The 57,671-nt window shown below is 40.4% G+C and carries 52 protein-coding genes and 2 pseudogenes (2 of these 54 running past the window's edge); 20 read left to right on the forward strand and 34 right to left on the reverse strand.

Annotation, left to right across the window (positions count from 1 at the left end):
* Positions 1-432: the 3' portion of a class I SAM-dependent methyltransferase gene (locus M0M83_RS11630; RefSeq protein ID WP_248466617.1), read on the forward strand. 351 nt of this gene lie to the left of the window's left edge; only the last 432 of its 783 coding nucleotides appear in the window; the start codon falls outside the window, past its left edge; its stop codon occupies positions 430-432.
* Positions 433-479: 47 nt separating this feature from the next.
* Here M0M83_RS11630 and M0M83_RS11635 read toward each other — a convergent pair whose 3' ends face one another.
* Complete coding sequence (locus M0M83_RS11635) at positions 480-818, reverse strand: hypothetical protein (RefSeq protein ID WP_248466618.1); 339 nt, start codon at positions 816-818, stop codon at positions 480-482.
* Between the two features lie 212 nt (positions 819-1,030).
* Positions 1,031-1,369, reverse strand: coding sequence for a GlpM family protein (locus M0M83_RS11640; protein ID WP_248466619.1), 339 nt, complete (start codon positions 1,367-1,369; stop codon positions 1,031-1,033).
* Between the two features lie 355 nt (positions 1,370-1,724).
* Between M0M83_RS11640 and M0M83_RS11645 the strand changes: the two genes are divergently transcribed.
* A complete protein-coding gene (locus tag M0M83_RS11645; RefSeq protein ID WP_248466620.1) occupies positions 1,725-3,392 on the forward strand; it encodes a methyl-accepting chemotaxis protein in 1,668 nt (555 codons plus the stop codon).
* A 181-nt stretch (positions 3,393-3,573) separates the two neighbouring features.
* Positions 3,574-3,705, forward strand: a pseudogene (locus tag M0M83_RS11650) (MBL fold metallo-hydrolase); the annotation flags it as partial.
* A 72-nt stretch (positions 3,706-3,777) separates the two neighbouring features.
* Here the strand turns inward: M0M83_RS11650 and M0M83_RS11655 are convergent.
* A complete protein-coding gene (locus tag M0M83_RS11655; RefSeq protein WP_248466621.1) occupies positions 3,778-4,182 on the reverse strand; it encodes a nuclear transport factor 2 family protein in 405 nt (134 codons plus the stop codon).
* A 741-nt stretch (positions 4,183-4,923) separates the two neighbouring features.
* Between M0M83_RS11655 and M0M83_RS11660 the strand changes: the two are divergent.
* Positions 4,924-5,810: pseudogene (locus M0M83_RS11660) on the forward strand (PhzF family phenazine biosynthesis protein).
* 140 nt (positions 5,811-5,950) lie between these two features.
* On the opposite strand, the gene M0M83_RS11665 reads toward M0M83_RS11660, so the two are convergent.
* Both M0M83_RS11665 and icd read right to left on the reverse strand, forming a co-directional pair.
* Positions 5,951-6,307 (reverse strand): MmcQ/YjbR family DNA-binding protein, encoded by a 357-nt coding sequence (locus M0M83_RS11665; RefSeq protein WP_248466622.1) that lies wholly within the window; start codon positions 6,305-6,307, stop codon positions 5,951-5,953.
* Positions 6,308-6,591: 284 nt separating this feature from the next.
* Entirely contained in the window at positions 6,592-7,845 is a 1,254-nt protein-coding gene (icd, locus tag M0M83_RS11670; protein ID WP_004253371.1) for an NADP-dependent isocitrate dehydrogenase, read from the reverse strand.
* Positions 7,846-8,377: 532 nt separating this feature from the next.
* On the opposite strand from icd, the gene rluE reads away from it, so the two are divergent.
* The 9 genes from rluE (at position 8,378) to M0M83_RS11715 (ending at position 17,415) form a co-directional block, all read left to right on the forward strand.
* Positions 8,378-9,028 carry a 23S rRNA pseudouridine(2457) synthase RluE gene (rluE, locus tag M0M83_RS11675; RefSeq protein WP_248466623.1) on the forward strand — a complete coding sequence of 217 codons (651 nt, stop codon included), beginning with the start codon at positions 8,378-8,380 and terminating at the stop codon, positions 9,026-9,028.
* Positions 9,021-9,470, forward strand: a complete 450-nt coding sequence (locus M0M83_RS11680; RefSeq protein ID WP_248466624.1) for an NUDIX hydrolase — start codon at positions 9,021-9,023, stop codon at positions 9,468-9,470. The genes rluE and M0M83_RS11680 overlap by 8 nt, the downstream gene beginning before the upstream one ends.
* A gap of 139 nt (positions 9,471-9,609) precedes the next feature.
* Positions 9,610-10,713, forward strand: a complete 1,104-nt coding sequence (gene mnmA, locus M0M83_RS11685) for a tRNA 2-thiouridine(34) synthase MnmA (protein ID WP_248468449.1) — start codon at positions 9,610-9,612, stop codon at positions 10,711-10,713.
* 2 nt (positions 10,714-10,715) lie between these two features.
* On the forward strand, positions 10,716-11,342 hold the full coding sequence (hflD, locus tag M0M83_RS11690; RefSeq protein WP_125891177.1) for a high frequency lysogenization protein HflD: 627 nt from the start codon (positions 10,716-10,718) through the stop codon (positions 11,340-11,342).
* A 17-nt stretch (positions 11,343-11,359) separates the two neighbouring features.
* Entirely contained in the window at positions 11,360-12,730 is a 1,371-nt protein-coding gene (gene purB, locus M0M83_RS11695; protein WP_125891178.1) for an adenylosuccinate lyase, read from the forward strand.
* Positions 12,731-12,980: 250 nt separating this feature from the next.
* The gene (gene phoP, locus M0M83_RS11700; protein WP_248466625.1) at positions 12,981-13,655 is read left to right on the forward strand and encodes a two-component system response regulator PhoP; all 675 of its coding nucleotides are present in this window, start codon (positions 12,981-12,983) and stop codon (positions 13,653-13,655) included.
* Position 13,656: 1 nt separating this feature from the next.
* On the forward strand, positions 13,657-15,114 hold the full coding sequence (phoQ, locus tag M0M83_RS11705; RefSeq protein WP_185746866.1) for a two-component system sensor histidine kinase PhoQ: 1,458 nt from the start codon (positions 13,657-13,659) through the stop codon (positions 15,112-15,114).
* A 245-nt stretch (positions 15,115-15,359) separates the two neighbouring features.
* On the forward strand, positions 15,360-16,484 hold the full coding sequence (locus tag M0M83_RS11710; protein ID WP_125891181.1) for a cupin domain-containing protein: 1,125 nt from the start codon (positions 15,360-15,362) through the stop codon (positions 16,482-16,484).
* Between the two features lie 331 nt (positions 16,485-16,815).
* Positions 16,816-17,415, forward strand: coding sequence for a LysE family translocator (locus M0M83_RS11715; protein WP_248466626.1), 600 nt, complete (start codon positions 16,816-16,818; stop codon positions 17,413-17,415).
* 48 nt (positions 17,416-17,463) lie between these two features.
* Here the strand turns inward: M0M83_RS11715 and pepT are convergent, their stop codons facing one another.
* Complete coding sequence (pepT, locus tag M0M83_RS11720; protein WP_125891183.1) at positions 17,464-18,699, reverse strand: peptidase T; 1,236 nt, start codon at positions 18,697-18,699, stop codon at positions 17,464-17,466.
* 379 nt (positions 18,700-19,078) lie between these two features.
* On the opposite strand from pepT, the gene M0M83_RS11725 reads away from it, so the two are divergent.
* Entirely contained in the window at positions 19,079-19,789 is a 711-nt protein-coding gene (locus tag M0M83_RS11725) for an SDR family oxidoreductase (RefSeq protein WP_213912595.1), read from the forward strand.
* A 50-nt stretch (positions 19,790-19,839) separates the two neighbouring features.
* Here the strand turns inward: M0M83_RS11725 and cobB are convergent, their stop codons facing one another.
* A complete protein-coding gene (gene cobB, locus M0M83_RS11730) occupies positions 19,840-20,673 on the reverse strand; it encodes a Sir2 family NAD+-dependent deacetylase (RefSeq protein WP_213912832.1) in 834 nt (277 codons plus the stop codon).
* Between the two features lie 421 nt (positions 20,674-21,094).
* Between cobB and M0M83_RS11735 the strand changes: the two genes are divergently transcribed.
* Together M0M83_RS11735 and cyaB are read left to right on the forward strand one after the other, a co-directional pair.
* A complete protein-coding gene (locus tag M0M83_RS11735; protein ID WP_125891185.1) occupies positions 21,095-21,583 on the forward strand; it encodes a TIGR00645 family protein in 489 nt (162 codons plus the stop codon).
* Positions 21,584-21,723: 140 nt separating this feature from the next.
* Complete coding sequence (gene cyaB / locus M0M83_RS11740; protein WP_248466627.1) at positions 21,724-22,296, forward strand: class IV adenylate cyclase; 573 nt, start codon at positions 21,724-21,726, stop codon at positions 22,294-22,296.
* A gap of 40 nt (positions 22,297-22,336) precedes the next feature.
* Here the strand turns inward: cyaB and lolE are convergent, their stop codons facing one another.
* From lolE to lolC, 3 genes are read right to left on the reverse strand one after another with little or no spacing between them, the layout of a single operon-like run.
* Complete coding sequence (lolE, locus tag M0M83_RS11745; RefSeq protein WP_248466628.1) at positions 22,337-23,584, reverse strand: lipoprotein-releasing ABC transporter permease subunit LolE; 1,248 nt, start codon at positions 23,582-23,584, stop codon at positions 22,337-22,339.
* Complete coding sequence (gene lolD, locus M0M83_RS11750) at positions 23,584-24,285, reverse strand: lipoprotein-releasing ABC transporter ATP-binding protein LolD (RefSeq protein ID WP_125891188.1); 702 nt, start codon at positions 24,283-24,285, stop codon at positions 23,584-23,586. The genes lolE and lolD overlap by 1 nt, the downstream gene beginning before the upstream one ends.
* A complete protein-coding gene (gene lolC, locus M0M83_RS11755) occupies positions 24,278-25,480 on the reverse strand; it encodes a lipoprotein-releasing ABC transporter permease subunit LolC (RefSeq protein ID WP_213912592.1) in 1,203 nt (400 codons plus the stop codon). Before lolC ends, lolD begins: the two co-directional genes overlap by 8 nt.
* Positions 25,481-25,756: 276 nt before the next feature.
* Here lolC and mfd point away from each other — a divergent pair, with 276 nt between their 5' ends.
* Positions 25,757-29,200, forward strand: coding sequence for a transcription-repair coupling factor (gene mfd / locus M0M83_RS11760; protein WP_248466629.1), 3,444 nt, complete (start codon positions 25,757-25,759; stop codon positions 29,198-29,200).
* A 70-nt stretch (positions 29,201-29,270) separates the two neighbouring features.
* On the opposite strand, the gene umoD is transcribed toward mfd, so the two are convergent.
* The 22 genes from umoD to yceD all read right to left on the reverse strand — a co-directional run bounded on the left by umoD (position 29,271) and on the right by yceD (position 50,551).
* Positions 29,271-29,867: a UmoD family flagellar biogenesis regulator gene (gene umoD, locus M0M83_RS11765; RefSeq protein WP_125891191.1), complete on the reverse strand. Its 597-nt coding sequence runs from the start codon at positions 29,865-29,867 to the stop codon at positions 29,271-29,273.
* Between the two features lie 583 nt (positions 29,868-30,450).
* A complete protein-coding gene (locus tag M0M83_RS11770; protein ID WP_125891192.1) occupies positions 30,451-31,755 on the reverse strand; it encodes an NAD(P)/FAD-dependent oxidoreductase in 1,305 nt (434 codons plus the stop codon).
* Positions 31,756-32,165: 410 nt separating this feature from the next.
* On the reverse strand, positions 32,166-33,785 hold the full coding sequence (locus M0M83_RS11775) for a bifunctional metallophosphatase/5'-nucleotidase (RefSeq protein ID WP_213912590.1): 1,620 nt from the start codon (positions 33,783-33,785) through the stop codon (positions 32,166-32,168).
* 33 nt (positions 33,786-33,818) lie between these two features.
* Positions 33,819-35,171 (reverse strand): OprD family outer membrane porin, encoded by a 1,353-nt coding sequence (locus M0M83_RS11780; protein WP_125891194.1) that lies wholly within the window; start codon positions 35,169-35,171, stop codon positions 33,819-33,821.
* Between the two features lie 1,391 nt (positions 35,172-36,562).
* Positions 36,563-37,582 (reverse strand): beta-N-acetylhexosaminidase, encoded by a 1,020-nt coding sequence (gene nagZ / locus M0M83_RS11785; protein ID WP_213912589.1) that lies wholly within the window; start codon positions 37,580-37,582, stop codon positions 36,563-36,565.
* A 64-nt stretch (positions 37,583-37,646) separates the two neighbouring features.
* On the reverse strand, positions 37,647-38,519 hold the full coding sequence (locus M0M83_RS11790; RefSeq protein ID WP_248466630.1) for a phosphotransferase: 873 nt from the start codon (positions 38,517-38,519) through the stop codon (positions 37,647-37,649).
* Positions 38,512-39,090, reverse strand: a complete 579-nt coding sequence (gene lpoB / locus M0M83_RS11795; protein ID WP_248466631.1) for a penicillin-binding protein activator LpoB — start codon at positions 39,088-39,090, stop codon at positions 38,512-38,514. The genes M0M83_RS11790 and lpoB overlap by 8 nt, the downstream gene beginning before the upstream one ends.
* Before the next feature lie 2 nt (positions 39,091-39,092).
* Positions 39,093-39,485: a YcfL family protein gene (locus tag M0M83_RS11800; RefSeq protein ID WP_125891198.1), complete on the reverse strand. Its 393-nt coding sequence runs from the start codon at positions 39,483-39,485 to the stop codon at positions 39,093-39,095.
* 27 nt (positions 39,486-39,512) lie between these two features.
* Positions 39,513-39,863 carry a purine nucleoside phosphoramidase gene (gene hinT / locus M0M83_RS11805; RefSeq protein ID WP_004911802.1) on the reverse strand — a complete coding sequence of 117 codons (351 nt, stop codon included), beginning with the start codon at positions 39,861-39,863 and terminating at the stop codon, positions 39,513-39,515.
* Positions 39,864-39,903: 40 nt separating this feature from the next.
* Complete coding sequence (locus tag M0M83_RS11810) at positions 39,904-40,695, reverse strand: metal-dependent hydrolase (protein ID WP_125891199.1); 792 nt, start codon at positions 40,693-40,695, stop codon at positions 39,904-39,906.
* A 12-nt stretch (positions 40,696-40,707) separates the two neighbouring features.
* Positions 40,708-41,700: a DNA polymerase III subunit delta' gene (gene holB / locus M0M83_RS11815; protein ID WP_248466632.1), complete on the reverse strand. Its 993-nt coding sequence runs from the start codon at positions 41,698-41,700 to the stop codon at positions 40,708-40,710.
* A gap of 21 nt (positions 41,701-41,721) precedes the next feature.
* On the reverse strand, positions 41,722-42,354 hold the full coding sequence (gene tmk / locus M0M83_RS11820; protein ID WP_125891201.1) for a dTMP kinase: 633 nt from the start codon (positions 42,352-42,354) through the stop codon (positions 41,722-41,724).
* A 5-nt stretch (positions 42,355-42,359) separates the two neighbouring features.
* Entirely contained in the window at positions 42,360-43,382 is a 1,023-nt protein-coding gene (mltG, locus tag M0M83_RS11825) for an endolytic transglycosylase MltG (protein ID WP_213912585.1), read from the reverse strand.
* A 52-nt stretch (positions 43,383-43,434) separates the two neighbouring features.
* Positions 43,435-44,265, reverse strand: a complete 831-nt coding sequence (gene pabC / locus M0M83_RS11830; RefSeq protein WP_125891203.1) for an aminodeoxychorismate lyase — start codon at positions 44,263-44,265, stop codon at positions 43,435-43,437.
* Positions 44,266-44,416: 151 nt separating this feature from the next.
* Positions 44,417-45,667 (reverse strand): beta-ketoacyl-ACP synthase II, encoded by a 1,251-nt coding sequence (gene fabF, locus M0M83_RS11835; protein WP_125891204.1) that lies wholly within the window; start codon positions 45,665-45,667, stop codon positions 44,417-44,419.
* 78 nt (positions 45,668-45,745) lie between these two features.
* Positions 45,746-45,982 (reverse strand): acyl carrier protein, encoded by a 237-nt coding sequence (gene acpP, locus M0M83_RS11840; protein ID WP_004253236.1) that lies wholly within the window; start codon positions 45,980-45,982, stop codon positions 45,746-45,748.
* Positions 45,983-46,137: 155 nt separating this feature from the next.
* Entirely contained in the window at positions 46,138-46,872 is a 735-nt protein-coding gene (gene fabG, locus M0M83_RS11845; RefSeq protein ID WP_102137722.1) for a 3-oxoacyl-ACP reductase FabG, read from the reverse strand.
* A gap of 7 nt (positions 46,873-46,879) precedes the next feature.
* A complete protein-coding gene (gene fabD, locus M0M83_RS11850) occupies positions 46,880-47,812 on the reverse strand; it encodes an ACP S-malonyltransferase (protein ID WP_125891205.1) in 933 nt (310 codons plus the stop codon).
* 18 nt (positions 47,813-47,830) lie between these two features.
* The gene (locus tag M0M83_RS11855; protein WP_125891392.1) at positions 47,831-48,781 is read right to left on the reverse strand and encodes a beta-ketoacyl-ACP synthase III; all 951 of its coding nucleotides are present in this window, start codon (positions 48,779-48,781) and stop codon (positions 47,831-47,833) included.
* Between the two features lie 9 nt (positions 48,782-48,790).
* Entirely contained in the window at positions 48,791-49,831 is a 1,041-nt protein-coding gene (gene plsX, locus M0M83_RS11860) for a phosphate acyltransferase PlsX (RefSeq protein WP_125891206.1), read from the reverse strand.
* Positions 49,832-49,843: 12 nt separating this feature from the next.
* On the reverse strand, positions 49,844-50,014 hold the full coding sequence (gene rpmF, locus M0M83_RS11865; RefSeq protein ID WP_004253223.1) for a 50S ribosomal protein L32: 171 nt from the start codon (positions 50,012-50,014) through the stop codon (positions 49,844-49,846).
* 12 nt (positions 50,015-50,026) lie between these two features.
* On the reverse strand, positions 50,027-50,551 hold the full coding sequence (gene yceD / locus M0M83_RS11870; protein ID WP_125891207.1) for a 23S rRNA accumulation protein YceD: 525 nt from the start codon (positions 50,549-50,551) through the stop codon (positions 50,027-50,029).
* A gap of 143 nt (positions 50,552-50,694) precedes the next feature.
* On the opposite strand from yceD, the gene M0M83_RS11875 reads away from it, so the two are divergent.
* Complete coding sequence (locus M0M83_RS11875; protein ID WP_125891208.1) at positions 50,695-51,282, forward strand: Maf family protein; 588 nt, start codon at positions 50,695-50,697, stop codon at positions 51,280-51,282.
* A 55-nt stretch (positions 51,283-51,337) separates the two neighbouring features.
* On the opposite strand, the gene rluC is transcribed toward M0M83_RS11875, so the two are convergent.
* Complete coding sequence (rluC, locus tag M0M83_RS11880; protein WP_248466633.1) at positions 51,338-52,297, reverse strand: 23S rRNA pseudouridine(955/2504/2580) synthase RluC; 960 nt, start codon at positions 52,295-52,297, stop codon at positions 51,338-51,340.
* A gap of 542 nt (positions 52,298-52,839) precedes the next feature.
* Between rluC and rne the strand changes: the two genes are divergently transcribed.
* Positions 52,840-56,073 carry a ribonuclease E gene (gene rne, locus M0M83_RS11885; RefSeq protein ID WP_248466634.1) on the forward strand — a complete coding sequence of 1,078 codons (3,234 nt, stop codon included), beginning with the start codon at positions 52,840-52,842 and terminating at the stop codon, positions 56,071-56,073.
* Positions 56,074-56,246: 173 nt separating this feature from the next.
* On the forward strand, positions 56,247-56,537 hold the full coding sequence (locus tag M0M83_RS11890) for a putative quinol monooxygenase (RefSeq protein WP_125891211.1): 291 nt from the start codon (positions 56,247-56,249) through the stop codon (positions 56,535-56,537).
* A gap of 875 nt (positions 56,538-57,412) precedes the next feature.
* On the opposite strand, the gene M0M83_RS11895 is transcribed toward M0M83_RS11890, so the two are convergent.
* Positions 57,413-57,671, reverse strand: partial view of a dimethyl sulfoxide reductase anchor subunit family protein gene (locus tag M0M83_RS11895; RefSeq protein WP_248466635.1) — the 3' end only. Its footprint extends 557 nt past the window's final position; the window shows 259 of its 816 coding nt (coding positions 558-816); its start codon lies beyond the right edge, outside the window — the gene reads right to left on this strand; its stop codon occupies positions 57,413-57,415.

The raw sequence follows: 57,671 nt of genomic DNA on the forward strand, positions 1-57,671 counted from the left end.
ATGTTTGCGGATGAAACCTTTGATATCATATTCCACCCTATTTCTAATTTATATATTCCAGATGTTAACCCTGTCTGGCAAGAATGCCACCGTGTATTAAAAACCAATGGGCGCCTATTATCTAGCTTTTATAACCCGATTCTTTCTATTGGCGAACGAGATAAACACTATGATGAGCAAGGCATAATAAAGCCAAGCTATACTATGCCGTACTCCGAGCTATCTACTTTATCAACAGAGCAAATAGCACAAAAACAGGCAAGACAAGAAGCGTTTGTATTCGGTCACTCACTGACAGATCTAATTGGTGGGCAAATAAAAGCGGGCTTTTCTATCACAGGTTTTAAAGAAGACTGGCAACCTAATCCACGGTTCGTTATCGATAATTATCTACCAACATTCCTAACGACAATGGCAATTAAGGCCAATTAATATTATTGACGCTCGTTGTGTTAGGCACTCAACGAGCAGTTATTAACTTAGCTTCTTTTACAGTACCTATCCCAGACCGCTTCAAATTGCTCTGCGGGGATAATATCATCAGTTTTTTCCACAAAAGGAATGGATATCATTACTTTACCAGCTCTATTTTTATGAAGTCTAACGATAAACCTTTTATAGCCATGAGGTAATTCATTTTCAAAGCCAAAGACTTCACCACAATAATAGCCCGTTTCATCCCCTTCCTCACTTTTCGTCAATACATAATATTGAACATTTTTATAACTCGCGGCTGATGGGTAGGCAAGAAAATCTTCGACAGAACTTTTAACTCGGCTCTCTGTATCTAATTCAGGATCAAGTGTAACTTCAGTCATAATTCCTGCAATATATGCACACCCAGCTACTAACAATAATACCAAGGCTCTTAATAACATTTTAATAATACAGCTCAATAGAAAACACTGGCTATCATTATAGTTAATAATTAAATTTTTGCGACTCTACCCAAGTGTGCTTAAGCCGTCAGCTTATCGTACTTCTTTAGTTTTTATTATCGCTTTCAGTTAATTATATCTCCCAATGTTATCTATTGAGTGAGTTGCCACATATAAACTAATATTGCCGCTGTTATTATCCAAATAACCGTTGCAATAGTTAAACTTCCCCAAGCTGTGATTTTTGTTGCTAATAAATATACCGTTAATAAATACATTGCATAAGGAATGAGAGACCACAAGCCAAACAGTGCAGTTTTTCTGAGAGCTTCCGAACCTTGTTCTTGAACAACGATAACATGTGCTATTAATGCAAATGTAGGGAAAAGAGGAACTAATCCGGCAATGTAGTAAATTTTACTACGCGAAAATAGCGCAATAACCAATACAGCTAAAGCACCTAAAAAGCATTTAAAGAGTAAAGAAAACATACCGCACTCAATACTTAAATTTTAAACATTGACTATTATTATCACAAATAATTTGTAAGTTAACTGTATTGTCGCTATCAATGTACAACTATTGTGTCCTTTCACTTCCCCAAATGAGTAAAAACACTTAATTAACTTCAATTTTATGAGCTAAGTCAAATTGTTGGATATAAAGTATCCAGAACGAGTGCCGATACATTTATTTAGTCCCTGCGCTTGAGGCTTTCGCGTGACTACATATAACTTTTTAGCTATCGGACAGCTTCGATTTGCTCATGGTTAATCACGTTATGTTTAGACGTCGTATTTAGTATGTGTGAAACACACTACTCGATGGTATGAAAGGAAATAATCAATGATGTCTGGTAATTTAAAAAAAATTAATTTTAGTTCAACTAAGTTCTCTTTTTCTGGTTTTAAGACAACAACTCTAGTCTGGTTTATTTCAGGCCTGCTGATCGCCCTTCTTCTTTCAACTTGTTGGTTTTTCTTTAGTTCTTTAAAACAATATCAAGAGACATTAACCCAACTCGATACTATCTATAACGAACAAACTCAACTAAACAATACATGGCAATCTTTATTACAAGCACGAAATACATTAAATCGGGCTAGCTCTCGCCATTTATTAGTTATTAATAAGATGAAAACATCAAATACTGACATAGATAGCCTCATCGCGTTTTATCATAAAAAAATAGCTGAAACGGCTAATTATTGGGATGCATTTACAACCGTTTCCATCTACAAAAATGGTGACCAATTTGCTGAGCTAGAAAAATCCTATAACGCGTTATACGCTGCATTAAATGAGCTTTCCGTTTTTTTAGTTCAAGGAAAAACATATGACTTTTTAAACCAGCCGACTCAGGGATTTCAGGACACATTTGAGAAAAACTACGTAAAATATCATCAACAATTAAATAGTAGCTATCATGATATTGCTCTCGCAAGTGAGCAGCTATATAAACAAAGTTTGATTGGCTTAATCGTTACTATCTCAATCGTTATCCTCGTAACTCTGTTTATTCGCTTTATTCTACAGCTTTTCTTTATTCGCCCACTAAACCAAGTTATTGATGGTATTGAAAAAGTTAGCCATGGCGTTTTATACCATCGCTTTGATAACAAAGGTTTATATGAAATCAAATTACTTAAACAGCATGTCTCTAATATGCAAAGCAAACTGATTGATATCGTCAAAAATATTTATGACAACACTCACCATATAAAAGTTGAACTTGGTGATATCACCCAGATGAATCATGACCTTTCTATTCGAGCAGATCAACAAGCCGCCGCCATTGTTGAAACAGCAGCCAGCGTCGAAGAACTCGATTCCTCTTTTAAATTAAACACCGCTCACACTAATCAATCGTGCAAATTAATGTCAGAGACGAGTGTAACAATTGATAAGAGTAATGAGCTTATCTCTGATGTTGTTGAAAATATGGATGATATTGTCGATTTTTCGAAAGAAATTAGTAAAATCACCTCAACCATTGATAACATTGCGTTTCAAACTAATTTATTAGCATTGAATGCCGCTGTAGAGGCAGCAAGAGTAGGCGAACATGGCAAAGGGTTCGCCGTCGTCGCAAATGAAGTCCGCGAATTATCCATTAGTTGCACTCAAGCATCCAAAGAAATCAAGCTATTAATTAATAATTCAAATGATAAAATTAATCACTGTTTCCAATTAGCTGCAGATGCAAATGACAATATTGTTTCAATTGCACAAGATACATCTAATATCAATGAGATGATCCAAAGTGTTGCGCTTGCCTCAAATGAACAAACCCATGGTGTTAGCCAAATACACCTAGCAATCAATGAATTAGACAACACTACACAAGCGAATGCAACCATGACTCGTGAATTGCAATCGTCCTTAAGAGCTTTGGAGTCCCAATCAGATTTATTAGAGGATATTATTTCTATTTTTCGCATTGAACCCAAAAGTGAACATGAAATAGATAGTGATACTCTTGAAGAGGTTAAAAAAGTAAAACAGTTTGTCTAATAAGATATAGCATTTTATTTAGGGGGTTGACTTTCGATCGTCGCCTCCAACATTTTTATCGTTTTCTGCGTTACTTCCATCGTTTCCTCAATTTTTGTTACTGTATTTATAGCCATTTAATACTTTTTAGTGTTTATCTGATATAACGATTACAATTACTGCTATTAAACATGAGTTCATGATGACAATAAAAATTACTGTTCTTGTCGACAATAATACCCTAATCGATAGTTACTTTTGCGGTGAACCTGGTGTCTGCTACTATATCGAGGCCGATAATAAAAAAATATTATTCGATACCGGCTATTCAGACAAGGTAAAATCTGGTTTTTTATTAGGCTTTACCTAAATTAACAATATTAAACACCTGATAAATAATGAAGGTTTAAGTTCTTGAGCCTAAATCTTCATCCTTATTACTGCCTTTAACCATTCTTGTCATTTCTTCGCAACGGATAATTTTCCCATCTTCTATTTGAAAACAAGCAAATACCTCAAATTCACTTATTGAGCCATCTTTTTTAGTCGCTTTTGCCAGATGTTGAGTATGCACACACCCATCCCCCTCCGCGATAGATTTAATGGTAATAACGATCGACTCAGTGGCTTGCTTCAATACCTGCAAGTGTGTAATAAACTCATTAAAATCAATTTGTTTACCATCAACAACTTGAATGTATTTATCTGAAAAATATTGTTTCGCCACAGACAATGAACCAATGTCCTCACCCAATACTGCGTTCAGTGCCTGTATAACCCATTGTGCGTTAGTCATATGTGCATTAGTCATATTTTATCCCTTATTATAAATAATATTATTTATAATTGTTATGGGTGTATTATTTTTCATTTCAAGTCAAAATAGAATTTATTATCTTTAAATTCTCACCTTTACACTATCTTCTAATAATTTATCCGTGATTTAACCTGAAGAATGGCACTTAATTTTATGCTTTTTGTCCCTTTTCTATATCACGATAATTTTTTGCGTAAACAATCAAAAATTTATTTCTTATTCATCAATTTTAGTTTGGTTTTATTGGTGTTTTCAATTAATTACTCATTAACCCACTTTATGCGTAATTGAATCCCCTATAAAGAACTTCACTTTTATGCTTACGCCGATTTGGATTAAGGCTTAAGAACTGGTATTATTTAGTGGTCTATCTAAGCAATAGACGCCTTATAACAATAACTATAAATATACATTTCCATTAGATACCCCTGCTTGCAGGGGCTTTTTTTGCTAAACAATGATATATAATGAAAAAAGTCATTGCCAACCTCATAGCCCAGTCCCATCTTTTTGAGCACACTGAGAATTCCTTAACTAAACGTCTAGTCAGCTTAAGCAGATTATCAATACTTTATTAGTTGGTTCATTAAACTATCAATAAAGGATAGCATCATATTTACGCTATTACACAATGGGTTATACTAATATAGCGTTTGCACTTCTCATTAAATTTGAACCGATGAGTAAAGTACACTCTGAAAATTTAAGATATCTATTTATAACTCGGGAAAATAAATGCAAACTAAAAATACCGGCTCAATTGAGCAAGATATTCTGGTGTATCTTGTCAATTCTTTCACACAAAATAACACTGGAGGTAACCCTGCGGGTGTCGTTCTAAATCCGCCAGCACTCAGCACTTCACAAAAAATTGCTATTGCACAACAAGTCGGTTTTTCAGAAACAGCGTTTGTCTATAATAGTGAAGACACTGATTTTGAAGTGGATTTTTATACCGCTGAAGGTGAAGTCGATTTTTGTGGTCATGCAACATTAGCGGTGTTTTTCACTTTAGCTTCACTTAAGCTAATTTCTTCTGGGTGTTACACCCAAAAAACCAAAGCCGGTGTTTTAAGTGTGTCTGTTAGCCCAAACAATATCGTTATGGATCAAGCGCTACCAACCTTACGAACTGGGCCTAATATCAATGAAGTTGCAGCAGCCCTTGGCATAACTCGTGAAATGATTACTGAAACAGGCCTACCTATCATGATAGTTTCAACTGGGTTACCTGACATCATTATTCCAGTTAATACCGGCTATTTAGATTTACTGCAGCCTAATTATGAAGCAATAACGAGAATCAGCAAAGAATCAAATGCTATCGGTTTCATGTATTTGAGTTAAGTGAAGATCCTTCAATCACAGCACATTGTCGAAATTTTGCACCGCTCTATGGGATCAATGAAGAATCAGCAACTGGCAGCGCTAGTGGAGCACTTGGCTGCTATTTGGTCAATTATATCTTACCGAACGAAACGCAATTTCTATTTGAGCAAGGTCGTGCAATGGGATGCTCCTCCTTGATTCATGTCACTATTCATTCACAAGCAAAAAATATTACTCAAGTGAAAGTTGGCGGCCAAGCAGCCATGACCGATACGCAAATAATACATATTTAACAAAAAATAAGGCTCAAAAATGCAAGGCAGTGGCCATCTTTTAATGCCATTTATTCGGTTATTTATCATCACTAGAAAGCTTAGCTAGCTAATATAGAAACTTTTCCCATGGATGGGAAAATCTAGCATATAATAAATAATTATGCCGTTAACCTATAACTATCTTCAATTAACTCCTTAATTTCATCCTCTGTAAGGCTCCCTGGTAGCTTTATCGTAATCCAATGCTCTTTATTCATATGATAAGCCGGATAAATATCATCCTTTAATCTCAATGAACCAATGAGTTCCGGTGGAGCTTTAAGGTTAACAATATTAACTATCTCTTCATTCTTATTTGCATCTAATTTACGAGATGAAATACGCATAATAACTGCAAACCATTTTGCATTATTTTTTCGCCTAAAAACAAGATAATCAGGGTACTTTGCCCACGGGCTCTCAGGATCAACACCATAATTATTCTGAATATAATCAATCAGTTCACTGCGGTTCATTCGATCATCCCATTTCAATAATAAACTTCAGTAATATCACCTAACCTCATTATTATATGCCGTCTCATCGACTCTGTAACTTTTCTTTTGCTAAAACTTTACTAGGTTTTAAGAGCCAAGCGATGACTGATAAATATCATGATGATCGAGGGAAGAATTGGCAGGTTCAGGTTATAGTTATAAAATAACGATTGCGTTGTAGAAGAGTTCTGCAGAAGAATTTTTCTAGGCAATAAAAAACGGGAACTATTAAGTCCCCGCTGTTAATTACACCACGTAATAAATTACATGTGTTTAATGATTGCGTCACCGAATTCGCTACATTTCAGTAACTTAGCGCCTTCTAATTGACGTTCGAAGTCATAGGTTACAGTCTTAGCTTCGATTGCGCCTTCCATACCTTTAACGATTAGGTCAGCCGCTTCAGTCCAGCCCATATGGCGCAGCATCATCTCAGCAGAAAGAATGATAGAGCCTGGGTTTACCTTGTCTTGGCCTGCATATTTTGGTGCAGTACCGTGCGTTGCTTCGAATAATGCACACTCAGAACCAATATTCGCACCTGGAGCAATACCGATACCACCAACTTGTGCTGCTAATGCATCAGAAATGTAGTCACCATTTAGGTTCATACACGCGATAACATCGTATTCAGCTGGGCGCAGCAGGATTTGTTGTAAGAAAGCATCTGCAATAACATCTTTAACAATGATATCTTTGCCCGTTTTAGGGTTTTTAATTTTAACCCATGGGCCGCCATCTAATAATTCACCGCCGAATTCCTCTTGTGCTAATTGGTATCCCCAATCTTTAAATGCACCTTCAGTGAATTTCATAATGTTACCTTTATGAACTAAAGTCACTGAATCACGGCCGTTATCAATAGCATATTCAATTGCTGCGCGAACTAAACGCTTTGTCCCTTCTTCTGAGCAAGGCTTAATACCAATACCACAATCTTGTGGGAAACGGATTTTAGTCACACCCATTTCATCTTTCAGGAATTTAATCACTTTATCAGCTTCTGCACTGCCGGCTTTCCACTCAATACCCGCATAGATATCTTCAGAGTTTTCACGGAAAATAACCATATCAGTCAGTTCAGGTTGTTTAACTGGGCTTGGAGTGCCTTTGTAGTAGCGAACAGGACGTAAACAGATATACAAGTCAAGTTGTTGACGCAGTGCAACGTTCAAAGAACGGATACCACCACCAACAGGCGTTGTTAAAGGGCCTTTAATTGAAACGCGGTAATCACGGATTAAATCGAGAGTTTCTTCTGGTAACCAAACATCTTTACCATAAATTTGTGTAGATTTTTCACCGGTGTAAACTTCCATCCATGAAATTTTGCGCTCACCGTTGTAGGCTTTTTTAACTGCCGCATCAACCACTTTTAACATTGCTGGTGTAACATCGATACCAATGCCGTCACCTTCGATATAAGGGATAATTGGGTTGTTCGGAACGTTTAGTTTGCCTTTTGCATCAATGGTAATTTTAGCGCCTTCTGCCGGAACTACTACTTTGCTTTCCATTAACCTCTCCTTTCACTTGCGTATTTTGCTTGTTAATTTTTTGTAAGAGACGTGTCAATACTACTTCAATCTGCGTCGAACGCCAATGATTACTCATCTAAGCTTCAATGCCGATCGCATTTAACGTACTGTTTTATCTTGTAAGTTAATCGACTAACTCTTTATAAACACTTTTAAATCAATAAATTAATTTAAGTATTCTATTATTGAAAATAAATCAAACCGCGATGAAAAGTTGTCAAAGGCTCATTTGAGCGAGTGACTTGATTTTGATTAAAGTACTTCCCTACAAAAAATAATACTAGCAAGTTAACTCAAATTAAAAATACGTTTTGCTCACACTATCGCCATCCAAACAAACTCATATGTACTTATTTTTAAATGGAAAATTATTTTTATTAATTTAAATGTTTTTAAAGTTGTTAATTAAATATTACATCGCCATAAAAAATACGTCCTAGGATCCAACCGTTAAATCTCCTACACTATATGCGGTAAATAACCACAAATTATAAATTCTTATTGAATGGCCATGAACAGACCGAACTCGAAATCCGTTTTGAAGAAAAACCGTTACTCACCGAACCCTACCGCTTTAAAACATAAAGCTAAACGGGTTTCCGTTAGTTCGCAAACATCAACTAAAATCATTTTATTTAACAAACCCTTTGATGTTTTACCTCAATTTACTGATGAACAAGGCCGCGATACATTAAAAAAATATATTCCAATCACCGATGTATACGCAGCAGGACGCCTTGATAGGGACAGTGAGGGGCTTTTAATTTTAACTAATGATGGAAAGCTACAGGCGCGTTTAACACAACCACAGAAAAAAACAGGGAAAATATACTATGCTCAAGTAGAAGGGATCCCTGATGAAGACGCATTGCTAAAATTTCGGCAAGGGCTGGTGTTAAATGATGGTCCAACGCTCCCCGCAGGCATCGAGTTAGTTGGCGAACCAGAATGGTTATGGCCAAGAACCCCACCTATACGGGAACGCAAAAATATCCCGACCAGTTGGTTAAAAATCACCTTATATGAAGGACGTAATCGGCAAGTTCGTCGTATGACGGCAAATATAGGTTTTCCCACACTTAGGCTAATTCGCTATCAAATTGGTGAATTTAATTTGGGAAATCTTTCAGTTGGCGAATGGAAGGAGGTAACTGTTGTTTAAACCCAATGTGACTGTAGCAACTGTCGTACACGCTCAAGGCAAGTTTTTAGTGGTAGAAGAGTGGATAAATAACAACCCCACGTGGAATCAACCTGCTGGGCATTTAGAAGCGAATGAGACTATTTTACAGGCCGCTGAACGTGAGTTACTAGAAGAAACGGGAATAAAAGCCACACCAACGCAATTAATTAAAATTCACCAATGGATTGCCCCAGATAAAACCCAGTTTATCCGCTTTTTGTTCGCCGTAGAACTTGGCTCCCTTTGTGAAACACAGCCACAAGACAGTGATATTAGCAAATGTCACTGGCTAACAGCCGAAGAAATTTTACATAGCAACTGCTTGCGGTCGCCATTAGTAGCTGAAAGTTTGCGCTGTTTTCTCACAGGAAAGCATTATCCTTTAGATATCTTAACGGCTTACGGTGACCATTACCTTTAACCCCTTAACGTCTGCTTGGTGAAATCTTCACCAAGCAATAATATTCCCCTCTAACTCTGGTGTAATGCGGGAACAACATGCTAAAGTATGGGGCTTGATTTTTCCGCAGTGAGATATTTCCATGTCAAATAATAGTACCATGTCAGATAACAGCCAAAAAAAAGTCATCGTCGGGATGTCCGGTGGTGTTGACTCCTCTGTATCCGCTTACTTGCTACAGCAACAAGGGTATCAGGTTGCTGGTCTGTTTATGAAGAACTGGGAAGAAGATGACGACACAGAATATTGCTCGGCTGCGGCTGATCTTGCCGATGCACAAGCCGTGTGTGACAGACTGGGTATTGAACTTTATACCATTAATTTCGCTGCTGAATACTGGGACAATGTTTTCGAACATTTTTTAACTGAATATAAAGCAGGTCGCACACCAAACCCAGATATCCTCTGCAACAAAGAAATCAAGTTTAAAGCGTTCTTAGAATTTGCTGCTGAAGACTTAGGCGCAGATTACATCGCCACAGGTCACTATGTTCGCCGTCGCGATGTTGACGGGAAAAGCCAGTTATTGCGCGGTTTAGATGGCAATAAAGACCAAAGCTATTTTTTATATACATTAAGCCATGAACAGGTTGCTAAAAGTCTGTTCCCTGTTGGCGAACTGGAAAAACCTGAAGTTCGTCGCATCGCAGAGGAAATTGGCCTGATCACAGCGAAGAAAAAAGACTCTACTGGTATCTGTTTTATTGGCGAGCGTAAATTTCGCGACTTTTTAGGCCGCTACTTACCCGCTCAACCCGGCCCTATTGTGACTGTCGATGGCGAAACCATTGGCCAACACGAAGGCTTGATGTACCACACCTTAGGTCAACGTAAAGGTTTAGGTATCGGCGGTACAAAAGAGGGGTCAGAAGAACCTTGGTATGTTGTCGATAAAGACGTTGAAAACAACATTCTTATCGTTGCGCAAGGCCATGAACACCCTCGTTTAATGTCTATTGGGTTAATTGCCCAGCAATTACATTGGGTTGACCGAAAAACAATGACTGAGCCGCTACGTTGCGTCGTAAAAACACGTTATCGCCAAGCGGATATTCCTTGTACGATTACCCCACTGAGTGATGAGCGCATTGAAGTCGCTTTTGATTATCCAGTTGCGGCTGTCACTCCAGGTCAATCTGCTGTATTTTATATCGATGAAGTTTGTCTCGGTGGCGGTATTATTGAAGCCCGTATTCAGGAGTAAATGTGGCAAAAAACTATTATGACATTACGCTTGCCTTAGCGGGTATCTGCCAAGCAAGCGCAATGGTTCAAAAACTTGCACATGAAGGTGTTTGTCTTGAGAAAGACACGGAAACCATGGTCAATTGCCTCACCAATATGAATCCAAAATCCACTTTGGATGTCTTTGGTAATGATACCGCAAATTTAAAAACGGGACTCAGTGCCCTGTTAGGCATGTTAACAGGCGGCAACAGTGGTTTATCCGCTGAAATGACACGCTATATGTTAAGTATTATGGCACTCGAGCGTCGTCTCAATAAAAACCAAGAAGCGATGAACCAACTCGGCCAACGTATTGAGCAATTCGAACGCCAAGCTGATTATTTTGAGCCTCTTTCTGAAGGTGTATTTAACGCGCTTGCGGGTATTTACGTAGACGTAGTTAGCCCTGCGGGACCTCGAATTCAAGTCACGGGCTCCCCTGATATTCTAAAGAATACGTTAGTTCAAGCAAAAGTTAGAGCCACTTTACTCGCAGGTATTCGCTGTGCGGTGCTTTGGCAACAAGTTGGCGGAAGTCGTATTCAACTCATGTTCTCTCGCAATCGTCTGGCTAATCAGGCGAAAGATATTTTGTCTCACCTTTAAATCTGGAGTTGCTACCAATGGAATTATCCTCACTGACCGCTGTATCCCCGATTGACGGCCGTTACGGTGATAAAGTCAGCGCTTTACGCACTATTTTTAGTGAGTTTGGTTTACTGAAATTTCGCGTGCAAGTTGAAGTCCGCTGGCTACAAAAACTGGCTGCAACCGCTCAAATCAAAGAAGTTCCTTCATTTGATGCTGACGCAATCGCTTACTTAGATGAAATTGTCGCGAACTTCGGTGAAAAAGATGCAATGCGCATCAAAGAAATTGAACGCACAACCAACCATGATGTGAAGGCCGTAGAATACTTCCTAAAAGAAAAAGTGGCAAACATCCCTGCTCTTCATGCCGTTTCTGAATTTATTCACTTCGCTTGTACTTCAGAAGATATCAATAACCTTTCTCATGCATTGATGCTGAAAACCGCTCGCGAAGAAGTTTTGCTACCACAATGGCGTCAAATTATTGATAAAATAAAAACAATGGCTCATGAGTACCGCAATTTGCCGTTACTATCACGTACTCATGGTCAACCTGCCACGCCTTCCACCATTGGTAAAGAGTTTGCCAACGTTGCTTATCGTTTGGAACGCCAATTCCGCCAGCTACAACAGATTGAAATTTTAGGTAAAATCAATGGTGCTGTTGGTAACTATAATGCACATATGGTCGCTTACCCTGAAGTGAATTGGCACGAATTTAGCGAAACCTTCGTTACGTCTTTAGGCATTCAATGGAACCCATTCACCACACAAATTGAACCTCATGACTATATTGCTGAGTTATTTGATTGTGTCGCTCGTTTTAACACTATCGTGTTAGATTTCGACCGTGATATTTGGGGCTATATCGCATTAAATCACTTCAAACAAAAAACAATCGCTGGTGAAATTGGCTCTTCCACTATGCCACACAAAGTGAACCCGATTGATTTTGAAAACTCTGAAGGTAACTTAGGGTTAGCAAATGCCGTCTTAGGCCATTTAGCAAGTAAACTTCCTGTTTCTCGCTGGCAGCGTGACTTAACAGACTCGACAGTATTACGTAATCTCGGTGTCGGCTTAGGTTATGCATTGATTGCTTATCAATCAACCATGAAAGGCTTAAATAAATTAGAAGTTAATGAACAGCATTTACTGGATGAATTAGACCAAAACTGGGAAGTTTTGGCTGAGCCAATTCAAACTGTAATGCGCCGTTATGGCATTGAAAAACCATACGAAAAACTCAAAGAATTGACCCGCGGCAAACGCGTTACCGCTGAAGGGATGAAACAATTCATTGATAGTTTAGATTTGCCTGAGCATGAAAAAGCCCGTTTGAAAGAGATGACGCCTGCCAACTACATCGGTTACGCTGTCACTTTTATTGATGAGCTAAAATAACCTCAAGCTTTTAACTTAATACATTCAAAGTGGGCGGGCTCTATGTCCCCCACTTTTTATTTACCCTATAGCCCCTGCTTGTTCCCCCCTAAACTGCCTGAAGATAAACAAAGATAAATTATATTTCCGCTTTGTTTGATTTATATTTACTTAATCCCTTGTCGTTATTCAGAACTCTTTTTACCATAGCGTATCTAGTGCTACTATTTGCAATAAGTGTAGCTATCTTTTTTCAATATGAGGGTTTCCGATGCGTATTCTTATTGTCGAAGACAATGCGTTACTTCGTCACCATTTAACCGTACAGCTTAAAGAGCTTGGTCATCAGGTTGACTCCGCTGAAGATGCAAAAGAAGCTGACTACTTTTTACACGAAAGTTGCCCAGATATCGCGGTAGTTGATTTGGGCTTACCTGATGAAGACGGGCTTTCCATGATAAAACGCTGGCGTGGTGAGCACGTCAATATTCCACTTTTAGTATTGACGGCTCGCGAAAGTTGGCAAGAAAAAGTACAAGCACTAAACAGTGGTGCAGATGACTACGTGACGAAACCTTTCCAGCTAGAAGAGCTGGTCGCCCGCATGCAAGCTTTAATGCGCAGACATAGCGGTCTCGCTTCACAAGTACTCGAATTAGGCAATTTCGTTATTGACCTCTCACGTAAAGAATTTACAGTTAACAGTGAAACCGTCAAATTAACTGCTTTTGAGTACACCATTATTGAAACACTGCTTCGCAACAATGGGAAAGTGGTTAGCAAAGACTCGTTAATGCGCCAGCTTTATCCAGATGCCGAACTTAGAGAAAGTCATACTATCGATGTTTTAATGGGCCGATTACGCAAAAAAATTCAACAATTCCATAGTGATGATGTGATTGTCACTGTACGTGGCCAAGGCTATCGTTTTGATGTGAATGGCTAATATGACGCTACGTAAATTTAAGTTCAAGCCCCTTTCGCTACGAGCACGTTTTCTCTGTGCCACATCAGCCGTGATCTTGGCGCTTTCTTTGTCCTACGGTATCGTTGCAATTTTGGGGTATCTAATTAGTTTCGATAAAACAACTTACACTCTATTACGTAGCCAAAGTAACTTAATTTACAGCCTAGCCCAATGGCAAAATAATAAAATTGATATTCGTGTTCCACCAAATTTCACATTAAATAACCCTACTTTGGTTATTATTTATGATGAACAAGGTCTCGTATTATGGCGCCAACGGGATGTACCTAGCGTTGAACGACTGATCCGTAATGATTGGCTAAAAAAAGAGGGCTTATATGAAATTGATACGGACATTCGTGAAACTCGCCAACTCCTAGACGACAACCCCGAGTTCAACACAAAATTAGACGACATGGGTAATGATGACGAACCGTTGACTCACTCCGTGTCCGTGAACCAATATGCCGCAAGCGAAAACCTGCCTCCTCTCACCATCGTCGTTGTTGATACCCTACCACAAGACTTACAAAATACCGGTTTAGTTTGGGAATGGTTTGGTTACGTTTTACTAGCTAACTTAATTTTAGTCATCCCCTTATTATGGTTGGCCGCTTATTGGAGCCTACGGCCAATTAAATCATTAGTATCACAACTCAGTAGCCTAGAAAAAGGTGAACGGGATGCACTGGACGAGAACCCACCGTATGAGCTTCGCGGCCTAGTACGCAATCTTAATATTTTGTTAACGAATGAACGAAAGCGCTACAGTAAATATCGCACCACACTTTCGGATTTAACACACAGTTTAAAAACGCCTTTAGCCGTTTTACAGTCGACATTACGCCTGCTTCGCTCAGGCAAACAAATGAATATAGAACAAGCTGAGCCTATCATGCTTGAACAAATTGGCCGTATTTCTCAGCAGGTTGGCTATTATTTGCACCGTGCATCAACGCAAGGTGATGAAAACATGATGCTACGTGAAATTTCATCTGTTCCATCAATATTAGACAGCCTTGCAAGTGCCCTGCATAAAGTTTACCAACACAAAGGGGTTTCTATTACGGTTAACGTTTCTCCTGAAATAACTTGGCTAGGTCAACCTAATGACTTCATGGAAGTTATGGGCAATATCATGGAAAATGCGTGTAAATATTGTCTTGAATTCGTTGAGGTTAGTGCTGTTACGGGGGCTGATAGCTTAACATTAATTGTCGATGATGATGGTCCTGGCGTACCTGAAAGCAAACGCAGCTTAATTTTTGTTCGAGGGCAACGTGCAGATACCCTGCGTCCAGGCCAAGGCTTAGGCTTATCCATTGCCTTGGATATTATCGACCAGTATGACGGGGAAATCATAATTAGTGATAGCCCGCTTGGCGGTGCACGTTTATCCGTCACATTTAGGCAGCAATCTATGATTGAAGATAGTTAATCTGTGATATGAGTCCGTTTGTCCCCTATTTTACGAACCATTTCCGGTATACTATTTATGAAGTGTTTTATGAAAAGTAGTTTAAGGTGGCTGACTTGTTTACTCTCAAGATAAACCGCCCCCTATGTTTCTCATAAAGTTTATTTAGCATAATACTATTGTATATCGGCCATTTTTCGGTATTAAGACCGGGTATATTGCAATAAACTGATTAGCTATATTTAGCAGCTCCAAGGGACAATAAGATGGATTACAAACTAAATCTCGACTGGCAAAGTTTCCTCGACAGTCACTGGCAGAAGCGCCCACTGCTTATCAAAAAAGGGTTTGCAAATTTTATTGACCCTATCTCGCCTGACGAACTTGCAGGTCTGGCGATGGAAGATGAGGTTGATAGCCGTTTGGTTAGCCATAAAGAAGGAATTTGGCAAGTTGGCCATGGCCCATTTGAAAGCTATGAACACCTTGGCGAAGAGAATTGGTCTATTTTAGTTCAGGCTGTTGACCATTGGCATCACCCAAGCTCTGCGTTGATGAAACCATTCCGTGTACTTTCAGACTGGCGAATGGATGATTTAATGATCTCCTACTCGGTCCCCGGCGGTGGTGTAGGCCCTCACCTAGACCAATACGATGTGTTTATTATTCAAGGCGAAGGCCGTCGTCATTGGCGAGTGGGCGAAAAAATTCCAATGAAACAACATTGCCCACATCCTGACTTACTGCAAGTACAACCCTTTGATGCCATCATTGATGAAGAAATGGAACCCGGCGATATTTTGTACATTCCACCTGGGTTCCCACATGAAGGCTACGCCATTGAGCCTTCATTAAATTACTCGGTTGGCTTTCGTGCACCAAATACTCGTGAATTGGTCAGTAGCTTTGCCGATCACTTAATTTCTAACGATTTAGGCAGTTACCGTTATAGTGACCCTGATTTATCATTCCGTGATAACCCTGCGGAGATCTTGCAAGGTGAACAAATTAAGCTGCGTGAGATGATGATATCACTAATTAATGACCCCGAGCTCTTTCGCAAATGGTTAGGTGAGTTTATCTCTCAATCACGCCACGAATTAGACATTGCGCCACCTGAACCACCTTATGAGCAAGAAGAAATCTATGATTTACTGAAAACTCAGCAAGAAACCTTGTACAAACTAAATGGTCTCAGGGCATTACGCGTTGGCGACCAATTTTTTGTAAATGGAGAATGCTTAGAAACTGAGTGTTATGAAGCTGCAGATAGTTTGTGTCGCTATGATGCCGTTAATAGCCAACTTTTAGCTGATGCTATTGATGACGTTAATTTTATCGCACTACTTACTGCACTCGTCAATAACGGATACTGGTATTTTGACGATTAATCGATACCAATAATATTAAATGTGTATTTTATGAAAAGGCCCATTAATTATGGGCTTTTTCTTTAAACGAATTTTATTAGTATGATATAGCAACTCTCTCCTACCCCATTAATAAAAACCGCTGACTGTAATTAAAATACCTTCATTAATAACTAAGTTATTTATTTTAGTCTGTATTTTATTTTACGGTCACATACTCCCTTTATGAGCCTGATTTACTCATCAGCACGCAAAGATAACGTATTTTATTTGATTCAATTCTAAACTGTTTTTACTTCAACATCGCCAATCCTACACAGCGTTAATTACCCCTTTTAAAGATGATAACAACATGAACATAGAAACACTTTTGGCTTTATCATTGTTTTCCTTTGTGACATCCATAACGCCAGGACCCAATAATATTATGTTACTTGCTTCAGGCATTAATTTTGGATTTAGAAAAACATTGCCGCATTCATTGGGAGTATCAATCGGTTTTCTTATTATGCTCGTTGCAGTAGGGCTTGGAATCGGAGCCTTGATCCAATCATCCCCTATGATTTATTCGATATTAAAATATTTTGGAATTGTTTATTTGTTCTGGCTTGCATGGAAAACCACGATTAGCCATTCCATTGCACAGACAAATAACCAAGAGATTAAACCGCTAACTTTCTTAGAAGCGGCACTATTTCAATGGATAAACCCTAAAGCATGGATGATGGCTGTTTCAGGAATGGCCATGTATACCAATACAAACGCCCCCTATTTATCGATGTTTCAGGTCGCCGTCATCTTCTCAGCCATCAACTGGCCGTGTGTTGCTATCTGGGCGATGTTTGGCAGTAAATTAAGAGAAAGACTAAAACAACCTAAAATATTAAAACGATTTAATTTAGTCATGGGCATTTTACTGGCGCTTAGTGGTATTTCTGTATTATTTCAATAGAAAAATTAGAGTGCTTATCGCAGTAAGCACTCTAATTATGGCAAGATATCAGGATTGCCGTGCGTGGATAGCCGTTAGCTCCGCAATACGCATAATCACACTAACAGCCTGTTCCATACCTTCTTGGGTTATAAACTCATGTTTACTGTGGAAATTATATCCACCAGTAAAAATATTTGGACACGGTAAACCGCGATGTGAAAGCTGAGCTCCGTCAGTACCGCCCCGGATAGGTTGAATAATGGGCTCAATGCCACAATCAAGCATCGCTTGCTTAGCTAGTTCAATCACGTGTGGGTACTTCATGACCTCTTTGTGCATGTTATAATAGGTATCATCAAGCGTTAGTTCGATATAACAACTTGGATGTAGCCCTTCGCCAACTTTTTCAGCAATTCGAATGATATTTTTCTTCCTAGCTTCAAATCCTGCTAAGTCAAAATCACGAATAATATAATTCAACTCGGCCTTCTCTACTGTCCCTTTTAACGAGGTTAAATGATAAAACCCTTCATAACCATCTGTACTTTCAGGTGTTTCATCGGGAGGTAACATTGCATGAATACGATTTGCTAACCCTAATGCATTCACCATCACCCCTTTGGCTGTACCTGGATGGGTGTTATTGCCGACAATTTTAATCGAAACATTGGCCGCATTAAAATTTTCATACTCTAATTCACCAACACCACCACCATCGACGGTATAGGCCCACAATGCATCAAATTGTTTAAAGTCGATATGGCGAGCCCCACGTCCTATCTCTTCATCAGGGGTAAATGCAAGACAGACTTTCCCATGAGGAATATTTTTTTCCTTTAAACGGACGAATGCTGTAATAATTTCTGCAATTCCCGCTTTATCATCGGCACCAAGTAAGGTTTTACCATCAGTCATGATCAGGGTTTTGCCAATCATTTCATGGAGTACCGGAAACATTACTGGGGATAACACTTCATCACCAATACCTAACGCAATATCCCCACCTCGATAATTTTCAAGGACTTGTGGACTCACGTTTTTACCTGAAAAATCAGGCGCTGTGTCTAAGTGTGAAATAAAACCAATAGTGGGAACATCCCAATCAACGTTTGACGGCAAATAGGCCATCACACAACCTTGATCGCTTAGTGTTATTTTTTCAAAACCTAATTCGTTCAGTTCATTAACTAATGCGCGAGCAAACTTTAACTGCCCCGCACTGCTCGGTACGGTTTTTGCGTTTAGTTTTGACTGTGTATCGAAAGCGGTATATTCAAAAAACCGCTCTAAGAGTTTGTCCATACCCTTCCCCCTAAAATATCAATGTTTATATTATGGGAAAGATCACAGATTCAATTATTGTCTCAAATCAGCTTTCCTGTTAATGCGCACTATTTTTATAGTAAATCTTTAATAAAATTTATTTTTTAGCGTATTTTTTGGGTGATTAACTGTCATAGTCACAATCAGCACCTATAATTAATAGGGGTAATAATTAAATTACATTAATTAGTAAATTATTTGTTACCTAAAAACACGCCTCTTGGTTAACTTTCACTCTCCCACTACACAGATCATCAATTATTGAATTGAAATAGTATGTTATATATGACCTATTATTTTTTTATTTATTATCTAATTAATAAACAAAACGAAGTTTAACTCGTTAATAGGAATATCTATGTCAAAAACATGTTTAATTTATGGTGTGAGCAAAGGCTTAGGCAAGGCATTAGTCGAAGGATTCCCTGAAAAAGTAGACCATATTTATGGTGTTTCTCGCTCAAAACCTCCTTTTGAACAAACTAATTTTACGTGGATCCCTGCTGATTTAAATGACATTAATAGTGCAAATACCATTAAGCATGTTATTCAAAATCAACCTATTCATACTTTAATTTATAACGTTGGCATATGGGAAAAATTGGCATTTAATGAAGAGTACCAATTTGAATCGACTGATGACATAGAGTTACTCAATATGGTTCAAACCAATATAAGTGCCTGTTTATTAAATCTAAAAGCGCTCTTACCTAATTTGCGCCTAGCAAAAAACAGTAAGGTTATATTGATTGGCTCCACATGGGGTTTAGATAATCATAATGGCAAGGAAGTCACCTTTTCTGCCACCAAATATGCCCTCAGAGGAATAGCTCAGTCATTAAGAGAAACTCTACGGGAAGATAAAATAGCAATATCAGTCATAAACTTAGGTTATCTAGCAACTGAGTTCCCATTAACTGTTTCTGTCGATGAAGTCATTGAAAAAAGTGATGGGCAATTAATCCCATTACAAGATGTTGTCAACGCCGTGCGTTTTATCGCCAATACCAGCAATGCAACCTGTGTCAAAGAGATTACGATGCCAGCCATGATGGATACAAACGTCTAACATATAAGAGGAAACAATACGCTTCCCCTATAATGTTATGTATTAAAAGCTTATTGCGCGATATTTTTAACCTGTAACTCAGTAATAAGCTTATTAATATATTCAACAACGACTTTGCTGGCTAAACCATAGTGTTTTTCATCGAACTCACTTTCCACTTGGCTAGGCTCTAAATTCAGTTCGACGGTATGTGCCCCATGTAATTTCGCCTCATGCACAAAACCTGCCGCAGGATACACATGGCCAGACGTTCCAATAGAAATAAAAATAGTCGCTGATTCAATGGATTGATAAATATAATCCATTCCAATTGGCATTTCACCAAACCAAACAATATGGGGCCTCAGCGGTTGAGGAAATTGGCAACAATGACAGCGGTCATCGACCGATAAATCCCCTTTCCACTCCAATACTTGATTTGACCAATTACAGCGAACTTTTAATAGCTCTCCATGCATATGGATAACCCGCTGACTCCCCGCTCTTTCATGCAAATTATCTATATTTTGCGTAATTAACAAAAAGCGGTCACCAAAAAGTTCTTCAAGCTGGGCTAGTGCATAGTGAGCAGCATTAGGCTTAATATTTTCTTGCTGTAACTGCCGACGCCGCTCATTATAAAAACGTTGTACTAATTCAGGATCACGCTCGAAACCTTCAGGAGTAGCGACATCTTCAACGCGATGCTCCTCCCATAATCCATCCGCAGAACGGAATGTTTGGATCCCAGATTCAGCTGAAATTCCAGCCCCCGTCAAAACGACGATATTGACATTTTTCATGTTATCCAATCTATTATCTATATAAAAAGACCGGTTACGAAGTCGCTGGCGGCGTATACATTTATTCTTACGAGCTTTTTTCAACCTATAACGAAATCGCAACATCAAAACTTCCTTTCATCCATATCACCAATAAAATTTATACCGTATTAAATATTAATTGTTTTCTATCATGTCATTACGACATGAATTTATAAACCTTGATTGTTTGAAATTATTTAAAACAATCAAGCTCAAGTGTGTATTTTATTGGCATATTAACCATTTCCTTACCACAACTGATGACATTATCTAAATGTTAACATACTAAAACGCATCATCATGCTGAATGCAAATAAAAATATCGAAGGTATCGATTTTGTCACTTTTTATTCATGAAAATGACATCATATATTCATAAATACACCATAAAACTGCCACAATGGGAAAACAATAAAAAAACCTTTCTCGTTCACTCTCAGTGCAGTTAAAATACGCCTCGCAGATTTTACTGTGTTATTAACTCACCACTACAAGGGATTTCATGGAAAAGTTTTTTGAAAGAGCGATGTATGCTTCACGTTGGATTTTAGCGCCTATCTATTTTGGGCTTTCACTGACACTATTGGCTTTAACCATTAAGTTCTTTCAAGAGCTATACCATATTTTGCCAAATATCTTTTCAATTCCGGAAGCAGACTTAATTTTAACGCTATTATCATTGATTGATATGGCATTAGTCGGTGGGTTATTGGTGATGGTGATGTTTTCAGGTTATGAGAACTTTGTTTCACAAATGGATATTCCTGACAACAGCGAAAAACTTGGCTGGCTTGGAAAAATGGACGCTTCATCATTAAAAAATAAAGTCGCGGCTTCCATTGTTGCAATTTCCTCAATTCACTTGTTAAAAATCTTTATGGACTTAAAAAGTGTCTCAAATGACAAACTAATGTGGTATGTCGTTATCCATTTAACCTTTGTATTATCTGCATTCGTTATGGGTTATCTCGACAAAATGACCAAAAAATAAACAGTTAAATTTATTTTTAAAGTGCCTAGCCTCGATGCATAGGCACTTATCAGTTGACTAATCTTATCTTTATCTCCCTTTTCATTTTCCGCTTTGTGTTACCATCACTGTTCTGAAGACCCGTACTAAGGATACTCAACATGAGCCAACATTTTGTCGGCAAATATGAAGCTGAGATTAAATTTCAATTACCAGACCCTGACACTTTTTTGCATAAAATAAGAGCCGACTTGGCCGAACCCTTTACGGAAAATAATACAGAAACAGATTATTTCTATGAAAACCCACATTTACCACTGGCCGACAATAACGTCAGTATGTGTGTCCGTGAAATGGTGCCATCAGGCATAAAATTATGGATAGTTAAAGGCCCTGGGCTTTCTGAATGCAAAGCCATTAATATTGATGACTGCCATCATGTACAAAACATGTTGACGACACTGGGATACCATTGCTACTTAACCACGACAAAGGTAAGAAGTATTTATTTTCTGAATGACATACACATAACAATTGACCATCTTAGTGGGATCGGTTGGTTCGCTGAGTTTGCCATCATGACTGATGAGCAAGATTTACTTGATAGTTTATATAAAAGGTTGATGGCGACGGCCAAACAGTATGGATTTACAGAAGAAATGGTCGAAACTCGTAGCTATAAACAGATGTTTTTAACTGCACAGCCATCATATAAAGAGCCAATAAATTTTTAGCGCCATTCCCTAAAAATAATTGGCTCTTTGCCCCTAATGACTATTGGCCACTGAGGATCCGAGCTGGGTCTAACTTACTCGCTCGGCGAGCCGGATACCAGCTGGCTAGCAGGCTCAGTATAATGGTTGTAATTAAAACATAAACCACATCCATCACATGCAATTCAGAAGGCAAAAAATCAATAAAATAGACATCACCAGATAAAATGGGATGACCAACCATAGCCTCTATCACCTTGATCATTGACGTTAAATTTAAGGATATGGCGACCCCAAGTACCACGCCAATCAAAGAACCAACAAGGCCCCCCAACAAACCATACCATAAGAAAATAGCGCGGATTTGCCTATCTTTTGCTCCCAAGGTTCGCAATACAGCGATGTCACTACTTTTATCTTTAACGGCCATAACAAGCGTAGAAACAATATTAAAACAGGCAACACCAATGACTAATATCATAGCCAAGTACATGATACTTCTAACCATTTGGATATCATTGTACATATAGCCATAATCACCAATCCAGCTTTTTACGACAACGTGATGCATAGTTTTCAAACCTGCATCATAAACAACTTGATCGGCAATAAATGGGTCTGTGGCTTTGATTTCAAACCCTGTCACACCATCCCCATAGTCGAGGTATTCCTGTGCATCTGCGAGTGGAACAAGTGCCAACTGGTGATCTAGCAGGCCGCTCAGTTTAAAAACCCCTGTCACCTGCACGCGAATACGCTTAGGTTGTTGAATTTTTAAGCTAGCATCCGTATTTGGGATCATGATTGTCACCCAATCCCCAACCTTCACATTCAATGCATCAGCCACACCTTGGCCTAAAATAATTGATTGTTTACCCGCTTCAAAATGCTGCCAAGCGTCATTGAGAATAAACTGTGGTAATGCGCTGACTTGTGATTGCGTTTTTCGTGAAACTCCCATCACTTGGATTGCTTTTAAATTTGCGCCACGCTCAAGCAACCCAGTAAAATTGATGTAAGGACTAACGCCTTCTACACCCGGCGTTTTTCGGATAACTTGTTCAGCAAATTCCAAATCTTTATAGGGCGGTTTATCTGCATATATTTGCCCATGGGGAACGACAGATAATACGCGGTTATTTAATTCACGCTCAAAGCCGTTCATCGCGCTCAAACCGATAATGAGCACTGCAACCCCGAGAACAATACCCAACGTTGAAACTATCGAGACTAACGAGACCATCCCGGTTCGACGTCGACCGCGGCTGAAACGCAGCGCTGTGAGTAGTGAAAGAGGCAATTTAGACATTACCGAGCCCCCAAGGTAATTTCCTGCTGTAAATGCCCATCACGCATTTCCAATTGACGAGATAACCGGCGAGCTAGTGTCATATCATGAGTGACCACTAAAAATGCGGTCCGCTGTGTTCGGTTTAATTCCCCCAGCAATTCAAAAATGGCGTCTGCATTACGTAAGTCCAGATTACCTGTCGGCTCATCGGCTAAAACCAATGCTGGCTCATTCACTAACGCCCTTGCAATAGCAACACGCTGACGCTCTCCCCCTGACAACTCAGAAGGACGATGCCCTGCCCGATGTGCTAGCCCGACCGCTTCTAGCATTTCGGTCGCTTTCGAAAATGCAGTTTCTTTCGCAACCTTGCCAATCAATAAAGGCATCGCCACATTCTCTAGGGCAGTAAAATCCGGTAAAAGATGGTGAAATTGGTAAATAAAACCTAAATCTTTATTACGAATAGCCGCACGTTCATCTGAAGATAATTGATTAATATGCTGCCCACGAAAAATGACATTCCCTTCTGATGGGGTATCTAGGCCCCCCAGTAAATGTAATAAGGTACTTTTACCCGAACCCGAGCTTCCCACAATAGCCATCATTTCCCCAAGCCCCATGGAAAAACTGACATTTTTCAACACTTGCGTCGACAATGTCCCTTCTTGATATGTTTTACTCAAATTTTCACAGACCAGAAGTGGTTGTTTATTCATAACGTAAAGCCTCAGCAGGTTGAACCGCTGCTGCACGCCAAGAAGGATAAAGCGTTGCCAGCAGAGAAATCAGCATTGCACTCAGTGCAATAATTAAAATACCAGAGTAATCAAGCACAATAGGCAGAGAGACACCTTTGGGTAATAAACCAATCAGCGGCATAATGACATTCAGTTGACTAGAAAGTATTGTGCCTAATATTGTGCCAATGAGTGAACCAATCACCCCCGCCCCTGCACCTTGGATCATAAATATCATTAAAATACGCCAACGTTTGAGACCAAGGGTTTTTAAAATAGCCACTTCACCTTGCTTTTCCATCACTAACAACGATAGCGAGGTAATAATGTTAAATGCCGCCACTGCGATAATTAAGCTGAGCAATAAGCCCATCATATTTTTTTCCATGCGAACCGCTTGGAAAAACTCCCCTTTACGCTCTCGCCAATCTTTCCACACCAAGCCTTCTGGTAACGTTTGCTGACTCAAAACGTCAACTTGTAAAGGTTCATCCAAATATAAACGCCACCCAGTAATGTGCCCTGTTGGATAACGTAGCATACGTGCGGCATCTTGCTGTGCGACGACCAACTCGCTCGTATCCGCTTCCCCATTCGTTTGGAAAATGCCTGCAACGGTAAATAAGCGCTGACTTGGAATGCGCCCCATCGGTGTTAACTGACTCACCCCAGGAATAATTAAGCGAACTTCATCACCACGTTTTACGCCAAGCGTTTCTGCCAGTTTGTTCCCCAGAAAAACATTGTAACTGCCTTCTTTAAGATCGCTGCGTTGCCCAACAACCAGTTTATCCAATAACAGCGAAGGTTCTTCAGGTTCAATCCCCCCCATGACACCAACGCCAACATTGGTTCGGCTTTGTAATACCACGTCAGATTGCACAATAGGTGCAATATGGCTAACACCGTTTAAATGTTGTAGGTCGGTTATTGGATATTTTGCTGGGTCTATGTTTCCAGAGGCAGAGGTTAAAATTGCCTGCGGCATATAAGCAAGTATGCTATCTTGTAAAGATCGCTCGAACCCATTCATCACTGAAGTGACGGTTATCAATGCCGTCACCCCCAGTGTGATACCAATGGCAGATAAACTGGAAACGAAACGCCCAAATTTATCTGCGGCGCGCCCACGTAAATAGCGTAGGCCTATAAATAATGAGACAGATTGGTGCATGAAATCTATGATGCCCCTGTTGCCAAAGCGAAGTGTTCAGCGATAATAAAGGGTACGATTGATGAATGGAACCACTCGATGGTTTTTTTTCTGCTTTGAGTGCCTTTTTGTCTGACTTTCAGACGAATTACGAGTTAAAACTGATTGTTTTGTTCCGAATTTTGTAGTTTAACTATCCATTGATTAACTTAACTATTTTTCGTGCAAAATTTGGCTATGTTTGTGCTAACTCTTGTTTAACTGCTTACTAATCGCTGTGAGATACCGAAGATTTCTATGTTGTCAAAATTTCGTTATGAACTCCCTAGTCGTAGTGGCGATGTTCGCCATTTAGGTTGCCTTATCGGGGCGGCTGGTGCACTTGAATGTGGAGAAATAATACAACGTCATCAAGGGCCTGTTATCATCGTGACACGTGACATGCAAAATGCATTACGTTTAAAAGATGAAATTCAACAGTTTACACAACACCCTATAGAGACACTTTCTGATTGGGAAACATTGCCATATGACAATTTCTCCCCCCATCAGGAAATTATTTCTCATCGTTTATCGACCCTGTACCGTTTGTCCAGTTTACAAAAAGGCGCATTAATTCTTCCCGTCAATACGCTGATGCAAAAAGTCTGCCCTGCTGACTTTTTAACCAGCCATGCTTTGTTGATGGCAAAAGGTGATAAACTTTCCCGTGATAACTTACGGAATGAGCTCGATAACGCGGGTTACCGCCATGTTGAACAAGTTTTAGAACATGGCGAATATGCAACACGCGGAGCGCTGCTCGATTTATTTCCAATGGGAAGTTCATTACCATTTCGTATTGATTTCTTTGATGATGAAATTGATAGCTTGCGAACTTTCGACGTAGACTCACAAAGAACACTCGAAGAAGTCGAGCAAATTAATTTACTCCCAGCGCATGAGTTCCCGACCGATAAAGACGCGATTGAACGTTTCCGCAGCCAATGGCGGGAGCGTTTTGAGGTTCGCCGTGACCCAGAGCATATTTACCAACAAGTCAGTAAAAATACCTTACCAGCAGGTATTGAGTATTGGCAGCCTTTATTCTTTGCACAGCCACTGCCCTCTTTATTTGAGTATTTACCACCATCAAGCTTAATTGTTTCGCAGAACTTACAAGAAGCCGCTGAACGGTTTCAGGTTGATACTCGACAACGGTATGAAAGCCGCGGTGTCGACCCTATGCGCCCATTGCTCCCGCCATCTGAACTCTGGCTAACCGTTGAACAACTTAATCAATCATTAAAAAACTGGCCACGTATTCAATTATCACCTGAGTCTCTGCCCAAAAAAGCGGCAAATACCAATTTAGATTATCGGCCATTACCGGATATCAGCACACAAGGGCAAAGCAAAACGCCACTCGAAAAATTGCGGCAGTTTACTGAACAGTTCGATGGAACTATCGTTTTTTCTGTTGAAAGCGAAGGCCGACGTGAAACCGTTACCGAGCTATTAGCTCGTTTAAAAATTCGCCCTGAAATTATTCAAAGCTATACTAGCCCTGCTGATAACCGGTTTGCCATCACCATTGGTGCCGCTGAACATGGCTTTATTCAGTCTGATATCCATAAAGCATTAATTTGTGAAAGTGATTTACTTGGGGAACGTGTTGTTCGCCGCCGTTCAGATAACCGCCGCGCCATTAATACTGACACCCTTATTCGTAATTTAGCGGAATTACGCACGGGGCAACCAGTTGTCCATATTGAGCATGGTGTGGGCCGTTACCAAGGGCTAACTACCTTAGAAGCGGGTGGGATTAAAGCGGAATATTTAATTTTAACCTATGCTGGCAATGATAAACTGTATGTTCCTGTTTCTTCGCTTCATTTAATTAGTCGTTATGCAGGTGGCGCGGATGAAAATGCCCCATTGCATAAATTAGGCAGTGATAGCTGGGGGCGTGCACGCCAAAAAGCGGCTGAAAAAGTTCGCGATGTTGCGGCAGAACTTCTTGATATCTATGCACAACGAGCCGCTAAAGCTGGCTTTGCATTTAAGCATGATAAACAACAATACCAAGAGTTTTGTCAAGGTTTTCCATTCGAAACAACGCCTGACCAAGAAGCCGCCATCAATGCCGTTCTCAGTGATATGTGCCAGCCATTAGCGATGGATCGTCTGGTTTGTGGCGATGTGGGCTTTGGTAAAACCGAAGTGGCAATGCGAGCCGCATTCCTTGCGATTAATAATAACAAGCAAGTTGCCGTGTTAGTCCCCACGACACTACTTGCGCAGCAGCACTACGATAACTTTAAAGATAGGTTTGCTAACTGGCCTGTCCGTATCGAAATGTTGTCACGCTTTAAAACAGCGAAAGAGCAACAACAAATTATTACCCAAGCTGCTGAAGGCAAAGTGGATATTCTAATTGGTACCCACAAATTACTACAAAGTGACTTAGTATGGAAAGATTTAGGCTTACTTGTCGTCGATGAAGAACACCGCTTTGGTGTCCGTCATAAAGAACGCATCAAAGCCATGCGTGCAGACGTTGATATCTTAACGCTGACTGCCACACCTATCCCTCGGACGCTCAATATGGCCATGAGTGGTATGCGTGATTTATCTATTATCGCCACACCACCAGCACGCCGTTTGGCTGTAAAAACCTTTGTGCGCCAATATGATGACTTAGTTGTCCGTGAAGCAATTTTACGCGAAACCTTACGTGGCGGCCAAGTTTATTACCTTTACAATGATGTTGAAAACATTGAAAAAGCCAAAGCACGCCTTGAAGAGTTAGTCCCTGAAGCCCGTTTTGTTGTTGGTCATGGCCAAATGCGTGAGCGCGAATTAGAACGCGTAATGACAGATTTCCATCATCAACGTTTTAATGTATTGATATGCACAACAATTATTGAAACTGGTATTGATATACCGACGGCAAATACCATTATCATTGAACGCGCTGACCATTTCGGGTTAGCACAACTCCATCAACTACGTGGCCGTGTGGGTCGTTCTCACCATCAAGCTTATGCATACTTGCTCACTCCGCATCCAAAAGCCATGACCTCCGATGCACATAAACGTCTTGAAGCCATTTCTTCACTGGAAGATTTAGGAGCTGGGTTTGCTTTAGCAACTCATGATTTGGAAATTCGTGGTGCGGGTGAATTACTCGGTGAAGATCAAAGTGGGCAAATGACCACGATTGGTTTTACCCTCTACATGGAACTGTTAGAAAGTGCGGTTGATGCGCTAAAAGAGGGCCGTGAGCCTTCATTAGAAGATTTAACTAACCAACAAACAGAAATTGAGTTGCGCATGCCTGTTCTGTTGCCTGACGACTATATTCATGATGTGAATATCCGTTTATCTTTCTATAAGCGGATAGCCAGTGCAAAAGGAAGCCAAGAGCTCAACGACCTACGTACAGAGTTAATCGATCGTTTTGGTAGCCTACCGGATGCAGGTAAATTCTTACTAACGAATGCGGCTATTCGATTGCAAGCTCAAGCCCTTGGTATTAAACGAATTGAAGCTCATGAAAAAGGCGGGTTCATTGAGTTTGGTGATAAAAATAAAGTCGACCCAAGCTACTTGATAAGCTTATTACAAAACCAGCCACAAACTTATCGATTAGATGGCCCAGTTCGACTAAAATTTTTCCATGATTTAACCGAAAGAGTCTATCGACTAGAGTTTATTAAGCAATTACTCACCGGGTTTGAAGAACATCAAATTCTCTAGATCCAATGCTGTAAAATGATAAAGGCGACAATGATGTCGCCTTTATCATTATAATATTTATATAAAAAGGTTATTCCATAAAACCAAATGTATTTTTGTTCGGCTGCAATTCTAAGACTACTGATGCGTTTTTTGTGATCGGTAATTCATTTTGCTGTAGACAATAAAAGGGTAATAACTCTTTTATATCACTGCGAATGGTTTCACATACTGAATTAGATGATGTTAATACTAGGCGCCCTTCATCATCTAATGGAATAAACATTGATGGTGCATAGGATGTTCTAACTTTTCCAATATTTTTACCTATTTGGTACACAACATCATACCCAATAACAACTAATTCCATTTTTTGTGTCTTCACACAGGTTTGATCTTGCATATCAAACAGCGATGGAAAGCCTTTCCCTTGCAGCGCTTCAATCATGAAAACCATTTTGCATTCACTTTGCGCAGGATGAAAGCGAGAAAGAGACTGTTGATTAAAAGAACCTAGAACCCCAGTCACTGTACAATTTTCATACTCCACAAGGCGATTGGATTGGATTGGTTCAACAGATAAAACCGTAGCCAACTTAATTTCAGGGGCTCGGTTGAATAAAGCCACGAGCAAGACAATAAGGAATACCACTACTGTTGCTAATAACAACTTAAATTTTAGCTTCATCGCGTTAACCCTTATTAAAATATGCCGTATCTATTGTAACCACTACTCAGAATAATTCGATAATTACGTACTAATCGTATTGTTTTTTAGAATTATCTTAAGTCATCATCAAAAAACGGTTTATTATAACTGTTTTGGAAAATAGAAACTTTACTATTAGTGTAATTTCACAACTCTATTAGAGGGGGATTGATATAACCATTAAAATCAATAAGATACACTAAGATCTCATTCATTTTTCAACTTTTCGTTATATAACCAAATTTACACCTTAATTATTTATACCCTAGGTATTTAATATACTAATCACTTATTTTATATTAACGCCTCGATTTAAATTTGATTTAGATAAAATATATGAATAAGCAATAATGGCAATATACTCGATATTTAATCTATTACTCTTGATCTAAATAGTTTTTCTATGCAATATTTAATACAGATAAATCTTGACAGATTTAGTTAATATATTTTATTAATGGCATATTTATCATTATAAATATAAGAAATAATGCACCTGTTATACGAATACACAGGTGCATACCGCTACTAAAACCTGATTAAACAACTAATTAGTAATAAATTAGTGCAATTTTAACTTCGGTCGAATAATTCGGTTAATACTACCAACAAGCATCATTAGCCCAGTTTTAATATAACCATGTAATGCAATTTGGTGCATACGATATAAAGAAATGTACACAAAGCGTGCAATGCGTCCCTCTACCATCATATCCCCACGCATTAAATTGCCCATCAAGCTACCAACGGTACTAAAGCGAGATAGTGATACTAATGAGCCATGGTCTTTATAAACATACTCTTTTAAAGGCTTATCTTTCATTAATGCGACGATATTATCATAACAAAGGCTAGCCATTTGATGGGCTGACTGCGCCCTTGGCGGTACGAAGCCCCCTTCTGGCTTAGCGCAAGACGCACAATCGCCAATGGCAAAAATCATATCATCACGAGATGTTTGTAACGTTGGTTTTACCACCAATTGGTTAATGCGGTTGGTTTCTAACCCAGCGATATCTTTCATGAAGTCAGGTGCTTTGATCCCTGCAGCCCAAACCATGAGGTCCGCATAGATTTTACCATCTTCTTTCGTATTCAAACCATCTTCATCAGCACTGGTCACCATGGTTTTTGTCAAGACATTCACACCTAGCTTATTAAGTTCTTGGTGAGCTGCACTTGAAATTCGAGGAGGCAAGGCCGGTAAGATACGTTCGCCAGCTTCGACTAATGTCACATTCAATGCATCCGTATCTAACCCTTTGAAGCCATAACTGGTCAGTTGCTCAACTGCGTTATAAAGTTCTGCTGATAACTCAACGCCCGTTGCACCGCCACCAACAATAGCAATATTAACGCTCTCTTCTGCGTTATCACGCACTGAATAACGTAAAAAGAGATTTAACATTTCGTCATGAAAACGATGTGCTTGATGTGGATTATCTAAGAAAATACAGTGTTCTTTGACGCCAGGTGTACCGAAATCATTCGACGTACTACCTAGTGCCATCACTAAAATATCGTACTCTAATTCACGCAGAGGGACTAATAATTCGCCGTGCTTATCATAAAGCTCACCGAGAACCACTTTTTTATTTTCACGGTCAATATTGGTAAGCGAACCTAACTGGAAATTAAACGCATTATGGCGTGCATGAGCCAGATAGCTTATCGCATCGACACCATCATCTAACGAACCTGTTGCCACTTCATGTAATAGCGGTTTCCATAAATGACTTGGGTTGCGGTCAACCAAAGTAATTTGTGCGCGTTTTTTACGGCCTAACTTGCGGCCTAAACGTGTTGCCAGTTCTAATCCGCCAGCACCACCGCCGACAACGATGATTTTGGGTTGAGATAAGGTCATAAATCCCTCGAAACAAAATATATTAATGTTATTTAAGGTTTCTCGTCTAGAAAAGCCTTATATAACAATAATTAGCCAAGCTATCTTCCATTCCCATTAGAATATCATGCGTGGTCTATTGGTAATACCAAATATTGATTCATATCAATTTAGTTGATTATTATGACTACTATCACATTCGTCAAATCATTTTTTCTTCCGAACGAATCGAGTCAGCTTTTTGGTATTTATATCAATCAATTGTTTAAATCCACATAAACCATAATGATAATGAGAACTATTATTTTATCATTTTTAAATTGGTGTGTACTATCAATTCCCTGCTGTTGAGCTAAACCTACATAAAGCACAAAAAAAAACTCCAAGGATGAAAAACACCCTCAGAGTTTTTAATTAAATATTAAATTTTATTATTTAATTTTCTTGATACGCACATCCGTAGGAACTGAAACGGGTGAGTTATCTTTAAAATATTGCATTAACGCTTCGTTATCTGGCAGGCTATAAACACGGTCTTTACCTTGGTTGAAGGCAGAGAAACGGCTGCCACCCGTTGCTAAGAATTCATTCGCAGCAACACGATAGCTTTTGTTCATGTCTAACGGCTTACCGTTTAATTTCATTGATTTTTGAATAACTTTGTCACCCACTGGGCGGCTGTCGTCCCACTCGTAATAAAAACCTTTAGAAACAGGCATGACTTGTGGACGAGCACGATCCCATTGCTGTTCAAGCGCTTGTTTAATTTGTGCACCTGTTAGCGACTGTGTGACAACCACGTTAGAGAATGGTTGGACTGTGAAAATATCACCATACGTCAATTCACCTGCTTTCATGTCAGCACGAATACCGCCACTATTCATAAATGCAATTTGAGCACCGCCCGCTTCTTTGCTGGAAGCTGCATATAATTGACCATCAGCAATAATCTTACCTAAGGTAGAATCCCCTGCTGGTAATAATTTTTTATCCACATTAGCCGTCAAAGACCCCATCACTTGTTGAGAAATAGGTAACGCAATTTTTTCGTATTTTTGTACGAACGTGGTTAACTCAGGGTTTTTCTCATAGCGACTCGTCTCAACAGGGATATTTTTTGCATTTATGCTAACAATATCTTTCGTGCTTCTATCAATCTCAATATTTAATTGAGACAATAAAGTCCCGTTAGATTGGGCAGAAATCACAGTCATCCCATTGATTTCACAATTGTAAGCTTGGTGTGTATGACCACTAACGACAAAGTCTACCGCGCTATCTAATTGTTTGACGATATCAACAATTGGGCCTTTGATATTATCGCAACGGTTAATATCTTTAACTTTTGTATCAACTTGTTGTGTAGCGCCTTCATGGATCAGAACACCGATACTGTTAATACCTTGTGATTTTAATAATTTCACTTGGTTATTAATAGTTTCAACTTCATTTTTGAATTCTAAACCTGCGGTTCCACTTGGTGTTACGATAGCTGGCGTACCTTCTAACGTTAAACCAATAAATGCCATTGGAACACCATCAAACTCTTTAATAAAGTAAGATGGGAACAGTGTTTCACCAGTTTCTTTAACAATAACGTTGGCTGCTAAGTAGTTAAAGTCAGCCCCTGAAAAGGAATCTTTACCCACACAACCGGCCGTTGGGTGACAACCACCATTTTGCTTTCTCAGCAGCTCTTCTTTACCTTTGTCAAACTCATGGTTACCCACTGCACTGGTTTCCATACCAATCGCACTTAGCGCTTCAATAGTGGGTTCGTCGTAGAACATTGATGACAATAGTGGGCTTGCGCCGACTAAATCACCCGCGCCTACAACGATAGTTTTATCATTTTGCGCTCTTAATTGATTAACCAGTGTCGCAATTGACTCAATTCCACCTAACTTACCATCGCCCGGTGCTTGTAGAGCACCATGGAAGTCATTTATACCAATGACTTGTACTTTTACCGTATCCGTATTTTTGGAAGCACAACCCGCCAAAAGTGCACCGGAAATGAGCAGTGTGAGTAATCCAATTTTGTGTTTCATTTATCTTACCTTTTAATCCTTTTCAACTATCGGCTACATTTTGAAACGATAAGTCGTTGTCATTGAACCAGATAACGAGTGTGCGCGACGTGATTGACCATCATATAATTTTGGGGTCGTGTAGTCGTTTTCCTGACGATGGTGCCAGCCCAGACCACCACTTAACGAAACAGAAAGATTTTCAGTTGGTTTCCAATAACTAAACAGACCAAACTGACCTTGTTTTAATCTTTCACCTTCATATTTAAATTCTGAATAGTTAGTACGTGCGCCAACAGAAAGCTCTTTACTAATACGATACTCTGCGGCCATAGCGACCATGGTTTCACCATCACGTACGTAGTCGATATCTGCATAAGCTGGGGAGTTAAAACGGCCACGCGTGTTACCAATTGGGTTACGTGCAAATTGTCCGACGCCGTTCGCTTTTTTCGCTTGGGTGTAAGTTAAGCCTGTGCTTAGCGTCCAAGGCGATTCAGGGATACGCCATTCTGCCGTCCCTGCGTAGTGCCACGCACGTTTGTCAAAATTACGCTTCCCTTTTTGTTTATCGGTTTCAGTACGTTTACCGTCACTACCGTATTCATGGTTATAGATTTGTGTACCTAAAGTTACATCTGAAGTCAGTTTATATTTTGCTTCTAAACCTTGTTGACGGAATAAATCATCGGCTTGACCATAGAAATAATAAACTTTCAATGGCTTAGTATTGTAGTTAATCCCTCCCGTGATGACATGATTAACATTGTGTCGAACGCCGTTAGCATCAGTAAAATACATGGCATCAATATTTGGGCTATCACGACGCATAACTTTTTTATCGAGATATAATAAGTCCAAACTCCAATCACTGATCGCCGTATTCGTGTAGTAACCGCTATAGCTGTTCAATGATAAGCGCTGTGAATTCGTGAAAATACCCGTATTTTTCAGTGTAAACCAACCAGCCTTGGCATTAAATTTTACAGGTTCAAGGTCAAGTTTTATTTTTGCATAACGTTGACCAATTTTGTTATACCCTTTCGCATGGCCATCATCGTTATATAAAATTGCACGGGAGGCGAAGTCTTTACTTGCACCCAACTTGATACCACCGTAATAAGATGCATCAAAACCAATGACATCTGCGAAATAACCTGATTTGAAATCTGCTTGGAAGTTTTGCCCCCAAGCATTTGCGACTTGTTTTCTATACCGGTTTTCGTTTTTATCAAAACGGTTTTCTGTTTTTAAGTATTTCCACATGTTGCGGGTTGACAGCTCGAGTTCCGAATCCGCAATGAATGAGTTTTCCTTGATAGAATTTTCCCAGTTGCTGGCATTTGCCATTGCTACCGCTAAATAGCAAGGAGAAAGCATTAATAACGCAATATTTTTAACTTTCATTGGAATAAACCTAGTTAATGATTATTTGAATTAATTTTATGCTGTGCCATGTTTCCATGAACAACAAAACACCATTTTTTATTTTTAGCTTAATAAAACAATTTCACTTAAAGACAAACAGACACATCCATTTCAAACACATAAGTCATTTTAAATATAAAATTCAATACAGTATTTCCCTGTATTTGTGTTTACTTATTACTATGAATAGAAATATTCCTTATAGGAATTCCAAAGTACATTATTGAATCAATAGTGATAAATACTCATATTTGGTGTTTGTTTGGCTTAAGCCTCACATTACGGTACTGTATTTACCGACACCGCATTAATTCATTAAGAAAAAATTTTCACTCTATTTTTTATGACAAAGTATTCCCCTGAGAAATAATCATCTCAAATAAATTTGAATATTTAACTTAAAGTGCAACCATTAAATTGCTGTTTTTTTTAAACTGATTACTTATCGCTCTAAATTGTCATAAATCTTTCATAATATGAATGCTATCGTAATTTTATGTCAATTAAAACGATCGCTGTCACAACACGTTACATCAGTTGCATTAAACTACCCACCAACAGTGATCACAATCACACTTCATTTTAGGGGAATTTAAGGTATAAACCTTTATTTTGGATAGTGTTTCAGAATCAATTCATTTATAACCAGTTAAAACATAAATTTAAATGGATATCTGTAAACTGCTTTCTTTATAAATATAAAGAGTAATGAATAAAATATAACCTAATAAAAATTTTCACATGAATACATACTGTTTGTAGATATATATTCAATCCACAATTATTCTATATAGCACATCACAAGAGAAAGTACATTTCCCTACAGGCCAATTGCAATCAAGTAAATTTCGGATAAATGATAAGTATTATTTAGCTATCAAACGTTGTTTTACTTATCTTGCTTTTCATTTATTTAAATTTTCTTTAACTTTTGAAAGTAACCTATTTCATTATTAAATGGCTCAAAGTCATATTGAACGCTTTTAATCGCATGAAAAGCAAGTTGCAATGCAAATTATTAGTTAATTATTTCATATAAACTAATAATACAAATACCAATAAGTCAAACTATCAACAATTTCACTTTTTTATTTCAAACAATGAACCTTAAAATGATTAAATCAATAAAATACTCTCTAATTATTTTAGAGAGCAAAATAAATATTGATTGATTTTTATCTAATACGATTAGATATATTATTGTGATTAACTGTGCAATTATTGATAACGTTACGGGTAACTTTTAATATGAGCAATGATATCACCATCTTCTTTATGCAAAATAGTACCCCTTTGTTATGCGTATTTATGCAAAAAAAGCCAGTAAATAAAATACTGGCTTTTAGATATACTAAATGTAATCAAAATTATTAGCGGTGTTCTTGCCAACGCTCATGCAAATCAACCAGTTGCCGATGACTTTCTTTCCAACGCTCAACGGCTTGTAATTCTGTCAAACTGTATTGTCGGCCACTATGATATAGCTTAGAAGCTTGGCTATCATATTGCTTCGGTAAGTTATCTAAAACACTGACGGCACCTTCACGATTATTACAGACTAAAATCATGTCGCATCCTGCATTCAACGATGCCTGTGCTCTCTCAGGGTAACTCCCCATCACTGCCGCGCCTTCCATAGATAAATCATCAGAAAAGATGACTCCTTGGAAACCAAGTTGTTCACGCAATACCGATTTTAACCAAAATGGTGAGCCGCTCGCAGGGCGGTCATCAGCTTGGGTATAGATAACATGGGCTGGCATAACTGCATCGAGTAGCTCTCGTTGAATAAAGTCTTTAAAAATCAGCATATCTTTACCGCGGATCTTCTCCAAAGCGCGATCATCCCGAGGTGTTTCTTTATGCGAATCGGCTTTCACTGCACCATGGCCAGGGAAGTGTTTACCTGTCGTTTTCATCCCTGCACTGCGCATACCTCTAATAAAACGCTCCGCCATAACCATCGCAATCTCTGGGTCTTCGTGGAATGAACGTTCACCTATCGCAATGCTTTGATGGCCAAGATCCAAAACAGGTGCAAAGCTAATATCAATATCCATGGCTATCATCTCTGATGCCATTAACCAGCCAGCTTCTTCAGCAAGCTTAGCGCCATCCATCTCACTATTGAGTGCAGCAAATGCCTGAGCTGAAGGCAATGCGGTGAAACCATCACGGAAACGTTGTACTCGACCGCCTTCTTGGTCAACGGCTATCAGCAACCGGTGTCTTGATGCATCACGAATTTGGCGAACAAGCTCTCGTAATTGTGCTGCGTCATGAAAGTTACGGGTAAACAGTATTAAGCCCCCCACGGATGGGTGAGCCAATATTTCGCGCTCTTCGTTGTCCAATTCATAACCCTGAACATCTAGCATTATAGGACCCATAACATGCCTCACTTATTAAACTAATTAACTTAATCCGATACTGTTTTCTGATAGCCTTCGGCCATCAACCTAATAAACCAAAATATTGTCGTAATGGTTGAGAGTGTAACAAAAAGTCCGATGACTGGCTTTCATGCCACTGCACTTCATACCACATTAATGTCATATATTTTACCCAAGGTGCCCATAATTGACAGCTTTCGGCCAATTGCTGTTTGTCACGATAAGCACCGTGAATGTCACAATATTGCGTCAAGAAAAAATCTCGCTGAATACCACTCAGACCATTAAATTGAAAATAGGTTTCTAAAGAGAATGCGATATCTGTATTGGCCGCATATTCCCAATCCAATAGCATTAAACGCCCTGCTGATGTGTAAACAATATTTTTAGCATGGATATCCATATGGGCAGGGGCAAGTTTTAGCGTCTTAGGGAAGTCTGCAGAGGTAAAATGACGATGTAATTTTTTCCAACGAGGTGACAACCGTTTTTTATCGATTAAATAGCCATAATGCGATATTTCATCGCAAAGTTGTAAGCGATACCCCAACAGTGGCGCCCGATGTAATTGTGCGACTATATTCGCAAGCTCACACTGAAAACCAGGCAGAAAAAAAGTATTATTATCAGGATGTTGCCCTTCACACCATCCGAGTAATAACCATTGTGAATTTCGGCCAATCACTTTCGGCGTAAAGGAAAAAGCGCGTAATTGCTGTAATATTCGCGCTTCTTTCTTTCGATTAACATACAACGCGGTTTGTGCAGTTCCATCCGCACGCGCGATAAGCTTGACTTCGCTGCCAGGCAAAAAACATTGCAGCAAATAACTTCCACCTGACAGCCCTGTGAGTGAGGATATTTTCCAATCTCGCACAGAGATTGTAGGAAAGCACGTCACTAACAGTCGATAAAGTGACTGCGAGTTACTCAATATTGTGTTTTCCAGTCCAAATAATTTCGCCTGTTTGCACTTCCATTAATTGCATTTCAAGGCTTCGTTCTTTGTTTGAACCTGACATCACACTGTAAATGACATAATCCGCTTGGACATAGCGGCCTAACCCAATGGCTTTGCTACGGGTTACCAAGCTGTCTTCTTGAGATAAACCGAGCGTCTTACGCGCAGACCCCACCACACTGGCAGGAACAACTTTAAAGCGATTTGTATTCTCAACCGCAGTTGTCATGGCTGATGTCACCGCTTGCACAGGTAGTGAACCGTTCGTATTATTTTTCACTGAATCAACTAACAGGACTTTGCCATTTTCAACACCATCCGCACTCACCATTTGATTAACTAAAGGCGTAATAGATGCAGACCAATCTATTGTTTGCTGTTTTGGTGGAGTTGGAACAACATCAATGGGTGGTGGCGTTACTTCAGGTTGTTTTTCCGGCTCTATTGGTACAATCGGTGGCTGAGTACCAGGTTGTTGAGGTCGATATGAAGGGCACCCAGCCAAAATTAATGTAGCGGCAGCAACCATTAAGATGCGTTTCATTATTACTCTCCGGCCTTTGGCGATAAAAATACATGAACACGTACATTTGTTGCACGTGGAGAGGAAGTCGCAGCATGAACTTTCGCAACGGAATTCGCTGCAATCTGCTGATACAAGGTATTTGAAGTCTCCACTTTTAACCCTTGCTTATCATACCAATATAAACGATAAGCAATATTCACCACTTCAGATTGAGTATTACTCATATTAATCGTGGCAATGGTTTGATGGTTTTCACTACCTATCACTGGGTTTTCGACAATGATACCTTGCGCGAGTACTGCTGGCTCCATAATGATGCGTTGTTGCTCATTAAAAACCAGCCCTTGTGTCTTTTTAAAGATGCAACCACTTAGCAACATTGTTACCAAAGCAAGTAATGCAATACGGTTCATTGTCGATCCCTTATCCCTTATTACTCATTACTTAGCCAATAATGGCCCTAATGGACGACCACCCACTAGATGCATGTGGATATGAAAGACTTCTTGCCCCGAATGTTCATTACAGTTCATGATTAAACGGTAACCATTCTCTGCAATACCTTCTTCTTTAGCAATTTTAGCTGCAACAGTAAACAAACGACCTAACGCAAGTTCGTCATCCGCAGTGACATCATTGACAGTTGGAATTAATTTATTAGGAATGATAAGAATGTGTGATGGTGCTTGTGGTGAAATGTCACGAAATGCGGTGACAAGCTCATCTTGGTAAACCACGTCTGCTGGGATCTCGCGACGGATAATTTTACTGAAAATCGTTTCTTCTGCCATTTCAATTTCCTTAGTCATTTAATCGTTCTTGTGAACTCATTTATACGTTACCTGTACCGACATTTAAATGAAACAAACGATTGAAGTTTTGCGTCGTAATTTCAGCGAGCTGTTCAACACTCACTCCCTTCAATACTGCCATATATTCAATGACATCCCGAACATACGCAGGTTGGTTTTCCCTACCACGATGAGGAACAGGAGCTAAATAAGGTGAGTCGGTTTCAACTAAAATGCGGTCTAAAGGAACAACTCGAGCGGCTTCTCTAATTTGTTCTGCGTTACGAAATGTGACGATCCCTGAAAATGAGATATACATGCCTAAATCGAGTAACTCCACCGCAGTATCTCTATCTTCGGTAAAGCAGTGCAATACTCCGCCACAATCCATCACCTTCTCTTCACGTAGAATGGATAAAGTATCTTCTCGTGCTGCACGAGTATGCACAATCACCGGTTTATTAACTTCGCGACCAATGCGAATGTGCTGGCGAAAAGATTCTTGCTGCAGCAGCGCATTTTCTTGCTGGTAATAGTAATCCAGCCCGGTTTCCCCTAACGCAACAACCTCATTTCCTGCCGCTAATTGTGCTAATCGCGCGAAATCATATCCTTCGTCTAAATTAAGAGGATGGATACCACATGAAAAAGCGATATTGTCTCGCATACCAATCATTTTCTTCATGCTTTCAAAACCATGCAACGTCGTTGCAACGGCTAACATAAAGTGAACATCACGAGCCGAGGCCTTTGCGATAACATCGTCGACATTTGTGTGCAATTTTTCATAATCTAAACAGTCGAGATGACAGTGTGAATCAACAACAAACATATTTAACTCTTTTTAAAATGTAGGGACAGCCAGTGAAGCTTCCCATTGTAATAATTGATTTGTCAGGATCAGTTCCTGATTCAGTGCAGGAACTGTCATTAATTGATGACGGCAGTATAACCACTTATCATACATATTTATTAACTGGGTGCGATTCATAGCACCAGCTAATTGCATAACTTGAGCTTGCTGATCTTGGTTGATGCAAAAAGCCCCAGCGCCTTGTTGAATTTTAATTGCATCCGCAAATAGACTAAGTAGCCAATTTAAGGCATCTGTGACCTCGTCGATATTCAAACTAGGCAGCAAACTCAGCATATCACCCGTTTGCAATGCGCGACTTAAACTATGGCACAGTGCATTACGTTTTTGCCAACGCTGTTCGTCCAATAAGGCCAGTGCAGAAATTGGCGCACCTTGGCATATTTTTAATGCCGTTATCGCATTTTCAGTCGCAATACCCGGTTTTTGCTTTTGAAGCCAGTAAAGTGCTATTTGTAGATCGGGCACGGATAAGAAATGACTTAGGCAACGGCTGCGAATGGTCGCTAGCAAATTCTCTTGTTTATCACTTCCAAGTAAAAAGTAAGTGTCCTTTGCAGGCTCTTCCAATGTTTTCAATAAGGCATTCGCTGCTGCATCTGTCAATGCTTCAACCTGTGGGATATACACCACTTTATTGCCACCTTGCTGAGCATGGCGACTTAAGGTTTCAATTAACTTCCTAACCGCATCAACGCTAACAGTAGACTTTCCTTTTTCTACTTCAATAATGTGATAATCAGGATGGTTACCTGCAAGCATCAAATGGCAACTATGGCATTGCCCACAGCTTTTTAACCCGTCTCTTTCTTGGCAAATAAGCCAACGACTCAAACCATAGCACAGCGCTTGCGCCCCATTTCCCGGTACCGAATGAAGCAGTAACGCGTGGTGGCCTCGACCGCTTTGGTACGCAGTTATGATTTGTCGGTAAGGTTCATTTAACCAAGGATACCAATTCATGGGATTAATACCTTATTTGGTTTATCTGGCACGCGCGAGCCATTCTGTCAGTGTTTGCCGAATATCTTGCTGTACTTGCTCAATATTTTGGCTTGCATCAATCGTGAGTATGGTTTTGTCGCCAGCAGCAAGTTCAAGATAACGGCTGCGTGTTCTTTCAAAAAAAGCTAACGATTCTTTTTCAATTCTATCTAATTCACCTCGTGACCTTGCACGCTGCAAACCTAATTCTGGTGGTAAATCAAGGTATAAGGTTAATGAAGGTTTGAATTCACCTAGCACCAAATCACGTAATGATTTCATTAAATCGCGGTCAATCTCACGCCCGCCCCCCTGATACGCTTGGGAAGATAAATCATGACGATCGCCCACCACCCATTTGCCGGCCGCTAATGCAGGTTGGATCACTGTATCAACCAGTTGGACACGGGCAGCATATAGCATTAGCAACTCCGCCTTGTCAGTCACTTTATCACCGGCAATACCTTGCTTTATCAGCTCGCGTAATTTCTCGGCTAATGGCGTGCCTCCGGGTTCACGGGTGAAAACAATATCTGTGACCCCTGCTTGGTTTAACGTTTCTACAACCGTATTGATTGCAGTTGTTTTACCAGCGCCTTCAAGTCCTTCAATAACAATAAATTGGTTTTTCATTTTTATCAGTTTTGCTGTTCAAATTGGCGATAAACTTTAACGGCACGATTGTGGTCGTTTAAATTACGACTAAAAGTATGCCCGCCTTTACCATCTGCGACAAAGAATATGTAATCCGTTTTAGCCGGATGCGCTGCTGCCTTAAGTGATGCAAGGCTTGGCATTGCAATCGGTGTTGGTGGTAAGCCATCAATCTTATAGGTATTGTACGGTGTGTAAGTATCTAAATCACTACGATAAATTTTACCACGATACTTTTCACCTAAGCCATAGATGACTGTTGGGTCGGTTTGCAAACGCATATTTTTCTTTAGGCGATTAACAAACACGGAGGCAACTTGAGACCTTTCACTATCAATACCGGTTTCTTTTTCAATAATCGAAGCCATAATAAGCATTTCATAGGCATTCTTATAGGGTAAATCCCTATCACGCCCTTTCCACTCTTCATCAAGGCTGTTTTGCATACGTTTATAGGCACGTTTCAAAATTTCAGCGTCAGTTGTTCCTGCTGTGTATAAATAAGTGTCAGGGTATAGCCACCCTTCTAACGTGCCTTCCCCGTTAAAACCAATCAGGGCATGCAGTTCTGTTGGGGTTAAATTGGTGGTTTTATGCTCTAAGTACGGTGCGTCGCGTAAAATATTACCCCAATCGCTTAAACGATTACCTTCAATAAAACGGATCGAAAACTGGGCTTCTTTTCCACTCACAATTAATTGTAATAGCTGTTCAACATTCATCCCCGGCTGCAAGCGGTAAGTGCCCGCTTTTAGCTGAGCCAGTTCAGGCCGTAATTTGAGTAACCATTGAAATTCATTCCCTTTGTCAAGAATGTTATCTTCAATAAGTAACCCTTCAAATGCAACACGCCCAGTCCCCGCAGGTACCGTAAAAATTTTTTCTTGTGTGATGTTGATTGGCGTTTTGGCATAGTCCAATACTTGACGATATTGCCAATAGACAGCGACTGCAACAATAGCAGCCAAGGTAACGGCGATTAGAATGATTTTTTTGGCTAATTTCATTTATTGACCATTTCAATGCGTGTGTTGGTAATAATTAATTCATTTATAAAAACTAAATTTTGCAACGCAAAAATAGATACTCAAACAGCTCACGAGACGCAAATTGTAATGGTGGAAGTTGTTTATCCATTTGAATACTTTGTACAGGTAAAACCGGCATCAGCGCATTACAAATAACCACTTCATCACAATGATTTAAAACGTTAGCAAAGCGTTCGACCTGTTGAAGATGGTACTGGCTATCCTCTAGCAGTGATATGATCTTTTGTCTCATTAATCCATTGACACCACTATGAGATAAAATTGGGGTATACACTGTTTGCCCAATTCGCCAGAAAACATTCGCGCTACAGCATTCAACAATAATACCGTCGGTATCTAGCACAATCGCTTCATCTACACCTAGTTCATCAACCTCTTGCCTAATAAGAACTTGTTCTAGGCGGTTGAGATGCTTCATGCCAGCTAACAATGGGTTACGAGCTAATGGAATTTGGCTAAGAACTAAGCGCGCCCCTTTGCACTGCAGTTGAACATAGTTATTTGTAAAGGGAGAAACGCTCACTATTACCGTCGGTGTGGTAAAACCTTTAGTACTATATCCTCGGCCTCCAACACCACGGCTCAGGATCACTTTAATCACAAACTCGTCTTGAGTTTGTTCTGCACAAATCTGCTTTAAGTGCACTGCCAAGCTTTCCCAATCTGGCTGTGCAATTTTCAACCTTTGGCTATCATGTTTTAACCGAGCAATATGCGCATCTAACATTTTAGCTTGCTGATTAACGCCGTATATGGTCGTAAAGCAGCCGTCTCCAAAAGAGACCGCACGATCGGTAACACTTATTTGTTGGCAAAGCTGCCCATTAACCCAATATGACATTGATATTACTTATAATAAAAGCTGATAAATCAGACAGTAATCAAGTGAGATTATCATAAACTAAAGCGAGGAGCTGTGCAAAGTACTGCAAAAAATAAAGCCCCAGCCACAATTAAGCGACTAGGGCCAATTAATCACGGTAATTGATTAATTACTCGCCGTTATAACGACGGAAAATTAATGAACCGTTGGTGCCACCAAAACCAAATGAATTACACAGAGCAAACTCCATGTTGTCCACTTTACGAGCCTCACCTGGAACAAAATCCAGTTTGCACGCTTCATCTGGGTTATCCAAATTAATGGTTGGTGGAACAATTTGGTCGCACAATGACAAAATGGTGAAAATTGATTCAATAGCGCCCGCTGCACCAAGGAGGTGCCCAGTCATTGATTTGGTTGAACTGACTAATACGTCAGTACCTTCACCAAATACATTAACGACCGCTTGCGCTTCAGCCAAATCACCTGCAGGGGTTGAAGTACCGTGAGCATTGATATACCCCACGTCACTCGCTTTAATGCCTGCGTCATTCAGTGCGTTTTCCATTGCAAGTGCGGCACCCGCACCATTTTCAGGCGGTGATGTCATATGATAAGCATCACTGCTCATCCCAAAACCTGCAATTTCGGCATAAATTTTTGCACCACGCGCTTTCGCATGTTCATATTCTTCGAGAATGATGATACCTGCTCCGTCCCCCAGAACAAAACCATCACGGTCTTTATCCCATGGACGACTTGCCGCTTGTGGGTCATCGTTGCGAGTCGACAATGCACGTGCTGCACCGAAACCAGCTACACCAAGAGGTGTTGTCGCTTTTTCAGCACCGCCTGCAACCATCACATCCGCGTCACCATAAGCAATCATACGTGCAGCATGACCAATATTATGCACACCAGATGTACAGGCGGTTGCAATTGAAATACTTGGACCACGGAAACCGTACATAATGCTTAAATGACCAGCCACCATATTAATGATGGTTGATGGTACGAAGAACGGGCTTACCTTACGAGGCCCACCGTGAAGTAATGACTCACAGTTGTCCTGAATTAAGCCTAACCCACCAATACCAGAACCAATCGCTGCACCAATTCGGGTAGCATTGGCTTCTGTTACTTCCAATCCAGCATCTTTGAAGGCTTGAAAGCCAGCCGCGATACCATATTGGATAAATGGATCCATTTTCTTTGCATCTTTACGGGAGATGCCAAATTCTTCGTAATTGAAATCTTTTACTAAGCCAGCAAATTTAGTTGCGTGGTTAGTAGTATCAAAATGATCGATTAGGCTGATACCACTCTGTCCGTCACAAACAGCTTTCCATGATGACTCAACTGTGTTGCCGACAGGAGATAACATGCCCAGTCCGGTTACGACTACACGACGCTTAGACACGTATTTCCTCCAAGGAGGGAAAAGTTACAAAAGAAACATAGGCGATCGAGTGATCGCCTAGATAAGTTTTTCGTACAATTATTTAGATGCGTTCTCGACGTAGTCAATCGCAGCCTGTACTGTTGTGATCTTTTCAGCTTCTTCGTCAGGGATTTCGCAATCGAACTCTTCTTCCAGAGCCATAACCAGCTCAACTGTGTCAAGAGAATCAGCGCCCAAGTCATCAACAAATGAAGCTGTATTTACAACTTCTTCCTCTTTAACACCCAGTTGTTCAACGATGATTTTCTTAACGCGTTCTTCGATAGTGCTCATACTATTAAAATTCCTATCAAAACTCGCTTTCGCGATGGTTTTCGTAGTTTATGAAATACAGGAAAAGATACAACCCAATCCCGGCTGTTGGAACTATTATTTTGCATTATTTAGCGTTGGATAACATTAAAAATGCAAATAGTTCCATCATTTCTTTAGATCATGTACATGCCACCATTGACATGCAATGTTTCACCTGTGATGTAAGCAGCCTCATCAGAAGCTAAAAACGCTACAGCACTGGCAATTTCTTGTGCATCACCCAGTCTATCCGCAGGAACCTGAGATAAAATGCCTGCACGCTGTTCATCTGTCAATGCTTTAGTCATATCTGTTTCGATAAAACCAGGTGCAACGACGTTGACAGTAATACCACGAGAAGCGACTTCACGAGCTAATGATTTGCTAAAACCAATTAACCCTGCTTTCGCTGCTGCATAGTTAGTTTGCCCCGCATTTCCCATTACACCAACAACGGATGCAATTGAAATAATACGTCCACAACGTTTTTTCATCATGGCACGCAAAACGGATTTAGACAAACGGTAAACGGATGAAAGATTGGTGTCAATAATATCTTGCCATTCATCTTCTTTCATACGCATCAATAGGTTATCACGAGTGATACCTGCATTATTAATCAAAATATCAATTTCACCAAATTCTTCGCGGATTTTGGTCAAAGTTTCTTCGATTGATGCTGTATCAGTCACGTTTAAGGCTAAACCTTTACCTTTACCATCAAGATAAGCGGTAATGGCTTCTGCGCCTTTTTCGCTGGTTGCTGTTCCGATAACGGTAGCGCCACGAGCAATTAGTGTTAAAGCAATCGCTTTACCAATTCCACGACTCGCCCCTGTTACCAGTGCAATTTTTCCTTCAAAGCTCATGTCGTCCTCAGCTATTTTCTAAAGCAGTGCTTAATGATACAGGATCATTGACTGCAACGGCAGTTAATTTAGAGACAATTCGCTTGGTAAGACCAGTCAATACTTTTCCTGGGCCTACTTCAATTAGGTGTTCAACGCCTTGATCTGCCATCAATTCTACAGTTTCTGTCCAGCGTACTGGATTATACAGTTGACGGACTAAAGCATCACGAATATTTTGTGCCGATTTCTCAATTTTAACATCAACATTGTTAATAACTGGATAGACTGGCTCACAAAAATCGATTTTTGCTAACGCTTCGGCTAATTTATCAGCAGCTGGCTTCATTAATGCACAATGTGAAGGTACGCTAACAGATAAAGGCAATGCTCGTTTTGCCCCCGCTTCTTTACAGGCGATACCTGCGCGTTCAACGGCCGCTTTTTCACCCGCGATCACAACTTGGCCCGGTGAGTTGAAGTTAACTGGTGAAACCACTTGGCCTTGAGAGGCTTCTTGGCAAGCTTTTTCAATTGATTCATTATCTAAGCCAATAATGGCATACATTGCACCCGTGCCTTCAGGAACCGCTTCCTGCATGAGTTTCCCCCGCAATTCGACCAGTTTAATCGCTTGTTTAAAGTCGATAACACCGGCACAAACTAAAGCTGAATACTCCCCAAGGCTGTGGCCTGCCATGATTGTAGGCATTACGCCATTTTTTTCTTGCCAAACACGGAATATCGCCACAGACGCTGCTAATAAAGCAGGCTGTGTTTGCCATGTTTTATTTAATTCTTCTTCTGGCCCATTTTGTACTAACGCCCAGAGATCGTAACCCAATGCTTCCGATGCTTCAGCGAATGTTTGCTCAACAAGCTGATTTTCTTCAGCCAGTGCCGCTAACATACCTAAAGACTGAGAACCCTGTCCGGGAAATACCATAGCAAATTGTGTCATGTCTATTTTCTCAGTTAATTAAAAACGAACTAATGCAGAGCCCCAAGTGAAACCACCACCGAAAGCTTCTAAAAGCACAAGTTGACCACGCTGAATACGGCCATCGCGCACCGCTTCATCCAACGCTGTAGGAACTGATGCTGCAGACGTATTGCCGTGACGGTCTAATGTGACAACGACTTTATCCATTGTCATATCTAATTTTTTTGCCGTCGCAGAGATAATTCTTAAATTTGCTTGATGTGGGACGAGCCAATCAAGTTCTTCTTTCGCAATGCCGCTTTGTGCTAATGTCTCATCAACAATATGCGCTAATTCACGCACTGCAACTTTAAAGACCTCGTTACCTGTCATGGTTAGATATGCAGGGTCTTCAGAACAACGGCTACGGTTAGGTAATGTCAGTAAATCCCCATAACGACCATCAGCATGTAAATGAGTCGAAATAATACCCGGCTCTTCAGATTCACCAATAACAACAGCCCCTGCCGCATCACCAAATAAAATAATCGTGCCACGATCTGTTGGGTCTAATGTTTTAGATAATGCATCTGCGCCAATCACTAACGCTTTTTTGGTCATACCCGTTTTGACGAATTGATCAGCGATACTAATTGCATAGGTAAAGCCTGCACATGCGGCTGCAACATCAAATGCGGCGCAATCATGAATACCTAGCATCTGTTGAATTTGACAGGCTGCGCTAGGAAATGCGTGAGTTGCGGATGTGGTCGCGACGATAATTAAACCAATGTCTGTTGCATCGACTTGTGCCATGTCCAACGCATTTTTGGCTGCATGAAACCCCATCACTGACACACTTTCTTCTTCGTTAGCAATTCTTCTTTCATGTATGCCAGTGCGTGTCACAATCCATTCATCAGAAGTATCAACCATTTTTTCCAGATCAGCATTGGTACGTACTTGTGCTGGTAAGTAGCTGCCTGTTCCTAAGATTTTACTGTACATAGCCATAGGTTATTGATCACTCCTGGGTAAAACAATATTTAGTCGCGCTGTTATTCTTTCTGGGACTTGTTTTTCAACAGCTTGTACTGCGCGGTCAATAGCCGCTTTGAAAGCGCCTTCATTCGCTGCACCATGACTCTTGATGACAATACCTTTTAATCCTAACAGAGTCGCACCGTTATACTGGTCGGGGTTCATGTCCCCAAAACGTTTCATTAAACGTTTTTTTAACCATTTTTTCGCCAGTTGCATAAACCAACCGCTTTTTTTGTGTTGATCACCGGACGATTTTATCAATGAAAGGATGACACGTATTACGCCTTCCATCGTCTTCAACGAGACATTACCTGCGAAGCCGTCACACACTAACACATCGGTTTTACCTGTCAGTAACTCGTTACCTTCTACATAACCAATGTAGTTAATTGATGTCGTTTCTTTTAATACTGAGGCGGCTTCGCGGATATTATCCAACCCTTTACTCTCTTCTTCGCCAATATTCAGTAACGCAACTCTCGGTTTAGAAATGTTAACCACTTCTTCCGCCATCACGGAACCCATTACGGCAAATTGGACTAGCATATCACTACTGCAGTTAACATTAGCGCCTAAATCTAGCACTACTGTTTGACTTTTTTGCTGATTAGGTAAGATTGTCATTAGCGCTGGGCGCTCAATCCCCTCTATAGACTTTAGCATTAATTTGGCTAAGCCCATCAGCGCACCCGTATTTCCGGCACTCACGCACGCTTGTGCCTGCCCTGTCTTCACTAACTCCAAGGCCACTCGCATCGATGTTCCTTTGCTTTGCCTTATCGCGTTTGATGGTTTTGCATCGTTTGCGATAATGCCATCTGCAGGAATAATTTCGACGCGCGAAATTTGCTCAGCACTTTGATGTGCAAGCAAAGGTTGAATGGCTTCGGGTTGACCGACAAGCAGTAATTTGAGTGCTGGATTAGATGCCAGTGCCTGCAATGCAGCAGGCACCGTGACGCGGGGACCAACATCCCCGCCCATAGCATCTAACGCGATGGTTAGATTAGCCAAGGTAACAACAAATTACTTGTTGATAACCTTACGGCCACGGTAGTAACCATCTGCAGTCACATGGTGACGCAGGTGAGTTTCACCGGAAGTTTTATCTACAGAAACTAGGGTAGCAGTCAGTGCATCATGTGAACGACGCATACCGCGTTTTGAACGAGTTGGTTTATTCTGTTGTACGGCCATTGACCTTACTCCTTAAGTACTTTTCTTTAAACTGGCTAATACGGCAAATGGGTTTGGTTTTTCTGCCTCGGGAGGCAGTTCACCATACACCATGTCCGCTTCGGACACTTCACAGTGTTCAGAATCATGAACCGGAACCACTGGTAAGGATAGAATTATTTCATCTTCTATCATTCCCAGCAAATTTATTTCACCAAATTCATCTACATAAACTGGTTCATACTGTTCCGGTAATGCTTCGGCCTTTTCGTCATTGACGACAGGACTAAAACAATACGATACGTAGACATGATGCTTGAAATCATTTCTGCAACGTTGGCATTGTAGGGTGACATCAACTTCAGAATGTCCCTCTATGACCGTCAAACGCTGATTATCAATTTTAAATGATAATTCGTTTTCTACATCACTATCTACACTGACTACTGATTCGGCAATTCGTGTAACTTGCTCAGATGTATAACTCCCAACATAGTCGAGGTTTTTCTGAGCTGCACGCTGCGCATCGATAGTCAGGGGTAATTTTACCTTTTGCATAAGGCGCGCATATTAACTTTGTAATGAGCTATAGTCAAAGAAAAAGGCGGGGTAAACTCGCCTTTTCACCAAAAAACCGTCGGTTTTACGTTTTATAGTTTAAAATGAGTTAACCCTTTTGGCTACGAGTTTCGAGAAAAATCATGAAATCGATTATTTTGGCGTCAACTTCAACATATCGACAAGCCCTACTAAAAAAACTGGGTTTGCCTTTTTTAGCCGTGGCTCCCAATATTGATGAATCGCCCATATTGAATGAGTCCGCTCAGGCTTTGGTCATGCGTTTGTCTCATGAAAAGGCCAACGCACTCTCTGTTCAATACCCTCAGCATCTGGTTATTGGTTCTGACCAAGTCTGTGTAATTGGAAATAAAATTATGGGCAAACCGCATAATTTTGATAATGCCTTTCAACAGCTTAAATCCGCTTCCGGCAATAAGGTCACTTTTTATACTGGCTTATGTTTGCTAGATAGTGAAACAGGTAAGTTTAATGTCGAGTGCGAACTGTTTCATGTACATTTCAGGCAATTATCTGATGAGGAAATCACTAATTATTTACTTAAAGATGAACCTTATCAGTGTGCTGGGAGTTTTAAATCGGAGGGATTAGGGATCAGTTTATTTGAACGTTTAGAGGGGCGAGACCCTAATACATTAATAGGGCTTCCACTTATTTTATTACTCGAGATGTTACGTCAACACCAAGTCAACCCATTACTTAGCCGATAATTTAGTCGCTAAATATTTATACTGGCAGGAAAAACCTGCCAGTTAATTAAATGACTTACTTTTCTGCTTTACGGCTACGCAGTATTTTTAGGCAGTGGTTCAACTGGTTATCTAATGGCGCGTTCAATCGCATCTCTTCACCCGTTTTAGGGTGCGTAAATTTCAGTGCGCTCGCATGCAAAAATAAACGATTTAAACCAGTGCCTTTTAGCTGGCTATCAAATTGCTTGTCACCGTAACGGTCATCGAACGCAATTGGATGCCCTACATAGAGGGTATGTACGCGAATTTGATGGGTACGTCCTGTGACGGGGCTCGCTTTTACTAAAGTTGCATTGTCAAAACGTTCTTCCACTTTAAAACGCGTCTCTGATGGTTTCCCTTCACTACTCACTTTAACGACACGTTCACCACTTTGTAGAATATTTTTGAGTAGAGGCGCTTGAACAACTTTCATGTGTGACTGCCAGTTGCCTCTTACTAATGCTAAATAATCTTTTTGCATTTGTTTCAAACGCAATTGTTCATGTAGCGCTCGAAGTGCTGATCGTTTTTTAGCCACCAATAAAATGCCAGAGGTGTCTCTATCAAGACGATGAACTAATTCGAGGAAACGTGCTTCTGGACGCAATGCTCTCAAGCCTTCAATCACACCAAAACTTAAACCACTTCCGCCATGAACGGCTGTACCAGAAGGTTTATTCAACACTAAGAGAACGTCATCTTCAAATAAGATGCAATTCGCTAACGCTGCGACCTTATCCAGTTTGGCTGAAACTGGGGCTGCTTCACGTTCAGCAACCCGAACAGGTGGAACGCGGACTTGGTCCCCTTCTGCCAATTTATATTCAGGCTTTGTCCGCCCTTTGTTAACACGCACTTCCCCTTTGCGGATAATGCGATAAATCATACTTTTTGGGACACCTTTAAGTTTAGCGAGCAAAAAGTTATCGATACGTTGCCCAGCTTCGTCATCACTGATGTCTATAAATTGAACTTGATTTTGTGTATTCATTCGGGAATGCGTTAACTCTAATTGATTAAAATATGCTCTTATTCGCTTTCTCTATCATACCGACTCCACAAAATTTTTTATCTTTTTTTTTAATTTGGTTATTTTCTGCATGATTAATCCTATTTCTAAATAAAATTTCCATATAACTTCCTTATCAACTTGCTATAATGCTTATGGCAATGGAATAATATGAAGTTGCTGAGATGTTTAAAAACGAAAGTTTACGTTTTATAGGATTTCTTATTTGATGGCGTAACAATGCAGCAATGGCGTAAGACATTTAGCAACATCAAATAAATTAGCGAGCAACGAATTTTGGCTTATTGGGTTAGGAACTTCCGTTTTCTTTAATAACTTACGGCATCCTGATTAAGAACGCTGAATTTTTAATCTAAAAATCAGGTTCACCGAATACTGCGCGTCTCTATACGAACGACTGCCGCGAGGCAGACGGTTTTGTAAAAATCACGAGGCCATCGGTTTACAGTAGCTCTTTCTTTCGCTGCTCTTTATTTAAAAGAAAATAATGAGTAAGTAATAACATGAAAAGAATGCTAATAAACGCAACTCAACAGGAAGAGTTGCGTGTTGCCCTTGTTGACGGGCAACGCCTCTATGATTTGGATATTGAAAGTCCCGGTCATGAGCAAAAAAAGGCCAATATTTACAAAGGTAAAATCACCCGTATTGAACCTAGTCTTGAAGCCGCTTTTGTTGATTATGGCGCTGAAAGACACGGTTTCCTTCCTATCAAAGAAATCGCTCGTGAATACTTTCCAAGCAACTATCACTCCCAAGGCCGTCCTAACATTAAAGATGTGTTAAAAGAAGGCCAAGAAGTTATCGTTCAAGTGGATAAAGAAGAGCGTGGTAATAAAGGGGCGGCGCTAACAACCTTTATTAGCTTAGCCGGAAGTTACCTCGTTTTAATGCCAAATAACCCACGTGCGGGTGGTATTTCACGCCGTATCGAAGGTGAAGACCGAACGGAGTTAAAAGAAGCGCTGTCTTCTTTAGAGATCCCCGACGGGATGGGGTTAATCGTTCGTACCGCGGGTGTGGGCAAATCTGCAGAATCTCTGCAACAAGATTTGCTCTACCGTTTACGTCACTGGGAAGCAATTCAAAAAGCCGCTGAAAACCGCCCTGCACCTTTCTTGATCCACCAAGAAAGTAACGTTATCGTTCGTGCATTCCGCGATTATCTACGCCCAGATATCGGCGAGATCCTAATCGATAACCCGAAAGTTGTTGAAATGGCACGTAACCATATCGAAGCTATCGGCCGTGGTGATTTTGCCAGTAAAATTAAGCATTACAGTGGCGATGTTCCACTCTTTAGCCATTACCAAATCGAGTCACAAATCGAATCTGCGTTCCAACGCGAAGTCCGTTTGCCATCAGGTGGTGCATTAGTTATTGATACCACTGAAGCGTTGACCGCTATCGATATCAACTCCTCACGTTCAACACGTGGTGGCGATATCGAAGAAACTGCGTTCAATACTAACTTAGAAGCGGCTGATGAAATTGCACGCCAATTACGTCTACGTGACCTAGGTGGTTTGATTGTTATCGATTTTATCGATATGACGCCAGTTAGGCATCAACGTGAAGTGGAAAACCGCTTACGTGAAGCTGTGCGCCAAGACCGTGCTCGCATTCAAATTGCACGTATCTCTCGTTTTGGTTTATTGGAAATGTCACGCCAGCGCTTGAGCCCTTCTCTGGGTGAATCCAGCCATCACGTATGCCCTCGCTGTTCAGGAACAGGAACCATTCGTGATAACGAATCACTTTCTCTGTCTGTTCTTCGCCTTATTGAAGAAGAAGCGCTGAAAGAAAATACCCATGAGGTACATGCGATTGTCCCCGTACAGATCGCCTCCTATCTACTTAACGAAAAACGCAAAGCAGTCAGTGATATTGAACAACGTCAAAGCCATGTTCGCGTTGTTATTGTCCCGAATGACCAAATGCAAACCCCTCACTTTCACGTGATCCGTATCCGTAAAGGTGAAGAGGTCAATACTTTAAGCTATAACTTAGCCCAATATCACGAAACAGAAACTTTAACGCAAAGTGATGAAACTGCTGCTGAGCGTAAAGTCCCTGAGCAACCTGCAATTTCTGCTTTTGCACTGCAAGAACCTGTTGAAGCCTCTACAACCGTTAAATCAAAAGAAGCCTCCACAAAAACACCTGTTAAACCAGCAACAGCACAACCTGCACAACCGGGTTTATTTAGCAAAATTGCTGCTTTCTTCAAGAAACTATTCGGTGAAGAAGAAAAAGTGGTGGAGAAACCTGCACCAAAAAATCGCCAGAATAATGATCGTCGTCGGAATAATGAACGTCGCAATAATAATCGCCGCAATAATAATCGTCGTGACCGCGATGATAATGAAACTCGCGATAATCGTGACAATCGTGATAACCGCGACAATCGCAATAACCGCAATACGTCATCGGATGATGCGAATAATCGTAACAAAGGCCGTAATAATAAAAATACGAGCCAACACGATGAACAAACAACTGAGACTAGCAATCGTGACAACCAGCAGCAACGTCGCGAACAACGTGCCGAGCGCCGCCGTCGCCAAGATGAAAAACGTCAACAGCAAGCGGCTAAAGCGCAGCAAGATTCTCAACAAAATAATGTCGAAGATGCGGTGGAAAAGGAAGAGGAACAGCGCCCTGTCACTCCTCGTCGTCAACGTCGTCAATTGACACAAAAAATCCGTGTTACTGATAGCGAGCAAGTTGTTGCTCCTGTTGAAACGGCACCTGAAGTAACCACTGAGCCAGTTGCAGCATTACCTGCACCAACGGTATCTGTGAACCAAACTGAAGGTGAAGTACAAACTGAAGAGCGTCAAGAATCCGTGGCTCAAGTTGATGGTGAAGAAAAACAAGATACCATCATTCCACGTCGTTCTCGTCGTTCACCTCGTCACTTGCGTGTCAGTGGTCAACGTCGTCGTCGCTACCGTGATGAGCGTCATTTAACTAAATCACCAATGCCATTAATCGCTGCCGTTGCCTCACCAGAGCTTGCGTCTGGCAAAGTATTTATTCATTACCCTATTGCTCAGCCTCAACAAGAAAGCATGGCAATCATCACCAATGAAGAAATGCTTGAACAACAAAGTGTTAATGACGCTTCTGTAGCTGAAACCTCAAATGTTACCGCGTCACAAAGTAGTCTTCTGCCTATCGTTACAGCGGCAGCGGTTGAAGTTGCTCAGCCAGAACCAGTTGTAGCACAAGCTGTGGAGCCTGAAGTCAAAGCTACTGTCATTGAGCAACCTGTCGAGGTAGCTCCTGTTGAAGTTGATGCTGTTGAAGCAACTCAACCTGAACCCCTGACTGAAGAAACGGTTGAAGAAGTCACTGCAGATGTCGTTGCTCCAGCTGAAACCGTTAAATTAGATACAGCAGAGCCTGTCGTAATTGAAGAAGCACCTGTTCATACTGAAATCGTCGAAGAAGCATCCGCTCCTGAGGTTATCGTTGAAACAGTAACAGAAGCTCCTGAAGTTAAAGCGATTGAACCTGTTAAAGTGAGCGAGCCAGCAGCAGTAACCAGCTTACATAAACGTCATGCTTATTCTCCAATGACAAAAGCGCCCGCACCTGCAAGTGCTGCTGCGCCATTTGAGATAACAGAGTATCAGCGTGAAGCCTCAACCTTTGAAGGTAAAGGCGGCGCAGGTGGTCATGTTGCTTCAACCGTCGCAACTTCTGAAATGGCGAAACCAGCCAACTTCTAATACGCGACAACGTTAAATATTTAAGCCTTGCTGGGAAACTAGCAAGGCTTTTTTATTACAATATAATTTAAAAATTTCATCACCTCGTCGTTTTTTTACATTGTATTCTCACCCAATTCATGTATATATTACTGTGTTTTTGTACAGTTTGTTTATAAAGAAAAGGGAAATCCATGTTAAAAGTCATTGCGGAAGATTTTATTAAAACTGAGGCGATTGAAATAGTTATGCCTCTATATCGTGAATTAGTCGCAGCAACCAAGCAAGAACCTTTATGCATCAGCTACGACCTTTACGTTGACCAAAAAGACCCGGGGCACTTTATTTTTATCGAGGAGTGGCCGAATCAAGAAGCATTAGATATCCACTGTGCTAGTGAACATTTCCAGCGCCTAGTTCCGCTCATAAATAGCTATAAGCGGTCGGAGCCTATTATCAAACTGATGAATGGTGCGTTTGAATAAGCATTCCGCTAAATGAGGCCCTAGGAGCATACATAAGTATATGACTAGGGCGGGTGTGCGACGCCAACAACGCTATAGTTCTAAATAAATACAATCATATCAATCCTCTAAATAGTTCGGTCTGTCGCTAGGCGGCAAGCTAAACGAGGCCCTAGGAGCATACGTAAGTATGTGACTAGGGCGAGTGTGTGAAGCCAACAACGCGACAGGCAAAAATAGGATGAGGACGTTTGTGCGATGCCGACAACACTTATAACCCTAAATAAATACAATAATATTAATCCCCTAATAATTCTAAATAAAATACAATTATATCAATCCTCTAAATAGTTCGGTCTGTCGCTAGGCGGCAAGCTAAACGAGGCCCTAGGAGCATACATAAGTATGTGAATAGGGCGAGTGTGTGAAGCCAACAACGCGACAGGCAAAAATAGGATGAGGACGTTTGTGCGATGCCGACAACACTTATAACCCTAAATAAATACAATAATATTAATCCCCTAATAATTCTAAATAAAATACAATTATATCAATCCTCTAAATAGTTCGGTCTGTCGCTAGGCGGCAAGCTAAACGAGGCCCTAGGAGCATACATAAGTATGTGAATAGGGCGAGTGTGTGAAGCCAACAACGCGACAGGCAAAAATAGGATGAGGACGTTTGTGCGATGCCGACAACACTTATAACCCTAAATAAATACAATAATATTAATCCCCTAATAATTCTAAATAAAATACAATTATATCAATCCTCTAAATAGTTCGGTCTGTCGCTAGGCGGCAAGCTAAACGAGGCCCTAGGAGCATACATAAGTATGTGACTAGGGCGAGTGTGTGAAGCCAACAACGCGACAGGCCGAAATATGACGAGGATTTTTAGAACCAAGGAGCTTGGATCATCACCGAGCCATAAAACAATGCTCGGCCGGCTAACTCTCCGCTAAACATCGCCAACATTATCAATACAAGTAAGAGTGCGGACGGTCGCTCCTTATATGCTTTCATCACCACAATGCATGGCAATAGCATACTCATCACTACCTGCCACCACAGCAAGTAGCTCCCGCCTTGGCTTGCAGGTAATTGTAAACGAATAATCTGTGCAATTAATACCAATGCAACGCCTATCAGCACG

Origin of the sequence: Providencia rettgeri (assembly GCF_023205015.1) — a bacterium.
GTDB lineage: Bacteria > Pseudomonadota > Gammaproteobacteria > Enterobacterales > Enterobacteriaceae > Providencia > Providencia rettgeri_E.

Bases quoted from the DNA above. Each gene is read 5' to 3' on its own strand.
- M0M83_RS11635 (WP_248466618.1), bottom strand. From the start codon at position 818: ATGACTGAAGTTACACTTGATCCTGAATTAGATACAGAGAGCCGAGTT.
- M0M83_RS11640 (WP_248466619.1), bottom strand. From the start codon at position 1,369: ATGTTTTCTTTACTCTTTAAATGCTTTTTAGGTGCTTTAGCTGTATTG.
- M0M83_RS11645 (WP_248466620.1), top strand. From the start codon at position 1,725: ATGATGTCTGGTAATTTAAAAAAAATTAATTTTAGTTCAACTAAGTTC.
- M0M83_RS11655 (WP_248466621.1), bottom strand. From the start codon at position 4,182: ATGACTAATGCACATATGACTAACGCACAATGGGTTATACAGGCACTG.
- M0M83_RS11665 (WP_248466622.1), bottom strand. From the start codon at position 6,307: ATGAACCGCAGTGAACTGATTGATTATATTCAGAATAATTATGGTGTT.
- icd (WP_004253371.1), bottom strand. From the start codon at position 7,845: ATGGAAAGCAAAGTAGTAGTTCCGGCAGAAGGCGCTAAAATTACCATT.
- rluE (WP_248466623.1), top strand. From the start codon at position 8,378: ATGAACAGACCGAACTCGAAATCCGTTTTGAAGAAAAACCGTTACTCA.
- mnmA (WP_248468449.1), top strand. From the start codon at position 9,610: ATGTCAGATAACAGCCAAAAAAAAGTCATCGTCGGGATGTCCGGTGGT.
- purB (WP_125891178.1), top strand. From the start codon at position 11,360: ATGGAATTATCCTCACTGACCGCTGTATCCCCGATTGACGGCCGTTAC.
- phoP (WP_248466625.1), top strand. From the start codon at position 12,981: ATGCGTATTCTTATTGTCGAAGACAATGCGTTACTTCGTCACCATTTA.
- phoQ (WP_185746866.1), top strand. From the start codon at position 13,657: ATGACGCTACGTAAATTTAAGTTCAAGCCCCTTTCGCTACGAGCACGT.
- M0M83_RS11710 (WP_125891181.1), top strand. From the start codon at position 15,360: ATGGATTACAAACTAAATCTCGACTGGCAAAGTTTCCTCGACAGTCAC.
- M0M83_RS11715 (WP_248466626.1), top strand. From the start codon at position 16,816: ATGAACATAGAAACACTTTTGGCTTTATCATTGTTTTCCTTTGTGACA.
- pepT (WP_125891183.1), bottom strand. From the start codon at position 18,699: ATGGACAAACTCTTAGAGCGGTTTTTTGAATATACCGCTTTCGATACA.
- M0M83_RS11725 (WP_213912595.1), top strand. From the start codon at position 19,079: ATGTCAAAAACATGTTTAATTTATGGTGTGAGCAAAGGCTTAGGCAAG.
- M0M83_RS11735 (WP_125891185.1), top strand. From the start codon at position 21,095: ATGGAAAAGTTTTTTGAAAGAGCGATGTATGCTTCACGTTGGATTTTA.
- cyaB (WP_248466627.1), top strand. From the start codon at position 21,724: ATGAGCCAACATTTTGTCGGCAAATATGAAGCTGAGATTAAATTTCAA.
- lolE (WP_248466628.1), bottom strand. From the start codon at position 23,584: ATGTCTAAATTGCCTCTTTCACTACTCACAGCGCTGCGTTTCAGCCGC.
- lolD (WP_125891188.1), bottom strand. From the start codon at position 24,285: ATGAATAAACAACCACTTCTGGTCTGTGAAAATTTGAGTAAAACATAT.
- lolC (WP_213912592.1), bottom strand. From the start codon at position 25,480: ATGCACCAATCTGTCTCATTATTTATAGGCCTACGCTATTTACGTGGG.
- mfd (WP_248466629.1), top strand. From the start codon at position 25,757: ATGTTGTCAAAATTTCGTTATGAACTCCCTAGTCGTAGTGGCGATGTT.
- umoD (WP_125891191.1), bottom strand. From the start codon at position 29,867: ATGAAGCTAAAATTTAAGTTGTTATTAGCAACAGTAGTGGTATTCCTT.
- M0M83_RS11770 (WP_125891192.1), bottom strand. From the start codon at position 31,755: ATGACCTTATCTCAACCCAAAATCATCGTTGTCGGCGGTGGTGCTGGC.
- M0M83_RS11775 (WP_213912590.1), bottom strand. From the start codon at position 33,785: ATGAAACACAAAATTGGATTACTCACACTGCTCATTTCCGGTGCACTT.
- M0M83_RS11780 (WP_125891194.1), bottom strand. From the start codon at position 35,171: ATGAAAGTTAAAAATATTGCGTTATTAATGCTTTCTCCTTGCTATTTA.
- nagZ (WP_213912589.1), bottom strand. From the start codon at position 37,582: ATGGGTCCTATAATGCTAGATGTTCAGGGTTATGAATTGGACAACGAA.
- lpoB (WP_248466631.1), bottom strand. From the start codon at position 39,090: ATGAAACGCATCTTAATGGTTGCTGCCGCTACATTAATTTTGGCTGGG.
- M0M83_RS11800 (WP_125891198.1), bottom strand. From the start codon at position 39,485: ATGAACCGTATTGCATTACTTGCTTTGGTAACAATGTTGCTAAGTGGT.
- hinT (WP_004911802.1), bottom strand. From the start codon at position 39,863: ATGGCAGAAGAAACGATTTTCAGTAAAATTATCCGTCGCGAGATCCCA.
- M0M83_RS11810 (WP_125891199.1), bottom strand. From the start codon at position 40,695: ATGTTTGTTGTTGATTCACACTGTCATCTCGACTGTTTAGATTATGAA.
- holB (WP_248466632.1), bottom strand. From the start codon at position 41,700: ATGAATTGGTATCCTTGGTTAAATGAACCTTACCGACAAATCATAACT.
- tmk (WP_125891201.1), bottom strand. From the start codon at position 42,354: ATGAAAAACCAATTTATTGTTATTGAAGGACTTGAAGGCGCTGGTAAA.
- mltG (WP_213912585.1), bottom strand. From the start codon at position 43,382: ATGAAATTAGCCAAAAAAATCATTCTAATCGCCGTTACCTTGGCTGCT.
- pabC (WP_125891203.1), bottom strand. From the start codon at position 44,265: ATGTCATATTGGGTTAATGGGCAGCTTTGCCAACAAATAAGTGTTACC.
- acpP (WP_004253236.1), bottom strand. From the start codon at position 45,982: ATGAGCACTATCGAAGAACGCGTTAAGAAAATCATCGTTGAACAACTG.
- fabG (WP_102137722.1), bottom strand. From the start codon at position 46,872: ATGAGCTTTGAAGGAAAAATTGCACTGGTAACAGGGGCGAGTCGTGGA.
- fabD (WP_125891205.1), bottom strand. From the start codon at position 47,812: ATGACACAATTTGCTATGGTATTTCCCGGACAGGGTTCTCAGTCTTTA.
- M0M83_RS11855 (WP_125891392.1), bottom strand. From the start codon at position 48,781: ATGTACAGTAAAATCTTAGGAACAGGCAGCTACTTACCAGCACAAGTA.
- rpmF (WP_004253223.1), bottom strand. From the start codon at position 50,014: ATGGCCGTACAACAGAATAAACCAACTCGTTCAAAACGCGGTATGCGT.
- yceD (WP_125891207.1), bottom strand. From the start codon at position 50,551: ATGCAAAAGGTAAAATTACCCCTGACTATCGATGCGCAGCGTGCAGCT.
- M0M83_RS11875 (WP_125891208.1), top strand. From the start codon at position 50,695: ATGAAATCGATTATTTTGGCGTCAACTTCAACATATCGACAAGCCCTA.
- rluC (WP_248466633.1), bottom strand. From the start codon at position 52,297: ATGAATACACAAAATCAAGTTCAATTTATAGACATCAGTGATGACGAA.
- rne (WP_248466634.1), top strand. From the start codon at position 52,840: ATGAAAAGAATGCTAATAAACGCAACTCAACAGGAAGAGTTGCGTGTT.
- M0M83_RS11890 (WP_125891211.1), top strand. From the start codon at position 56,247: ATGTTAAAAGTCATTGCGGAAGATTTTATTAAAACTGAGGCGATTGAA.